The sequence below is a fragment of the Prevotella aurantiaca genome, assembly GCF_015262605.1.
Taxonomy (GTDB): Bacteria; Bacteroidota; Bacteroidia; order Bacteroidales; family Bacteroidaceae; genus Prevotella; species Prevotella aurantiaca.
Genome location: NZ_JABZSJ010000002.1, coordinates 57,672 through 115,342, shown reverse-complemented (window position 1 = coordinate 115,342; position 57,671 = coordinate 57,672). Strand labels below are relative to the sequence as shown.

Below are 57,671 nucleotides of genomic sequence, written 5' to 3'. Positions count from 1 at the left end.
ATGTTGAACACGTTGCCGTGCGCCTTCTCTATCTCATCAAGCAAGATGATGGAGTAGGGATGGCGACGCACTTGTTCGGTAAGCTGTCCGCCTTCTTCGTATCCTACGTATCCTGGAGGGGCGCCAACGAGTCGCGATGTATTGAAGCTTTCGGTGTATTCACTCATATCTATGCGGATAAGAGCGTCTTTAGAACCGAACATTGTTTCAGCTAACTTCTTCGCTAAGTAGGTTTTTCCCACACCAGTAGGGCCAAGGAACATGAACGCACCAATTGGGTGGTTAGGGTCTTTCAGCCCTATTCGGTTGCGTTGGATAGCCTTTACCATCTTTTCTATGGCCTTATCTTGAGCTATTACCTCCTGTTTTAGGTTGTCTGCCATATTGACAAGGCGTGCACCTTCGGACTCCTGCATGCGCTGAACTGGTACGCCCGTCATCATTGATACCACGTCGGCAACCTTATCTTGGTCAACTTCCACTTTGTTATGATCTTCGCCGCGTTCCCATTTCTGCTGTACCTCCTGCAGTTTCTTCTCTATTGAAGTCTGTTTGTCGCGGTAGCTGGCTGCAAGTTCGAAGTTTTGGTTCTTCACTGCCTCCTTTTTGTTCGTGTCAGCTTCGTCTAATTGATTTTTCAATTCTACGATTTCGGGTGGTACTTGTGCGTTCTGCAGGTGTACACGGGCACCCACTTCGTCCATCGCATCAATTGCCTTATCAGGGAAGAAGCGGTCGGTTACGTAGCGGTCTGTCAGTTTGACACAAGCCGTAATGGCATCATCAGTGTACGAAACGTGGTGGTGTGCCTCGTAACGGTCCTTGATGTTGTGCAGAATTTGCAAGGTTTCTTCTACTGTGGTAGCCTCTACGAGCACCTTTTGGAAGCGTCGTTCCAATGCGCCATCTTTCTCAATAGAGTTTCGATACTCGTCTAATGTCGTTGCACCAATGCACTGTATGGTGCCACGAGCGAGTGCTGGCTTCAGTATATTAGCCGCATCCATAGAGCCAGGTGTCGATCCTGCGCCAATAAGCGTATGTATTTCGTCGATAAAAATGATGACATCAGGGTTCTGTTCAATCTCTTTGATGAGGGCACGGATACGTTCTTCGAACTGACCGCGGTACTTTGTACCTGCCACAACGCCTGTTAAGTCGAGTGTTACAACTCGTTTGTTGAAGAGAATGGGCGATGTTAATCGCTTCACAATAAGTTGTGCAAGTCCTTCAACAATAGCGCTTTTACCCACACCAGGCTCACCTATGAGGATAGGATTGTTCTTTTTGCGACGTCCTAATATCTCGCTAACACGCTGTATCTCTTTTTCTCGGCCTACAACAGGGTCGAGTTTGCCTTCTGCTGCCGCCTTTGTAAGGTCGGTTCCGAAGTTGTCGAGTACAGGCGTATTGCTCTTTGGAGCAGTAGCTTGTGTTGTTCTTGCACTACTTCCGCTACCACTGTGTCGGTTCATGATGGGGGTTTCGTCCTCATCTTCGTCCGCCATTTCGATGCCGTTTTGTGTTGAAAAGTTGTCTATTTTGAAAAATTCGTTCGCAAAAGAGTATGAAATATCGAAACTTTCCAGTACTTCCTTGACGCCATTGTCTACTTTATCGTGCAGAATAGCGAGAAATAAGTGTTGTACATCAACAGTTTGTTTGCTTTGTATGCGTGCTTCAAGCACAGCCAATTTGAGTATATTGTTAGCTTGTTCGTTCAGTACTATATCGGCAGGATAGGACATCTGGTCCTGTTCTGAGTTGCGAACACGTTCTTCCAACAGTCTTTTTATATCCTCTAAGTTAAGGTTAAAATTCCCAAACAATTTACTGATAACTCCTTCCCGTCCTCTAAGAATGGCAAGCATGATGTGTTCTGGAGCCACAGAACGGCTCGCCAATCGCTCGGCTTCCTCTCTGCTGTGTGACAGAACCTCTGAAACTTTGGGTGAAAACTGATTTATCATATAGTTCTTATACCTTTCTTTAAATGTTATTTGGCTTTTGCCGTTGTTTAATTTATATTGCAAATGGTATGCCAAAGAATAAAAAATGGCAAGCGGAAACATTTGTGTTTCTTCTTGCCATTTCTATGTTTATAGTGCTTCGTCGTCGGGTTTGCGAATGTTTCTCACCTTTTTCGTCTTGAGGTGCTTCTTCTTTCGCAACCAAGCGGCCTTACGCTGTTCGTATTCTTCGTAGTGTTTTTCAAGAAAGTTATCTGCCATGGAACTTGCTATATACCACCGACATCTTTATGTTACCCTTCGATTTATCGCCTCCAACCAACATTGTGCTGGTGAGTCCCATATAGTGTGACACCTTATTTATTATAAGATTTTCGTTCTCATCTTTCGTTGTTGTAACCTCAACAGGTATTACAAGGGCTTTACCCCAGTTTGCATTGCTACCTGCTGTTGCGCGGTTTTGAACGAAATAGTTGATGAGTCCTTCTACATTATTGAACTTATAGCTGTTCGTTTGTTGGTTATAGACAGCAAGGAACGATGTTTTATTGTCTGGAATCTTGCTTTCGTTGAAGAAAGACTCAGCCTTTTCGGTTGGCAAAAGAAGTACATAACCTGGTATGCCCATGTTGTAACTCGATGCCGTTTGATTAACATAACGCTGCAATTCAAACTTAGCTGAGTTCAAAGTGTCGTTCTCATGTCCGTTCATAATGTCGTTTATAGGAAGCTCTATTTCGGTAAACAAACCTGCAGGTGTCTTCAAATACGATGCATTATTGTTGCTGGCGAGTGCCTGTAGCTGGTTTTTATCGAACACAAAGTTGGTCAACTGCAATACTTCCTCAGTGCTGGTAAGGTGTGTTGTACCTGTTTTTACCTTGTTTCCGTCCTTCGTATCCTTATACTTATAGTATATTACAAGCTGTACGGCAGCTATTCCAGCAATCGAACCCAAGCCATTCGTTACCTTAAAGTAGAACCCTGGGCACACATTATTGAGGAAATTGTAGATGTTATGGAAGTTGTTTGGATTCGCATAATACTGCTGCATCATGTACGTTCCATAGTTATTGTAGGTCTTTCCAGCCTTATCTGTGTACGCATCGTTTAGCTTTACGCGTATACTTGGCGTATGGTTCTTGTCTTTTTTAATGCTGTCGGGCACCGAAAACTCGGTTAATGTGTAGGTACTACTTACTTCTAACCCATTGTTAGCGGCTGTTCTGATGTATCCTTCAGCCTCTGGATCAAAGTTAGAATAGTATTGTCGGCCTTCTTTAGCGGGCTTATCAAGCTCGTAAGTAGTGATTTTCATCAACGCCAGAGAGTCTCCGAAGTGAGTAGAGTAGTACAAACGCAGTTCGCAAGAGTCTGCAATGATGTTGCCATTGGCGTCTTTGCTCGTTACAATGCCTTGTTCTGGCATCTCATAGTTAGGCAACACATAGAGTTGCGTCATGAGATTAGCTGTTACATCCGACTGTGTTTCGGGGTCTTTCATCTTTCCCAGGAAGCCATCGGACGACCTTGAGATGATGTTGCTGGCCAAAACGCTGTGCGAACCAATATTAAATGTATCGGCTTGTACGTTAAGTTTGTCTGCTTGATCTGTAAGCGAACCACCTATTCCATCGGTAGTATCGGTACAAGAAGTTAGGGCCAACGCTACAAGAGCGAAGCCAAAAGCTAATATTTTTGCTTTCATTCCATTATTTTATTATAGAACTCGGTATATCTTGTTTGTATATCGGCTTCGTTTTCTGGCTGCATTAGAATTTCCTTTTTGCTATCTACGGCATACTGCATCAACTCTTTATTTACGTTGTTGCTTGTTTGTATGATACCGTCGGAGTAGTCAATAACGAGTTTTCCTAATTCTTTGAAGTCGAAATTGTCGCCATATTTCTCTATCTTACTAAGCTCTGCGCTCTTGAACTCGAGGCATTGCTTGAACTTTTTGCCTAGACTATCACTGGGTTGCTCGGTAAATAATGATGTAACAATCTTTGATTTGGCAAACTGTGGTTCGTCTTTATAAGCCGTTTTAACGTAGAAAGGTATCACAGAAGACATCCAACCTTGGCAATGAATAATGTCTGGCGCCCACCGTAGCTTCTTAACTGTTTCCAAAACACCGCGTGCAAAGAAGATAGCACGCTCTCCGTTGTCGGGGTAATCATTGCCTAACTCGTCCTTAGTCATAGCTAAGCGCTTTTGGAAATAGTCTTCGTTATCGATGAAATATACCTGAATGCGTGTCTGTGGTATGCTCGCCACCTTGATAATCAGTGGGTGATCCATATCATCAATGATGAGATTCATGCCTGAAAGGCGTATAACTTCGTGCAGTTGGCCGCGTCGTTCGTTGATAGCTGCCCATTTTGGCATAAATGTACGAATCTCGAAACCGGCGTCTTGCATATGTCGTGGCATGTCTGCACCAAAGATTGACATCTCCGAATTAGGGACATACGGAGCGATTTCTTGGTTTATGAACAATACTTTCTTTCCCATTTAATAATAGTTTACTACTTGCAAAGTTACAAAAAAAACTTGAAATTGAGTCCTTTATCTATCGAAATCCTGTTTAAAAGGTTGAATATTGACATATTTTTAGCGAATTCTTACGAGTTTTAAATAAAATTGTTGTTACTTTGCACCATAAATATAGAAACTTAATAATGGTAATATTTGAAAGGATTGTCGATTTACAGAACGAGCTTTTCCAGCTCCGTAAGCAGGGGAGAACCATTGGATTGGTGCCTACAATGGGCGCGTTGCACGATGGGCACGCTTCTTTGGTAAAACAAAGTGTGCAGCAGAACGATGCAACGGTGGTATCGGTGTTTCTCAATCCTACCCAGTTTAACGACAAAGGCGACTTGGATCGCTATCCACGCACGTTGGAAGCTGATTGCAAACTGGTGGAATCGTGTGGTGCCGACTATGTTTTTGCGCCATCGGTAAGCGAGATGTATCCCACAACAGATACACGTCAGTTTGAGTTTCCGCCACAATCAACAGTCATGGAGGGTGCTAAACGACCAGGACACTTTAACGGTGTGTGTCAAGTTGTCAGCCGATTGTTCTACATTGTACGCCCTAATAGAGCTTATTTTGGTGAAAAAGACTGGCAGCAAATAGCTGTTGTGAAGCGTCTTGTAGACTTTATCAACATGAATATTGATATTGTTGAGTGTCCTATCGTACGAGATGAAGACGGATTAGCAAAGAGTTCGCGCAACTCATTGCTCTCTTCCGATGAGCGTGCTATAGCTCCTCATATATATAAGGTGTTGAAATCGAGTACCAAGGAAATGGGTATGCTAAGCGTTCAGGAACTCCACGACAAGGTAGTAACAGAGATAAACGCTGTTGATGGCTTGGAAGTTGAATACTTCGATATTGTAGATGGCAACACCTTGCTGCCTGTTCTGTCATGGGACGATACTCCTTACGTGGTAGGTTGCATCACAGTTTATTGTGGTAAAACGCCTATCCGATTGATTGACCATATTAAATATAAGGGTTAAACGAATATGCAAATCGAAGTACTGAAAAGTAAATTACACTGTGTTAAGGTTACAGAAGCTAACCTTAACTATATGGGAAGTATCACTATCGACGAAGATTTGATGGATGCTGCCAATATGATTGCAGGTGAAAAGGTTCAAGTTGTAGACAACAATAATGGCGAACGACTTGAAACTTACATCATAAAGGGCGAACGAGGCACAGGCTGTATCTGTTTGAATGGAGCTGCGGCACGTAAGGTTCAAGTAGGAGATACAATCATCATCATTAGTTATGCCTTGATGGATTTCGAAGAAGCGAAGACCTTTAAGCCTACAGTAGTGTTCCCTAAAGAGGGCAATCGCGTGTAAGTCGTTGCCCTTTCTTATCTTGTAATAAGTGTAGGGAAATGATAGAAAAATTGTAAACTCTTTTCAAGCGAATAGATATTGCGTAACCAGCTGTATAACAATGCGTTGTAATACCCATTGTTTTGCGTTGTAAAAGAGCCTATATTACACGGCAAAAGCGCCTGTTTTGCATTGCAAGACAGGCGCTTTTGCAATACAAAACAAATCTTCTCGGTTTTTGTATGTGTTTTTTTTACAAAATCATGGTTATAGTTTGAAGTTTTTATATAGTTTCTATAAAGCCCCAACACACCTATACTTTCTAACTGATATAGCTTTTTGAAGAGTGTATGAACCCTACCATTAATAAGCATAAATCCCGAACTTCCATTGGAAATTCGGGACTATGTTGTTTGTTTGGAATAGTTTTGTTTGTTTCGCTTTACGCTTCTGGTGTTTGTGTTTTAGCAGCGTATGCTTCTTCAGAGAGTACTGAGACTTTGCTCTTGTTGTACTTTCCTCTGTGGAAGTAAACGATACCGTTTGCCAAAGCATACAATGTATCGTCTTTACCCTGCGCTACATTCTCACCTGGGTAGTGCTTGTTACCACGCTGACGAACGATAATGTTGCCCGCAATAATCTTCTGACCACCGCCGATTTTAACACCTAAACGCTTTGAATGTGATTCGCGTCCGTTCTTAGAACTACCGACACCTTTTTTATGAGCCATTTCTTGTCCTCCTAATTTAAGCGTTAATTGTTTTAATCTCTACCTGTGTGAAGTGTGAACGATGACCGTTCTTCTTGCGATAATCCTTACGGCGCTTCATCTTGAAGACGATAACTTTGTCGCCCTTTACTAGTGGATTAATCACTTCAGCTACTACTTTTGCACCATTAACAGTAGGTGCGCCAACTGTGACAGCTCCCTCTTTGTCTAAGAGAAGAACCTTGTCAAACTCAACAGTCTTACCTTCTTCCGCATCTTTGATGTGGTTTACGAAGATCTTTTTGCCTTCTTCGACTTTAAACTGTTGACCGTTAATTTCTACAATTGCGTACATTTTATATATTGTAAACGGTTAAACCGGTAGGCGGCGGAGCATCTTTCCCGCACTTATTCGAGCCTAAGCGGCATAAAAACTGTGCAAAGTTACTAAATAACTTTCTATTTATGATAGTTTAAGGGTAGTGAGATTAACTTATTAGGAAGAATTAACAAAGATTATCTAATATAAGTCTTGAGACGCGTATGCCTGTGTTTTGTGGTCGCTGCAATAGGTATTGGTAGATCGTTTCTTTAGGTTCTACAACCTGACGGCCGTTCTTTTTAAGGCTCGATGCGTTGATTAAATGTAGTCCATCTCGGTGCCAAACGGCAAATCCAAGGTGGGTTGTATCAAGGTTTAGCTTATTGGTTGTAATGGCAATAATGTCTCCGTTGCGTACCACTTTGCGCAGTAATTCGGTGTTAGTAAGCTGCTTTTTGGGTATGTACGGGACGATAGTACCATTGGTTTGGTCTTCTAACTTCTTCAAAGTAGCCACCCTTTGCGGACGATTACGTAGCATATCGTAAGCGTTCGGATTCTCGCTCATATAGTTAATCTTTAGTTTTTGCGTAGCTGTAAAGGGCGGATTGGGTGCAGAAATCTCTTTTACGTAGCCCATTTGTTGGTTATCGGTAACCCACCACTGGTAGTAATGCAGTCTGTTTTCGTAGGCAAGACATCCTTGTCGGTATCGTATGTTTTGTAACATACGTGTAAAATCGCTGTAACGACTAAGGTTCTTATCCACGCAAAGTACAACAGCAATTACATATTCCAGGTAGGTTGTGCAGTCCATTTCCCTTGTATTCACCACCAACATCTCCTCGTTGTTGCGGTCAAGCGTATGCGCAACGTATGGAATACCGACAAAGTGGCGGGCAGCTTTCAGTATGATGTCCTCCTTAGATAGCTTCGTTCGCAGCGGTAAGAGCTGTGCAAGCAGACTCTCTATGCGGCTGGCATCAGACGATACAGCCTTCGTTGTGCCCTGCTGACTATATTTTATTACTTCCGCAGTAGGCTTATTACCCATGGTTTGCGTGGTAGTTGGGTTGCTTATAAAGAGCAAAATAAGAAGTAAAAGAATCCTTATTGCTTTCATTCCAACGCAGTTTTAGATTTATTTTTCTTCAGTTTTCCACGTTTGCCGAAGTTCATTCCGGCGTAAACGTTTACGTTTCCGAAGAGATTACTCGTTGATAATCCATTATCATGGTAGTTGAATGCGTGCATAATAGCACTTGAACCAACATACCACTTCATGTTATTCCACACCAATCCAAGTCGTACCGTTGCATTGATATCGATGTTATTCGATATGATTCGGCTTAGCGAGAAGTTCTCTTCCACTATTTTTCCGCTGTTATGCTTATAGGCCAAGCCGATAGTAGCCGAACCAGCGAGCAGCCAGTTGCGTGCAAACACGTAGTTATAGGCATATCCACCGCTTACGGCAATGTTGGTATAACGTATCTTTTCGGGTTTAAGCGAACCCTCAACGTCCTCATATTTGGTTTTCATCTTGAGGTTATTGAACACCAAACGATAGAATTCGGGCCAATCAACCCTTAGTGTGTGCCTTGTATAACCTATTCCAATGATTGGACTACCAGCCGATTTGCGTTGCACAGTGCTCTGACTGAAGGCAGCAGGGTAGGAGAAACGGCGATGATTAAAGATATAATAGATGTTGAAACCCTTTAGTTTCGATTCCACACCATCGAATTCCATGCCGTTCAAAGGGGCGGTATCAATATTGTCGCCCATTGAAAACCGACGTATTTTAAAGTCCTGTCCTGTCTTCCGATAGTAGAGATCGATGCCTACTCGTGCGCTGTAAAGACTGAGGTCGAACTCTTTTCCCTTCTGTTCAGAGTTGTTGAAGAAAGGGTGTTTAATATCAATGGTGTATCCAAGGAATATCCATCGCCAGCCCGCATAAGGTCCAATGCGCATTGTTGGTTCGGGTGCAAGCGTCAGATGGTGTTCTTGTTGGCTGTTCAGAACGTACACTTCAAAGTTGTTTGTGTTCTGTACCATCACCGTAAAGTTGTATCGTTGTGGTTCGATGTAGTTGGTATCTACATCGTTCATTGTGTCTTTCTTTTTCTCACCAGCATTCTGTTGGTATCTGCGTTTACGTCGAGTAGTGTCTGGACGTTGCCATTTCACACTATCCAAGCATTGCCATTCATCATTATTATGAATGGTTTTCCAACCGTTTTCTGCCCTTGTTGTAGGGGCTGAAAGCAGCCATAGCAAGCAAAGTATGATAGTTTTAGTAAGCATTGAATTAGTATTTGCCTAATATTCTGTCCATTACCCAGTTGGTAGGAGTAGCTTCTATGCTGTTAATTTCGCACTTTCCATACCCTTGAAGGTCCTGTACTACCGACCGAATCAATGGTTCTTGCACAAAGTGCGGGTTCTTAATGTCGATGTATTCCATGCCTTGACTGGTGTAAAGCGTAATGGGATCGTAGTTATATACGGAGAAAACGATGCGTCCTTCCGTACCATAAATCTCTATACTGTCCTCTTTTGCGCTATCGTGAGCGGTAAAACTCCACGAACCACTGCCACAAAGTCCACTCTCAAAGCGGAATACTGCGTTCACAGTATCCTCCGATTCAAACATGCCAGTGCGGTTTGCAATGTATCCGTGTGCCTTTACGATGATGCCGAAAAAGCTCTGAAGCAAGTCTATCTGGTGCGGGGCGAAGTCGTAAAAATATCCTCTTCCGCCCTCTTGTTGCTCCAATCTCCATGGTTTTTCCTCCAGTTTGTCGTTGTCGAGTTCCTCTGCTGGCACGGCAAAGCGTATCTGTACGCTAAGCACCTTACCAATAGCACCGCTTTGCAAAATCGCTTTCACCTTTTTAAAATAAGGTAAGTATCTGCGATAATAGGCCACAAAGCAAGGCACGCCCGTCTGTTCTGTCACACGATTGATGCGTACGCAGTCCTCATACGACCCTGCCAACGGCTTTTCTATTAGGCAAGGCTTCCCTGCTCGCATCGCCATTATGGCATAAGTAGCGTGTGCTGATGGTGGCGTTGCTATGTAAATGGCGTTCACATTAGGGTCGTTCACAAGTAGTTGTGGGTCTGTGTACCAACGCGAAATATCGTGTAGGTTAGCATAAGTGCGTGCGCAACGTGCATTTTGGTTGTATACGGCTTGGACATGCGACTCGGTTACAGCGTTAAAAGCGGCTCCCGACTTGCGTTCCGTAGTCTCTCCAAAACCAATAAATCCCCAAGAGATATGCTTCATTGTTATTTTCTTTTCTGCAAAAATACAACTTTTTGTTGAATAATATCCCTGCTTCTACAAAATATATATAATGTGAAAGTGAAATCAGAAAAATATTATTAAATTTGCAAAGAAACAAAATAACCTGTCTTAATATGAGGAAAATTAATCTATTACTAATGCTTCTGCTGGTTAGCACATTTGCTTTTGCACAGCAATTCAAGCAGTATTTCGAAGATGCAACGCTTCGTTTGGACTACAACTTCGCTGGAAACGCAAGCCATCAAGCCATTGCTGTAGACGAACTTTGCCGTATTCCAAGATGGTATGGCAAGACTCAGAGGCTCAGCGAGCTTCCGTTAGAAGGCAATGGTCAGATAACGGTACGCGACCACCGCACGCAGAAAGTCATTTATCGCAACTCTTTCTCTACACTTTTCCAAGAATGGCTCACCTACGACGAGGCAAAAACCACCTCAAAGTCGTTCGAGAATGTGTTCCTTGTGCCTTTTCCAAAAGATACAGTAGATGTTACGGTAGAACTACGCGATAGCCATCACAAGATAATGACGTCGCTCACACATACCGTTGTACCTACGGATATACTGATTCGACGTATCGGTGAGAAGCACATAACGCCTTACGAAACGCTCCAAAGAGCTGCCGACCCAGCGCGTTGCATACACATTGCCTATATTGCAGAAGGCTATACAGATGCCGAAATGCCCGCTTTCATAGACGACTGCCGCACGGCAATGGAGGCTTTGTTTGCCCACGAACCTTTTAAATCGCTACGCGACTGCTTCAATGTGGTGGCTGTGAAATCGCCATCGGCAGAGAGTGGCACCTCAAATCCGGGCAAAGGAATATGGAAAAATACTGCTTTGCACTCTAAATTCAACACATTCTACAGCGACAGATACCTTACAACGCTGCACTTAAAGACCCTTCATAACTGGTTAGCAGGTACTCCTTACGAGCATATCATTGTATTAGTGAACACCGAAAACTATGGTGGAGGCGGCATTTTCAACTCATATAACCTCTCAATGGTGCGACACAGAGCTTTCAAACCAGTGGTTGTACACGAGTTCGGACACTCTTTTGCTGGTCTTGGCGACGAATATGGCTACGGAGATATGCCTATGTATCCAAGCGATACAGAGCCTTGGGAACCTAATCTGACCACGCTTGTAAACTTAAAGGCCAAGTGGGCCGACATGGTAAAGAAGGGAACACCGCTTCCAACACCGCAACCTGCCGACCTTGACAAGCCGAATGCCGACCAAAGCAAGTGGAAAATAGGCGCTTACGAGCCCGCAGGCTATGCCAAACATGGTGTATATCGCCCTTATCCTGATTGCCGAATGCGCACCAACGAGAACCCTAACTTCTGTCCAGTGTGCCAGCGTGCCATCACAAAACTGATTAAATTCTACACTGAATAAGGTGTAATAACATAAAGGCAGGTACTGAATGCAATTGCTTTCGTACCTGCCTTTTTCTATTGTTTGTCCTATTTGGGACTGCAAAACCTAAGTTTTCTAAACTTCTTGCATATTCTTTCTAATTGTGTATAAACTTACACTATTGTGTGGAAAATATACGATTGCAAAACGATACATATACTTTGACTTTGCAATATAGGCTCTTTTGCGTTGCAATAGTGCCTGTTTTACCGTGCAAAACAGCCGCTTTTGCAATGCAAAACAATGGGTATTGTAAAGTGTTGATGGTTAGGCTGTTATGCGGTAGTGTGCTTTTGTGAAGGCGTTTGTATATTTATCCTCTTCCTTGCAAGTATCAGTATGTTTTTCATTTCGGTAAAGTTGCAGGGTTACATTGGTGGAGTGGGCAGCCCGTACTACCAAAATGATGTAGCCATTGAATACGAAAGAGCATGATTTACCACGTTCCTTCCATTAGCAAACTTGCTGAATGAAAATGGAAACCGTGCTAAATCACGCTCCACCCATATTGTTGTTATGTCGTTTTGTTGGCGCAGAAAGCAGTTTATTGCGCTTCTACAAAATTGCTTCAGGACTTCTATGAACCATAGAAACCACTAAAAGCGTTTCCACAAAACCCATCGTTTGTTCTACGAATAGCGCCCAACGCTCACCCCGTAGCTTAGTAAACCTTAATCTCTTGCTTGCCTTCGAGCGCTGCAACAGCGTTCTCTGTGAGGGCGAGCATCTCGTCTTGACCAGGATAAACCACTACTGGAGCAAGGTAGCTGATGCGTTTTTTTATTTCATTAACAAGGTAAGTGCTGAAGCACATACCACCTGTGAGAATGATAGCGTCTATCTTTCCACAGAGCACAGCACCTTCGGCAGCAATAGCTTTCGACACGTTCCAAATCAAAGAAGATATAAGCAGCTTTGCTTTTTCGTCGCCAGCGTCGATACGATCGCGTATGATGCGGAAGTCGTTGGTACCTAAATGTGCAAGTAAACCGCCTTGTGAGGTTATCTTTTTAATCATTTGCTGCTCTGTAAGGCCGCTTGTGTAACACAAATGGATAATGTCTGACATTGGCAAAGTACCTGTACGCTCTGGTGAGAATGGTCCATCGCCCGACAAAGCGTTATTGGCATCGATAGCACGACCCTGCTCATGAGCTGCTATAGAGATACCTCCGCCAAGGTGAGCGATAATCAAATTCAGTTTATCATAGCTTGTATTGTTCTCGCGCGCATAGCGTCTGCCCACTGCTTTTTGGTTTAATGCGTGCCAAATGCAGATGCGTGGGATTTCAGGAAGACCTGTAATGTGGGCCTCTGGAGCCATTTCGTCGACCACACCAGGGTCGGCTATGAAGCTCTGACAGCCAGGAATCATTTCTGCAATCTCGTATGCCAGCTTGCAACCGAGGTCGCATGGGTGTTGATGAGCAGCTGTTCGCTGGTCTTCAACCATCTCAGGTGTAACTCTATAAACACCACTTTCAACAGGCTTAGCAAGGCCGCCGCGTCCTATTGTTGCGTCAAAGTCGAGCGCAATGTTACGGCGTTCCAACTCTTGAAGTATGTGTTGCTTACGATATTCGTACTGATCGAATATGGTGTGGAAGTGTTCTAACTCGCTGCGAGAGTGCTTAACGTCTTCTACGAAGAGTAGTTCGCAGCCATCAGCCACAGATATCTTTGTTGAAGTAGAGCCAGGGTTAATGGCTAAAATTTTGTACGACATAGTGTAATTTATTTTCTTGAATTAGAGATAATAGTAGCAAGTGCCAAGCTATAGAACTTAGATTCGACGGTGTCGCCGCGACTTGCGAGTACAACAGGCACCTGTGTACCTTGCAATACAGCTGCTGTTTCAGCACCAGCGAATAGAGTTATGGTCTTGTAGAATACGTTTCCAGCCTCGATATCAGGGAAGATAACAGCGTCAGCCTCGCCTTGTACGGGTGAATCAATCTTCTTATCGGCCAGCGCTTCAGCCGAGCACGATGTCTTTAAGTCGAGCGGTCCGTCTACAATACAGTTGCCGAAAGCACCTTCGGCAGCCATTTTCTTAAGTTCAAGATAGCCTTCTGTGTATGGGAAATGCTTTCCGTCAGGTTTTTCTGAGCAGTGAATAAGTGATATTTTAGGCTGCTCTATGTTGAAAGCGTGGCAGAAATCGGCCACATATTTAATCTGTTCGATGCGTTGTTCATGTGTTGGGAAAGGCAGAACGGCAGGGTCTGTGAAGAACAAAAGCTTCGGATAAGTAGGTATTTTGGCTGCTGTGATGTGTGTTAGCACGCTGCCTTTAGGTAGAATACCCTTCTCTTTGTTTAATATGGCACGCAAAAGTACGTCGGTATTTACGAAGCCTTTCATCAGCGCATCGGCGCGTCCGTCTCGTACAAGTTTCACTGCTTTCTCCGAAGCGTCCTGTGGATCATTAGCCAAAAGGGTTTCATACTTTCCGTTAAACTTCTCTGCTGTCTCCTGAGAGCATACTAATATTGGGTTGATGACACCTGCCTTGTGCGCCATTTCAACTGCATCAAGGGTGTGGCTGTCTTCTGCCCACACAACGGCAACATTGTTTTTAATGCCGCTTTCGTTCAGATTCTCCACCAATTGGGAAAAGTCTGTAATGCTTTTTGTATTGTTCTTCATACTATATATGTATATTTTGTGCGAAAGTATTAATCTCTTGTTCAGTGCTACAAAGATACAAAAAAGGTACTTGTTCAACAAAATTCACTTTTTATAAAATATGTATTTTTTGATAATTTAAGAATTTTCACAGCGAGGGATAAGTGCGTATGTAATGTAATAGTTGGCTGAAAATGTGTCGTTTTCTTGACTTATGTCAATTGCTTCTTTGTGTTCTTCTTTCTTTTTGCTATTAAATTATTTGATTATTGGGTAAAAATGAAAGTAGAGAGGAGTGTAAAATGTGTTGGGAAAGTATATGAATGGTAGACTTGCAAAATGCCTTTTTCAGAGTAAAAATTGCGTTTTAGTGTTGCAAAATATTCTTTTTGCGCCTCGTAATGGAGTGTAAATAGACGATTTACTACATTTCTGCTACTGTCGAATATGGCAAAATAAAAACGAAAAGATATATATATAAAAATATGTATAGGTAGTTTTTTGGAGATGGGGCAAATAAGAGCGCATAGTTATTGTGTGGGTAAGATTATCCTAAAAAATGACTTTTGAATTGTAAAGAAAACACATGTAAGTTTCGAGCGTAGTTGTTTTGCGTTGCCAAAGTGCCTGTTTTGCGTTGCAATATAGGCTCTTTTGCCGTGCAAAACAGGCACTTTTGCAATGCAAAACAATGGGTATTGTAATGTGTTGATAATGAGTTTATTGTAAAAATTAGGTGTTTCTGTAAAATCTTTACACTTGTTTGGGAATGTTTTTCTTGGTAGCGTGGGGTGTTGTCGTGTGTTTTGGGAGTTGCTTCAATGAGCCTTTTTCATTTATTTAGTATAATAACGAAGGGGATTGAGTCACCTCAACCCCCTTCTTCCTTAGTTCTCCCTTTAATCATTTTATCCTTTAACAACCTATATATTGTTTACTTTCAGTCTTTGTCAGAGGTTAATCCTCGTAGACAAAGCTAAAGTTTTTCTCGGCTGTAAGAGAGTTTCCAACATAGCAACCCTTATGTGCGAAGCTTTCAAACTTCTTGCGCATGGCTGCATCAAGATTGCCCTTAACGTGGAACTCTATGTCTATTCTTTCAACTTTCAGTGTTTCTGGGTTCTCTACAATCTCACCAACGACAGCGTAAGTGCCTGTTAAGTCGATGTTATCGCGCTTTGCACGCATCGCAATGGTGGTCAGCGTACATGCTGCGAGCGACTGTGCCATGATGTCAACAGGCGTTGCGTATTCGCCTAAGCCGCCCGGTCCCTTGCTGGCATCGGTTCTAAGAGTTTGTCCTGAAGCCTCATATGTAGCTTCAACGCGAAAGTTTCCTAAGTATTTTACTATTGATTTTTCCATAATTAGCGTTTATTTATTTTCCATTGGCAAAGGTAATGATTTTATCTTATATACCCAAATAAAACCATAAAGTTATTACATTTAAACGCTTTTTAAACTTTATATAGTAACTTCCCTGTGGGTGTTAGAAGGCGATGCAAATCCTAATATGTCGTAATATATTACCATTAGTTAATATAAAATTATTGTTAAACAATAAATAATTCTTGTTTTTAATTTGTGAGTAACAAAATTTATGTCTATATTTGCAACGTAAACAGCAAACCGTGATAGTCACTTTGCATTTACACCTTATATATATAGAGACACTGATATGACAAATAAACTATATCGCTACTGCTCAATACTGTTGATAATCATGTTCTGCGTGATGGTATATACAGTGTATGATGTAAGTGTTACAGTTATCAGAGGTCTCAAAAATGGTGAGGAAATTACAGCGCTACTCAATAGCGTGGGTAAAGATAAGGGTCCTTTAATTATTCAAGATGCCAATGAAGAAGATGGAATTGGACTCAAGAACGAAGACTGGATCGCTTCTTCTCCTGTAGCACTCATGTTGAATGATGAAGCTAAACCAGTAATCTTTGTGAATCAAAAAACTGGTAAAGAACAGAAAGTATGGCCACGTTATGTAGATATAAACTATAAATCGCCGCACTACTTCTTAGGAATTAAGGCAATAGGCTTCTCTTTAGTAGTGATATTATCGGTGGCGTTGTTGATAGTTGCACTTAAGCTTTTTATGAATTTCCGCAACTCTGAGAATATATTTGAGGTGCGAAATCTGAAGCTAATACGCATACTGGCGATTATAACGGTAAGTTATTATGTCGTATTGTGGCTGGTAACGCTGGGTGAAATCTACTTTATTCATGAGTCGTTCAGCATTGCTGGGTATAGTATGAGCGTTTTAAAAACACTCGATTTGCCTGGAGGATTATATAAAATACCGCTCATGTTCATCGTCTATGAGATATTTCTGATAGGCGTAAAGATGAGAGAGGAAAATCAATTAACGGTCTAAAGGGGAGGTGCGGATATGATAGTAGTAAACCTTGACGTTATGATGGCAAGGCGGAAAGTGTCGCTAAACGAGCTTTCTGAGAAGGTGAATATCACTCTTGCAAATCTTTCAGTGCTGAAAACAGGAAAGGCTAAGGCCATTCGTTTCACCACTTTAACCGCTATTTGTGAGGCATTGGATTGCCAACCAGGAGACATCCTCGAATACAGAGACGGAGAAGTAGATTAGAGAACAAATATAAGAATCAAACAATAAAATCTAAATTTAAGAGCAATATGAAAATTAAAAACATCTTTATGGCGGCGTTTTTGCTATTGGCAACAACTGCAATGGCACAAAACGAGATGGATGAAATGTCCAAAGCACCCGTTGATGAAGCTGTTAAGGTGGGACACCTTGACAATGGTTTAACCTATTATATTCGAAAAAACAACTATCCTGAAGGTAAAGTAAACTTCTATATAGCACACAAAGTTGGTGCTATTCAAGAAAGAGACGACCAGGACGGTCTTGCACACTTGTTGGAACACATGGCTTTCAATGGTTCAAAGCATTTCCCAGACGACTCGGTTGTGAAGTTCATGGATAAGACAGGAGGTGGCTGGAATGCTTTTACGACAGCTGACCACACTGTATATTTCCTTACAGATATCGCTGCAAATCGCCCAACACGCGTAGACTCTTGCTTGCTCGTTCTGAGCGACTGGTCGCAAGGTTTAACCCTTACTGCTGACCAAATAGAAACAGAACGCGACGTGGTACACAATGAATACCGTGGTCATAACGCTATTCAACGCTTGCTTCGTGCTGCTAATGCCGACCTGTTCCCTAATAGTATATATGGTCGTCGTACCGTTATCGGTAGCATGGAAGTAATTGATAAGTGTAATCCAGAGACCCTTCGCGCTTACTATCGTAAGTGGTATTTCCCAGGCAACCAGGCTATTGTTGTTGTTGGAGATATCGATCCTGTAAAGATAGAAGCAAGCATTAAGCGTCTCTTCGGCGACTTAAAACCAGCTAAGGAAGCTACAAAAGCTACACCAGTGATGGTTGATGACAACGAAAAAACACTCTATGCGTTTGGTAGCCATCAGGAAGTTTCACAGCAAATCTTCCAGCTCTATCGCAAAACAGAATATATCTCACCAGAGGAAAAGAACTCTATCGCATACCTTTACTTATCTCCTATGTACCAGCTTGTGAACCTTATGTTCAACAACCGTATGCAGAAGATAGCTCAATCACCAGAATCTGACATCACTGTTGCACAGGGAAGTGTAGATAGCTATGCTGGTCATGCACTCACTCGTGATGCTGAAGGTATCGTAGTTGTGCCTAAATCAGGCAAGGAAAAGGAAGCAATGGCGCAGATAATACGTGAAATGAACCGTATTGGACAGTTCGGTTTTACGGAGTCAGAGTTCAAGCATGCAAAGGAAGCATACAAGGCTTCGCTTGATAATCTCTATAATAACCGCGCCACAATCACCAATGATGATTACGCACAAGCACTCATTAAGAACTTCCTTGAGGGCGAACCATACAGCACTATCGAGCAGGTTTACGAGTTGTATAACCAGATTTTGCCTGTGTTACCGCTTGCATCCATCAACGAATTGGCTAAGAGTCTTATCAATGTGAACGAGAAAAACTTTGCCATCAGCGTTATAATGCAAGAGAAAGATGGTAAGACTGCTTTCACAAAGGCTGAACTTCCTGCTATAGTAGAGGCAGCTCGTGCTGAAAAAGTAGAGCCTTATGTAGACAATACTAAGGAAGAACCAATGATGTTAAAGGAGCCAAAGGCTGGCAAGATAGTTAGTGAGAAGCCATTAAAGCAGTTCGATGCGAAAGTGTTGACACTCTCTAACGGTGCAAAAGTTATCTTGAAGAAGACTGACCTTAAGGCTAACGAGATATTGATGATGGCATCTGCACCAGGCGGAAAGAGCATTGGTAAGAAAGAAAGCCTCGCTATGCGCAAACTGTGGACAGAGATTTCAAGCATACACGGACTTGGAACAAAGAGTCTTAACGACCTTGCGAACATCGCACAGACTAAGATGACTAACATAGAAGCAGGCATTAGCAACGACCTTCACTACATAAGCGGTTCAACAGTGAACGAGAATGTGGAGACGTTAATGCAGATGATAAATCTCAGTTTCACCGATATTAAGAAGGATGAGAATTATTATAAGCTCGTTACACAGTACATGAAGGGCAAGCTTGAGACTAAAGCGAGCGACCCAGAAATGGTAATGGCAGACTCAGTGGCTTACTATAACCACAACAAACAGCTTGATGCGCTCTCTCCTGATGTGAAGGATTTTGACAATATCAACTACGATCGTGCACTCGACCTCTATAGACAACTATTTAATAATGCTTCTGACTTTACATTTACCTTCGTAGGTAGCTTCGACGAAGCAACTATACGACCACTTATTGAAAAGTATATTGCTTCAATACCTGCAAGCAAAAAGAAGGCAGAATTAGTAGATATGCGTACCTATACAAAGGGAAAGGTACAGAAGAGCTTTAGTTTCAAGATGTCAAATCCACAGAGTAAGATTATAGATACCTATCGTTCGGACAAGGTAGCATATACTTTAGAGAATCAGCTCAACGCAAGAGCACTGGGACAGTACTTGTGGGATAAGATGTTTGAGATTATCCGTGAAAAGGAAAGTGCTGTTTATACACCAATGCCAAGTGTAAGTTTGGAAGAAGATTTGACTGGAAACTACATCACTATCAACTGTGAACTGGCCACAAACCCAGAAAAAACAGAGATAGCAGAGAAGCTTGCAAAGGAGATTATCTTCGATTCTCAAACCAAGATAACCAACGATGATATTGCACGTGCGAAAGAAGTACTCAATAAGACGCACACTGAAGCAGTGAAGCAGAACAACTACTGGTTAAACGTACTTTCTGATTATGCAACCTATGGAGTTGATAGAGCAAACGGCTTTGACGCTGTGATGAAGGCAATGACACCACAGACTGTTGGTAATATTGCTAAGATGGTATTGAAAACGGGCAACCACGTTCAGGTTATCATGAACGCTGAGAAGCTCGAAAAGTAAAGAAATAAATGATAAAAGCAACTCCTCGTTGCAACGAAACAAGTCTTCGGGGAGTGCGAAAGTTCATAATAATATATAATAACTGGTAACCCCTTGTTTTTTAATAGTTATTCTCGAGGGGGTTTTTGCATTTAAATTTAGAATTAATTTTATGACATTTAGATGGTGGTGTTACGGTTGCTGTGAAGTAATTGGAAACACAAGCCACTAAAGACTGAGAAGTCTGAGGTGGTTGCTGGGGCGCTCTATTGTCTACATACCCTATAAGTTCTCTCGTAAGACAATAGATGACCTCCAGAAAAAACGGTAGAGAATGCACTAAATTAGTGCGTTCTCTATTTTTTTATAGCAACATAACGTACCTTCAACTCATCTTTTTATAATCTTCTTTTAGGTGTAGACATCAAACAATTGGGCAACCATAATTTTAAAGATTCCCACTAAATTGTAACTCACTAAACTTTGTTGGTTGCAAGGAAAGTAGGTTGTCGAACTCTAAATGTAGTTTTGCGATTAAATATTGATGAGTAATAAGTGTGCTAATGGTTGTCAGATTGAAACATTGAATAAATGTATCAACACACACATAAAACCATTCTTGTTTTGTAAAGAAAACTTCGCGAGAAAGTCATCATCGTAGTTTCAACATGTAAAAGAGCCTATATTGCATCACAAAAGTGCCTGTTTTGCCCAGCAAAACAGGCACTTTTACATTGTAAAACAATAGGTATCGCAACGTATTGATTACAAGGTTGTTATGCAATAACACTACTAAAGAAAAATATTTACATTTTGTTATGCCCATTTTTCTTATATTATAAGAGGCAAGTGGGGCTGCTTCTTGTACATATAATAAAAGCAAATATGGAGGAGGGGAGATGTTAAAAATAAACAAACTCATTACATTATGTTTGGTTTTCTGATACATAATGCTTATATTTGCAACGATAAGATTGGATAAGGTGATAATAAAAAATCTACTTAACGCCAAATCTTGGATAACATTTATGTTTAATTTAATAAGTAATAATAATTATGGAACTACGTAAAATTGCTTTATCAATTATTGCTGCAGTAGCTTTGACAACTGCAACAGCACAAGTACAGGACAACAAATCTTGCTGCAAGTCTACAGCAAACAAAGAACAAGTATGCAATAAATCAGCAGAAAAGAAAGAAGGTTGCTGCAAGGATAAGGCAGAAGGAAAGCAAGCAAAAGATTGCAAGAAAGAATGTAAGAAAGACTGCAAGAAGGCATGTCCAAAAGCAAATGCAAAGAAAGACTGCAAAAAAGACTGCAAGAAAGCAAAGAAATAAAATATAAAAACTTGTGCCATAAAATAATATATGGCATAATTTAGGCAGATAATACTGAGAGGAACTCATGCATAATATCTGCCAAAAAGGCAACAATCCCCGAAAGATAGCTACAAAGCTGTCTTTTGGGGTTATTGTTTTCATGCTCATAAACAATCCATCTGACAGAATAATTCATAAAATACTGTATAAGAACTCAATGGCACACAGTTTGCAATAGAAATTCATAATAAGTTATTAATGGAGGAATGTTTATACTCGTAAATTTGGTTATATCATATATTCTTTGTAACTTTGCACTTAATTTCGTCTATCCTGACGAGGTTATACACCATATTAATTTTAGGTACATACTATCTAATGAGACAACTTAAGATTTCAAAAAGTATCACCAATCGTTCCAGCGAGGCGCTTGATAAGTATCTTGTGGAGATTGGACGTGAACCAATGATTACCGTTGATGAGGAGATTGAGCTTGCTCAAGAGATTCATAAAGGCGGCAGAAAAGGCGAACGAGCAAAGGAAAAGCTCATTAAGGCGAATCTACGCTTTGTGGTTTCCGTTGCTAAACAATACCAACATCAAGGTCTCTCCCTAACCGACCTTATCGACGAAGGTAACATTGGTCTTGTTAAGGCAGCCGAAAAGTTTGACGAGACACGAGGGTTTAAGTTCATCTCATACGCAGTTTGGTGGATTAGACAGAGCATTTTGCAAGCTATTGCTGAGCAAAGCCGCATCGTGCGCCTGCCATTGAACCAAGTAGGAGCTATCTCTAAGATAAACCAAGTTACCAATGAGTTCATACAAAAACACAATCGTCGTCCTTCTATTCATGAGTTGGCAGACCTTACCGGCATTGATGAAGCGCGCATTCGCCAAAGTCAAAGCGCCGATAATCACCACATGAGCATTGACGCACCATTTAGTGATGACGACGATAACTCTATGAGCGACATGTTGGCATCGGGAGATGACTCGCGAACAGACCGAGGAGTAGACTTCGAATCAATGTCTGACGATCTTAAATCGGTGTTACAGAACACTTTAAAAGAACGTGAACGCAAAATTGTTGTTGAGTGTTTTGGCATTGGTTGCCAGGAAAAAGGCCTCGAAGAAATAGGTACAGAGATGCAGCTTACACGCGAACGTGTACGCCAAATACGAGAAAAAGCAATCGAAAAAATACGCTTGAGTGGTAATGCACGAGTACTAATGAAGTATCTCGGTTAAACAAAAAACTTATCGGGTAGTCCTCCTCGAAGGACTGAACATTCAGAAATAAGCCCCATCGCTTGCATAGCGGTGGGGTTTTTAATTGTGAAAAAGTCCACTTTTCTCATTAGTTTTTAGTGCTACTTCCTTGTTCTTTCATTGAAAATCACTATCTTTGCAAAGTTAATACCATCGTCCTACGTTAGCGCAACAATAAGTTTAACGAAAGGGTAGGTGTAAAAACGATTTGGAAAAGCAATTATAACAATAACATAAACAATAAAGAACATCTCGTCTGCTAACCCGCATGATGCGATAGGATGCAGAAAGATGAAAGTTTTAATAAACAAATTGATGGAAGAATTTGAACTCATTGCCAAAACCTTTATGGGACTTGAAGAGGTTTTGGCTCAAGAGCTCACCCAACTGGGTGCTAACAACGTGCAGATAGGACGACGTATGGTGTCGTTCACCGGTAACAAGGAAATGATGTACCGCGCTAACTTCCAGTTGCACACCGCGATTAGAGTGCTGAAGCCAATCGCCCACTTCAAGGCACAAAGTGCCGACGATATGTACGAAGAAGTGAAGAAAATAGATTGGAGCAAGTACATTTTGAAAGGTAAAACATTCTCTGTAGACTCGGTAGTTTACTCAGAAGAGTTCAAGAACTCGCGCTTTGTAACCTATAAAGTAAAGGATGCAATCGTAGATCAGTTCCGTGAAAGCACAGGCACAAGACCAAATATATCTGTCAGCAACCCTGATATTCGATTGAATATCCACGTGGCTGAAGATAAAGCAACACTCTCGCTCGACTCCAGTGGTGAGTCTTTGCATCGTCGTGGATACCGCCAAGAAAGTGTTGAAGCGCCTCTGAATGAGGTACTTGCAGCAGGTATGATACTCATGACAGGCTGGAAAGGCGACACTGATTTTATTGATCCAATGTGTGGTTCTGGCACATTACCCATTGAAGCAGCCCTCATTGCACGTAACATATCGCCAGGAGTCTTCCGCAAAGAGTTTGCTTTTGAAAAGTGGCCAGACTTCGATCAGGACCTCTTTGATATGATATACAATGACGATTCACAAGAACGTGAATTCGAACACCATATTTATGGTTACGACGTAGATATGAAAGCAGTAAACACTGCAAAGATGAATGTTGCCGCAGCAGGCTTCTCAAAGTACGTAACTATTGAAAATAAAGACTTTAAAAACTTCACCCAGCCTTCGCAAAAGAGCATCATTGTGATGAATCCTCCATACGGAGAACGTATCTCAACACCCAATTTATTAGGCACATATAAAATGATTGGCGAGCGTTTAAAGCACCAATTCATGGGTAACGAAGCTTGGATTCTCTCATATCGCGAGGAGTGTTTCCGCGAAATAGGTCTGAAACCGAGCATCAAGATACCAGTATATAATGGTTCATTGGAGTGTGAATTCCGTCGCTATCAAATGTTCGATGGCAAGCTGAACGACTTCCGTGCCGAAGGTGGCATCGTTAAAACGGAAGACGAAAAGCGTGAAATGGCACAGAAACATCGCTTCAAGAAGAATCGCGACTTCAAGAAACGACTCGACGAAACAGAGGAAAACGAAGAAGGCGACATACGCTCTTTCACCTTCCATAGCTTTGAACACAACATCTCTATAGGCGGAAAGAAAACCGAAAATGGTAAGCGTGGCGGACGCAAAAACTTCCGTGATAACGACCGATACGACGATGAACGTGGCTCATTCCGTGGAGGAAAGAAGTTCGAAGGTAAACGATTTGATAAAGGAAACAAAGGCGGAAAGTTCAGAAAAAAAAATAATTATAATACAGATGAAGACTAAATCCCTAATCGTAAGCGCAGGATTAGCATTCGCAGCTTTAGGTCTTGCATTGCCAACCAACGTTATGGCACAGAAACAATTCACTCTCGAAGAACTTAACTTCGGCGGTAAAAACTTCCAAAAGATGCGTGCTGAAACTCGCTACACCACATGGTGGGGCGACCAACTCGTGCGTATGGACAACGACCGTTGTACTATTGTAAATCCACAAACACTCAAAGAAACTACGCTCTTTACGCTTGACGACATCAATACAATTGTAGCAAAGGATAATTCCGATTGCCAAGTGCGTTCACTTTACTCTGTTTCATTCCCTTATGCAGACCGTTCGGTAGTGAAAATCGCTACAGGTAAGGAAACATTGGCTGTAGATTTCAAGGCTAAAAAGCTTGAAAGCACAATGAAAAGTATTGCAGGCGTACAGGCACAAGACTATAATAAGGTGTCAGGAGCGCTTGCTTATGTCCTAAAAGACCAACTATACGTTGTCAATAAGAACGGAACTGCAAAGCAACTCACTAACGATGGCTCACGAAGCATAGTCTATGGTCAAGCCGTACACCGTGATGAATTCGGTATTAAGGGCGGTTTGTACTGGAGCCCATCGGGCAATCGCTTAGCATTCTACCGCATGGACCAAAGCATGGTAACTGATTATCCACTCGTTCACATACCAGAAATAGATTGGAAACCAGCAAAAGGCGAATCAAGAATAGCTACTCCAGAACCTACCAAGTACCCTATGGCAGGCGAAACATCGCATAAGGTAACAGTAGGAGTCTACGATATCAATACAGGTAAGACTGTTTACCTCGACGCTGGCGACCCAACCGACCGCTATTTCACTAATATTCAGTGGAGTCCAGATAGCAAAACCATTTACATGTTCGAGCTAAATCGCGACCAAAACGATTGTCGTTTGGTGTCATACAATGCCGAAACAGGTAGCAAAATAACTGAATTGTATCGCGAAACAGACGCTAAGTACGTTGAACCATCGCATCCTATCCTCTTTTTGCCATGGAATGCCGACCAATTTGTGATGCAAACACAGAAGGACGGCTACAATCATCTATACCTATTTAATAAAGATGGCAAGCAGATAAAGCAGATAACGAAGGGCAATTGGGTGGTAATGGACGTGCTTGGATTTAATAACAAGACGAAATCAATCATCTATGTGTCTAACGAATGTAGCCCAATACAGCGCAATACATGGAGTGTTAGCGTTGAAAATGGCGCTCGCACCCTCTTAGATAATGGCCGTGGTTATCACTACGCAACGCTAAGTGGTAGCGGAAAGTACTTGGTTGACAACTATACCGAGCCTACCGTACCACGTAAGATAGACATTATTACCGCTACAGGAGCAAAGCCAACCATCAAGAATTGGCTTACTGCGAAGAACCCTTGGGCTGGTTACAACGTTCCAGAGTTTACCTCAGGCTCGCTAAAAGCTGACGATGGCACCACCGATCTCTATTGGCGCATGGTTAAGCCAATCGGTTTCGATCCATCAAAGAAGTATCCAACCGTTGTATATGTATATGGTGGACCACACGCCCACAATGTAGATGCAAGCTGGAACTATGGTTCTCGTTCATGGGAAACCTATATGGCACAGAAAGGTTACTTGCTTTTCATTCTCGACAATCGTGGTAGTGAGAATCGTGGAAGAGCGTTTGAGCAAGCAACATTCCGCCAACTCGGACAAGTAGAGATGCGCGATCAGATGCAAGGAGTTAAGTTTTTGAAATCATTACCATACGTAGATGCCGACCGTATTGGTGTTCACGGTTGGTCATTTGGTGGCTTTATGACGATATCTCTTATCACTAACTACCCTGAAACCTTCAAAGTGGGAGTTGCAGGTGGCCCTGTTATCGACTGGAAGTGGTACGAAGCCATGTACGGCGAGCGCTATATGGACACACCAGAGAGCAATCCAGAAGGCTATGCAAAGACTTCTCTCTTGCCAAAGGCTAAAGATTTGAAGGGTAAGTTGCAGATTATCACTGGTATGAACGACCCAGTTGTGTTGCCACAACACTGCTTGTCTTTCCTTAAAGCGTGTATCGCTGCTGGCACTCAACCCGATTTCTTCGTGTATCCAGGCGAACCTCACAACATGAGAGGCCACCAAAGCGTTCACTTGCACGAAAGAATAACACAGTATTTCGAAGACTATTTGAAGTAAGTTTTCATCAAACGAAACGTAAAGTAAAACTATAAATCCTTCCGATATGGGAGTAGAAAGGTGCTTATGAAGATATTATTGTTAGGTAGCGGAGGTCGTGAACACGCCTTAGCGTGGAAGATTGCCCAAAGCAAAAAGTGCGAAAAGCTATTCATTGCGCCAGGCAATGCAGGCACAAACGACTGTGGCGAAAACGTAGCCATTGGAGTAAACGAGTTCGAAAAGCTCAAAACGTTTGCCGCAGACAATGCTATCGACATGGTAGTAGTAGGTCCTGAAGACCCATTAGTGCGTGGAATATACGACGAATTCAAGCAAGACGCACGCACAAAGCACATTCCTGTCATCGGACCGTCGTTGAAAGGTGCTGTACTTGAAGGCAGTAAAGACTTCGCCAAAGCCTTTATGCAGCGCCATGCCATACCTACTGCAGCCTATGCGACCTTCGATGGTACCACGATAGAGGAAGGATTGAAGTTCCTTGAGACGCTAAAAGCCCCTTATGTGCTCAAAGCTGACGGCTTGGCAGCAGGCAAAGGCGTGCTCATATTGCCTACTTTAGACGAAGCGAAGCACGAATTCAAGCAGATGCTTGGCGGTATGTTCGGCAATGCGTCGGCAAAAGTCGTTATCGAAGAGTTCCTTTCAGGTATCGAATGTTCGGTGTTTGTACTCACAGATGGTACAAACTATAAGATACTTCCCGAAGCAAAGGATTACAAGCGCATCGGTGAAGGCGACACAGGACTTAACACTGGTGGCATGGGAAGCGTGTCGCCAGTGCCTTTTGCAACTGCTGAATGGATGCAAAAGGTAGAGAAACGCATCATTAAACCAACTGTAGACGGTTTGAAAGCAGAAGGAATCGACTACAAAGGTTTCATTTTCTTTGGACTAATCAACGTTGATGGCGAGCCAATGGTGATAGAATACAACTGTCGTATGGGCGATCCAGAAACCGAAAGCGTTATGTTGCGTCTGATGAGCGACATTGTAGACCTCTTCGAAGGCGTTGCCAATGGCACCCTTGACAGCTGTAATGTAGTGTTCGACGACCGTTCTGTGGTTTGTGTTATGCTTGTAAGCGGCGGTTATCCAGGCGATTATACGAAGGGATATGCCATCAGTGGCCTTGATAGCGTGGGCGATACAGTTGTCTTCCACAGCGGAACAGCTCTGAAAGATGGTCAGATTGTAACTAACGGAGGCCGCGTTATTGCCGTATCATCATACGGAACAAACAAAGACGAAGCCCTTCTTAAGAGTTTCACAGAAGCAGAAAAGATAAAGTTTACAGGCAAATACTTCCGCAGAGACATCGGTAGCGACTTATAAGAGAAACGTCTGAAGGACAGGATAATGATAGGAAAGTATATACAAAACACAATTGCTGAAAGCCGATGGACGCTCACTGTAGTGTCCATTCTTTCTACTGCAGTGTGGGCAACAGTGTGTATAAACGACTCTTTGGCCATTGTTCCCTTCGTTTGCATGCTTTTTTCCACTTTCCTAATGATGGAGTTGAACAACTCCAACGTCCTCATACGCATCTTCAGTCGTATGGTGTCGTGTTGTTATATGTCGCTCACCACAATGGCAACCTTCCAGTTTCTGTCCTTACTAGCTGCCAGTGTGGTGCTTTGTATGGTCGGTTTCTACACCTGTATCTTCCGTTGTTACCAAGACAAACGCTCTCCGGGGTGGGTCTTTTACGCCTTTCTTTGTTTGGGATTTAGCAGCATTGTGTGGGTGCAAACCCTTTATTTTGTACCCATTGTATGGGTTTTATTTGCCAGTAAGCTGTTAGCTGCCAGTCTTCGCAACTATGTTTCCTCTCTTTTCGGACTTCTTTTGCCTAATCTTGTAGCACTCGGCATCTTGATATACAATGGCGAATGGCATTGGGCTTTGCGTCATCTTGGCGAACTAACCAACTTTGGAAGTCTTGCCGACTATGGGTTGTTATCCATCAATCAGATAATAACGGCAGCGTGGGTTATCCTCTGTGCCATCATCGGAACAGTTCATTACATGCGCAAGAAAAGCTCTGACAGCATTCGAAACCGCATGCTTTACGGCTTTTTCATACACATCAACAACCTTTCCATCTTGTTTTTGTGCCTTCAGCCCCAGCATTTCGATGCCCTTCTTGGCATGGTTATCGCTTCAACATCGCCCCTTATCGCTCACTTCATTGCGCTGACGCGAACCAAATTCACCAATATCACCTTCAAATTCCTTGTACTTGGCACCTTTGCCATCACGCTCTACAACCTCTTTTCTAACCTCCGTTAATTCTAAAGCAACAGCCAATTGTACTGTTGTTCTATCGGTCTGAAGAAATCAGAAGTTCCCTTTTTTCTAACTATTTCAGTCTATTTATTCTTCGAATATCATTCTGCGACAACCCCTTTACCCCTTTGTTTCATCAACAAGATTGAAGTGTTGAAGAACAGGAGGAGTAGGAGAAAGGTCGTAATAGTCTATTTTTGCAATCTCCAAAGTAAAGTAAGTCATTATGTCGTAGCTACTATAAAGGCGTGATAGAACATCGTTGTGGTCGTAAATCCATCTTTTTCGTTCGTCATCAACGTTGAAATTCACCTCACCTACACATCGTACCGACACCTTATCCTCCTCTGTCAAATCACAAAATAAGAGCTTTAAAACAACTACTTATACACTTCTTTTCGCCTATCATCACCCCTCAACAAGCACCACTTTATAGCGATGATGACCCAATTAAAGTGTAAAGATTTTACATAAAGCCTTGTTTTGTATAACATTTTGGTATTCAGTGTGTTGCAATACCCATTGTTTTGCATTGTAAAAGAGCCTGTTTTGCTCGGTAAAACAGGCACTTTTGCGTTGCAATATAGGCACTTTTGCAATGCAAAACCGATACAACGAAAATCTGCATGTACTTTCTTTACAAAGCTATGGCGATTCCGATGTAATAGAATGGCACTTCTTTCGTCTTGTTTCTTCTAAATGATAGATAAACCATCGTTTGGTTTTAGTATTCCATTTTTTATGCTTACCTTTACATCTAAATTACTAATTGCATTGGCAGAATGGAAAAACATCTAACCGTCTATAAAGCTTCAGCAGGGTCAGGAAAGACATTTACCCTTGCCGTAGAATATATTTCGTTACTTGTGAAAGACCCAGAGAACTACCGAAAGATACTTGCGGTAACGTTCACAAATAAGGCAACGCAAGAGATGAAGATGCGTATACTGTCGCAACTGTATGGTATTGCCAATCAATTAGAGACCTCTGAACAATACTTCAACAAGGTGAAAGAGAAGACAGGCATGCCCGATGTGGTGATAAGAAACAATGCACGCTATGCCTTAACCCTCCTTATTCACCGATACAACAACTTCCGAATTCAAACCATCGACGCCTTTTTTCAACAGGTTTTGCGCAATCTTGCACACGAATTGGGCCAGACTGCCAACCTAAGAGTAGACCTCGACATCGAACAAATAGAGGGAAAGGCAGTGGATCAGATGATAGAAAGTCTGGAAGAAGGGCAACCTGTGCTGCGCTGGATAAGCAGTTACATCAACAACAGCATAGAGGATAACATGGGCTGGAACATCATTGGCAAGATAAAAAGCTTTGGTTTGAATATCTTTAAAGACTTCTACAAGGCACACGAAGCCCAATTGAAAGAGCTGTTGAGCAATGCCGACGACTTTGAAAAGTACGAAAAGACATTGCGAAACCGCCGAAATGCCATTCAAAAAGAGTTCAACGACATTGCAAAAGACATACTCCAAAGTCTTCGAGAGGCCAACCAAACCATACCGTCTAACTTTGCTCGTGGTCTGTATTCCTATCTTGAGTCTTGCGCTACCCAGCCGCTTAAAAACGAACCGCTTAAGGTTGCAGTTGAAAAAGCAATGGATAACCCCGACAAATGGGCCAGCACCAAGTGCGATAAAGCCGACAAGGAGATTATAAAAGCGTTGGCAACGAGTTCGCTTTGCGATAAACTTAAGGCTTTAGTTGCCTACAATCAAGACTACTGGAACGAGTTTCAGTCTATCCGTTTAACCTTATCGCACTTGTCGCAACTACGTCTTTTGCATGCAATATCCGATGCAGTAGACAGTCTTACTAAGGAATCTAACCGCTTTATGCTCAGCAATACACAAGCATTGCTTAAAGAATTGATTTCGGATAGCGACACTCCTTTCATCTTTGAGAAGATTGGTGCGCGTCTGAAACATATTATGATAGACGAGTTCCAAGACACCAGTACAATTCAATGGAAGAACTTTCTAGTGCTGTTAAACAACTGTATGGCGCAAGAAATGTCCAGAAACTTAATAGTAGGCGACATCAAACAGAGCATATACAGGTGGCGACAAGGCGACTGGGGCATATTAAACGATATAGAAAACGAGTTTCCCAACCAACCCATCGAACAGCAAACGCTCGATTACAACTATCGTTCCGAAAAGCGAATTATCAACTTTAACAATGCGTTTTGGCACGAATGTGTAAGCGATACTGCCGATGAATTGGAACAAAATAGTCTGGAAAAGGCTGCTATTGTGCGCCAAGCATACGAAGATGTGGCACAGAAAACGCATCGAACCAACGAGATTGGCTACGTTAAAGTGGACTTACTGCCAAGTAAAGACTATAGAGAGGCTATCTTAAACAAGCTTGTTGAAACCGTTCGTTCGCTATTCGAAAATGGTTATTCGGGCAAAAACCAAAGCAAAATAGCCATTCTCATTCGTTCCAATACCCACATTCAAGATATAGTAAATAGTCTTTTGGACGCCTTCGGAACCGAAATCAACATCGTTTCCGACGAAGCTTTCCGCTTAGATGCGTCGCTGGCGGTGAATGTTATCATCAGTGCGCTACACCTACTCACACACCCTGACGATATGTTAACGCGCGGAAAGCTCGTAAAACTCTACAATCAGGAAGTGCTGAAAAAGTCAATTACCGATACTGAACTGTTGATAGCGCTACCCAATACCGATGATGATGATGCCGAAATTACCGATAAAAAGGAGAGAAGAAGACTGGCACAGCAGCGTCAGTTGGCCAAGTTGAACAGTGCATTACCAGCTGAATTCGTCGAAAATAGGGAACTCTTATTGGGTCTTCCAATCGTTGATTTGGTGGATAAACTATTCATGTTGTTCGGTCTTGATAGGCTTGAAGGTCAGAGTTCTTACGTTTGTACGCTCTATGATACCTTGAACGACTATCTGCAAGACCATACAGCAGACATCGACGACTTTATTAAGGAGTGGGAAAACACCCTTTCTTCTAAAACCATTCAGAGCGATGAGATAGAAGGAATACGCATCATGACCATTCATAAAAGTAAGGGTTTGGAGTTCGATAATGTCATTATACCATTCTGCGATTGGCCGTTGGAGATGCCAGGAACGCTGTGGTGCGAAACAAAAGACAAGCCAACGCCTTTCAATAAACTGCCTTTGCTGCCCGTAGACTATACCAAGAATGGTATGTTAGGCACAGTTTTCGAAGCCGATTATATGGAAGAGCATTTCCAAAACACCATCGACAATATGAATTTATTGTATGTTGCCTTCACAAGAGCGGCTAAAAACCTTTTCATTTCAGGCTCAAGAATGGGAGAATCGACACTCAAAAAGTGGACTATTAAGCCGTTTTCAACCAATCGTTCGCAGGTTATTGAAAACATATTAGAACGTATTTCCGACCAGTTAGAGGGCAGTTCGTTAGACTTTCCCGACGATTTTAAATCGGCTATCAGCTTCGAATATGGTGCTTTAGAGCCTGCAACAGAAGTGAAAGAGGTTCAGAAAGAAGACAATCCCTTCCTCGTTCAGCCCGAAAAACATGTTGTAAACATCGCTACATACCCCCAAGCAGCAAGCTTTAAGCAAAGTAATAAGAGTAAAGACTTCGTACAAGGAGAGGACATAGACCCTTCCGATAAGTCACGATATATCAAGGTGGGCAATGTGCTACACCAACTTTTCTCCACCATTTATACGACGGCCGACATACCTTCGAAGCTGAACGAGTTGGAGCAAGAGGGCATTATATACAACGATGAAATAACTTCGGCACAGTTGCGCAAAAAGATTGAGGACGCAATACAGAACAAACAAGTGCAAGAATGGTTCTCCGATAAGTGGAAACTGTATAACGAATGCACATTGTTGGAGTATGATGCAGCAACCGAAAGTATGCAAGAACACCGCCCAGACCGTGTTATGACCAACGGAAAAGAGTGGGTTGTGGTAGACTTTAAGTTCGGTAAAGAACGCGAAGAATATAAGAAACAAGTGCAGAGATACATGCAAATATTGCAGCAAATGGGCAATAAAAACGTGTCAGGCTACTTGTGGTATGTTGTTAATAAATCGATAGTTAAGGTAAATATTTAATGTAACGCTTGATGATATGAAGACTTTTCTGCAAGAAGTAGCAAGAGATTTGATTACAAAAAACCGCAACGACTTAGCCCATACGGCCATTGTCTTTCCCAATAAGCGCGCTGCTTTGTTCCTCAATCAGGAACTGGCGAAACTCTCCGATGGTCCTATTTGGAGCCCATCGTACGTTACTATCTCTGAATTATTCCGACAACAGTCCGACCTTACCATCGCTGATCCGATTAAAAACCTATGCGTTCTCTACAAAGCATACACGGAAAAGACGGGCAGAACAGAGACGCTCGACGAGTTTTATAGCTGGGGACAGCTGCTGTTGGCAGACTTTGACGACATCGATAAGAACCTTGCAGATGCCGATAAGGTGTTTCGTAACATACGAGACCTGCACGAATTGGATACGATAGACTATCTTACCGAGAGCCAGAAGGCGGAGCTGAGTCGATTCTTTGCCAACTTTACTGGCGATACGAGCGTACTAAAAGAACGCTTTTTAAGTTTGTGGAGCAAGCTGTACGATGTCTATTCCGATTTCAAAGCAAAACTAAGGGCTGAAAATTTGGCCTATGAGGGCATGCTTTATCGCGATGTTATCGAGCAAAATAGTATTCCTAACCGCTACGATACCTACATTTTTGTGGGCTTTAACGTCTTGCAAGAGGTGGAACAAAAGCTTTTCTTAGCCTTAAAGAAGGAGGGTAAAGCACGCTTCTACTGGGACTACGACCATTATTATCTAAAGCCAACGAACGAAGCTGGCGTGTATATGAACAAATGGTTCGATAAGTTTCCCAATGAATTTGATGCCGATAGCGACCTCTACAATTGCTTTGAGCAAGACAAAGAAGTACGCTATATATCAGCGCCTACCGAGAATTTGCAAGCCCGTTATATCTCTGAATGGTTGTTAGAAAATAACCGTTACCAAGCAGGAAAGCGCACGGCGGTGGTGATGTGTAACGAAACGCTGCTGCAAACCGTTATCCATTGCATTCCACCCGAAGTCGATTTGCTGAACGTTACAACGGGTTATCCGCTGGCGCAAACGCCAATAACGTCGATGGTTTGTCAACTGATTGCTTTGCAAACTGAAGGCTATTCGGTACACGAAAGGGCTTACCGACTGCAATATTTGGCCCATGTATTGCGCCACCCTTATGGGAAATACCTTAACATAGAGGCTGCCCAACTACTTGAAGAACTTAAAATCGAAAAGCAATACTATGTGAAAGTTGAGCGCACACAGTTGCCATACATCGGTCAGAAAGACCTAAAAGCCCTGCTAACATGGCTGTCCGACATGGTAAGAACCATTGCGACGAATGGCTCAGAGAGCGACGATCAGCTCTTCCAAGAGTCTACTTTCCGTATGTACACCCTCTTAAATAAACTCTTAGAGCTTATGAATGAAGGCGATTTGATAGCCGATTTCGTTATCTTCCGCCGCTTATTCAGTCAGCTAATCGCATCAACCACTATTCCTTTTCATGGCGAACCAGCGCGTGGAGTGCAGGTAATGGGAGTGCTGGAAACCCGTAATCTCGACTTCGAAAACGTATTGTTGCTATCTTGCAACGAGGGAAACATGCCGAAAGGAGTAAACGATGTGTCGTTCATACCGCACTTTGTACGCAAAGCTTACGGCCTTACCACCATCGATAACAAGGTAGCTGTCTTCAGTTATTACTTCCATCGGTTAATCCAAAGAGCCAAAAACGTTACGTTACTCTACAACAATTCCACGCAAGGAACGAAGACAGGAGAGATGAGTCGCTTTATGTTGCAGCTGTTAGTAGAGAGCAAACTCAACATCAAACAATGGGCGTTGCAGGCTGGACAAGAGCCGATGAAACTGCCCACACCAGTGATTTGCAAAGATGAAACGGTGCTGAAAAAGCTCAATCGCATCGCTTATTTCTCGCCAACAGCCATCAATACCTACAGAAGTTGCGAACTAAAGTTCTATTATAAGTACGTTGCTGAACTCTTAGAGAGCGACGATAGCGACGAAGAAGACGTAGACGGACGTGTCTTCGGTAATATTTTCCACTGTGCAGCACAGCTGATGTACGAACGACTTCTGCCTCGTTCGGTTATCACAAGAGAGAATATTGAGTATGTTTTAAAGACAGGTAAGTCGGCACAATCGCCTACAACGGGCAACGCAAACGTTACTTTGAACGATATCGTGAGCGAGGCTTTCGCTCGAGAACTATTTCTTCAGCAACCGGGAAGTACCAAACACCCGAAGCTGAACGGTCTCCAGCTCATCAACCAAGAGGTGATAGAGAAGTTCCTTCGTCAGCTTCTTCGCATCGATTTGCGTACTGCTCCGTTGCGCGTAATAGGTCATGAATTCGATGTTTATAAGCCCATAACGCTTGATTTGAACGGAAAAAAGAAGACCATATCAGTAGGAGGACGCATCGACCGCTTAGACGAGATAAGGTTAGGAACGCCCCACGAGCAACTTAGAGTAGTCGATTACAAGACTGGAAATAAGAAGGCGGGCGAACTAAAGAGTGTTGAAGAAATCTTCGATCCCAAGAAAATAATATACGATAAGAGCGATTATATCTTCCAAGCCGTACTATATAGCATTATCGAACAAGCTGACGATGCCCACAACAACCCCAATCACAAGCCTGTAAGTCCTGCATTGCTCTTCATACAACATGCTAATGCCTACGACTATTCGCCTGTTCTCACACTGGGAGGAAGGCCCATTACCAACGCAAAGGAGTATGCTGAAGAATTCGATAACTTCTTGAAAGATAAGTTGGAAGAGGTGTTTGTGAAAGCAACATTTGAACCAACAGACAATAATACGATGTGTTCTTATTGCCCATATAGCCAACTTTGTGGGCGTGGTTAGTGCTGAAGGTGGTACATGCTAAAGACTTTAGCAGTCTTAGCGTATGATAATAGTTTAGGAAGTATAGGGTAAATAGGAAATCTATCACGCCCTTCAAAGCAGCATATCAATCGCTTCTGTTTTGTAAAGAAAGCACATGCTAAAATCAATAGAATCGCTTTTGCGTTGTAAAAGCGCCTATATTGCAACGCAAAAGTGCCTGTTTTGCACGGCAAAACAGGCACTTTTACGACGTAAAACAATAGGTATTGTAACACGTTGGATATTACATAGTTACACGAAAAATGTTGTTCTGTAAAATCTTTACATTTATTTCGTCTTCTTTTTACGCTTAAAATAGTTTTTTACAACACTATTTGAGTTCTTAAAAACCACTTAGATCAAAAAGCAGAAATGCGATAAAGCAATTTGAAAAGCCAACTTACAGCACCTTAAATTTGGCAAATTTCAGTAGCAGTTGCTTTGTTCCTGCGTTGCGGAAAGCCACCGTTGCCTTTGCGTTTTCGCCAGTTCCTTCTATTGCTTCAACTACTCCTATACCGAATCGCTGATGTTCTATGGTTGCTCCAACGGTGAGTCCGTTTGCCGTTGTGGTACTGGAAGTTACCGATGGAGTGGGTGTTGCGTATTGACGGCCGCCATTTGAAATAGCTGCCGATAGCCTTTTGAAGTTCCCCCCTTCACGTATCAGGCGTTCTTTGGTGCGTTCCGACAGTGGATCAACGGCACGTTCGGGTTGCTTGTAAGCCGTAATCTTCGGCTTAGGGTCAGCCCTAAACTGACTGGCAACAGGGTTTGCGTTCTGCCAATGACCACCCCTTTGCGGTTCGTCCCAAGGCATTCTGCTTCCTCCTAAGGAAGAGATAGGACCGCTTTCCGTGTCCAAATAGGCTGCATCAATATCCTTTAAGAAGCGGCTCGGATTATTAAATTGCATCGTTCCGAAGTGGTATCGGTTCTTCGCATTGGTAAGAAAGCAGAAACGTTCTGCCCGTGTGATGGCGACATACAGCAATCGTCGCTCTTCTTCAATCTCACGACGAGAGTTCGCAGCCATTGCATTGGGGAATATATTCTCCTCTAATCCCACGACAAACACTACTGGAAACTCGAGTCCTTTGGCTGCATGAATCGTCATAAGCGATACTTTCGGACTATCATCGTCCTTCTTATCAAGGTCGGAATAGAGCGCCACCTCCTGCAAGAAGTCGGTTAAGAAAGTCTCATCTTCGCGTCCTTCCTCTCTTCTATCCTCTACAAAGGCTTGTATTCCAGCCAAAAGCTCCTCCAAGTTCTCACGTCTTGATACATCTTCGGGAGCTGTTCCCTGCGCCAAATCGGTAGAAATGCCACTCTCTTTTATGATTTTTGAACCCAGAGTGAAGGCATCTGACATCGCCAAATCGCGGATAAAGTCGTTGATTAGTTCTACAAAAGCCAATAGTTTGACCATTGTTCCCTTGTTTACATCTAAGTGATAATACTGCGCTTTGCCCACAACGTCCCACAAACTCACCTGGTTTGTGTTCGCACAGTCAATGATTTTCTGCAGCGTAGTATTACCAATGCCACGCACAGGATAGTTAATGATGCGCTTAAAAGCCTCCTCATCGTTCGGATTAGCCACTAAACGGAAGTACGCTATAATGTCTTTTATCTCCTTGCGCTGGTAGAACGACAGACCGCCATATATCTTATAAGGAATGAGCGACTTGCGTAATTCATCTTCGAAACTACGACTTTGAGCATTGGTTCTATAAAGAATGGCAAAGCTGTCATATTCAAACGATTGCGAACGCTGTAGCTTTGCAATCTCCTTTACCACTACCATGGCTTCTTCTTTATCGCTATAGCAAGGGCGATAGCTTATCTTTGTGCCTTCGCTTTCCTCCGAATAAACATCTTTCGGAATCTGTCTGGCGTTGTGTTTCATCAACGAATTGGCCGCCTCCACAATCTTTTGAGTAGACCGATAGTTGCGTTCCAGTTTGAAAACACGTACATTATCGAACTTATTTTGGTAGTCAAGGATGTTGTCTATATTCGCTCCTCGGAAGGAATAGATACTCTGATAGTCATCGCCCACGACGCAAACACGTTGGTGTTGTGCTGCTAATAGCTTCACAATGGCCACCTGTGCATAGTTCGTATCTTGATATTCGTCTACAAGAATGTACTGGAAGCGTTCCGAATACTTCCTACAGATGTCGGCATTATCGTTGAATAAGCGGAACGTATTCATCAATAAGTCGTCGAAATCCATAGCGTTTGCTTGACGACAACGTGCCTGATAGGCTGTATATATCTGCGAAATGGCAGGCAATTTGGCGTTTCTATCACGGTCACAAGCCGCTTTGTCGTTTGCATAAGCGTCTGCCGTGATGAGCATATTCTTTGCCATTGAGATAATATTGTGCACTGTTGCAGGCTTATACTTCTTGTCGTCCAAGCCCAAAGTCTTGATGATAGATTTTAAAAGCGAGCGTGAGTCGTTCTCATCGTATATGGTAAAGTTGCTGTTATAGCCTATATGCTGCGCCTCCGCCCTAAGAATGCGAGAGAAAACGGAGTGGAATGTGCCCATATAAAGCTGGTTTGCTTTGTCGTAATCGACCAGTGTGCCGATACGATTCTTCATCTCTCGAGCAGCTTTATTGGTGAAAGTAAGTGCCAAAATACGGTAGGGCAGCACGCCATACAATATTAAATACGCAATCTTATAGGTTAAAACGCGTGTCTTTCCCGACCCTGCGCCAGCTACAACAAGCGATGCGCCGTTGCAATATTCTACTGCTTCGCGTTGATTTTCGTTGAGTTGCGACAGCAGTTCCTTAATTTTCTTATCTTTATCGTCGTGCAATTCAGTCATCAGAAGTCCTCTTTTCTATTTCTTTAATGGGAATGCGGGAATGTGTTTCATCTGTGTTTCTATCTGCTTTAAGCGTTTCCGCATGTATGGTCCCGGTGTTTTCGATGAGAATTTTCGTGGGTTGGGCAGTGTTGCAGCAATGAGAGCGCAGTCCGAACGAGTAAGATTTTTAGCATCAACATCGAAGTTTTGCTCTGCACAAGCCTGTACTCCGTAGATGCCATCTCCCATCTCTATCGAGTTCAAATAGACCTCCATGATGCGTTCTTTGCTCCAAAACAATTCGATAAGGAAGGTAAAATAAGCTTCTAAACCCTTGCGAACCCACGACCGTCCTTGCCATAAGAACACGTTTTTAGCTGTCTGTTGCGATATGGTAGAGCCTCCGCGCAGTTTCTTTCCGCCGCTCAGGTTGCTCTTTGCAGCCTGTTCTATCGCCTTATAGTCGAATCCGTGGTGTGAGAGAAAGCGCTGGTCTTCGCTCGCAATTACTGCAACGGGCATTGAAGGAGGCATTTCTTCCAATGGAATCCAATCGTGATACAACTTTATTTCATCGCCGTTTGCAATCTGTTCGAAGCAGCGCATAAACATAAGAGGGGTGAAATAAACGGGTATAAAGCGGTAGGCCACCACGCTTAATATGGTGGAAACAAACAGTAAAGATACTATCCATTTCGTGAATTTAATAACTTTCTTTATCATACAAAGCACAAAGATACAAAAAAGATAGCTGCTAAACAAAAAAGTTTGTGGTCTTTATACAAATCCCAACCTTATGGTTGGTACTCTAATAGTTTGGTGTTAATGAATTGATAGAAAGGGCGTGAAAAGTGTGAAAAGATGTAAACGCACGGCTATATCGGTAAGACGGTGTAACATATTAGTTATCAACGCTTTACAATAGGGGTTGTTTTGCATTGCAAAAGCGCCTATATTGCAGCGCAAAACAGGCACTTTTACCGTGCAAAACAGGCACTTTTGCAAAGTCATTGTATCGGTATCGTTTTGCAAGGGTTGTATTTTTACATTTTTAAACAATTAGTGCTATTCATGAAAACCGAGAAATTAAAAAGGTTGGAACATGGTTTTGCTTTTATTAGTAGCCAATGATATCAAACAAAAAAGTGCTGAAAAGTGTATTAAAACGACACTTTTCAGCACTTAATCTTTTCTTTTATATAAGCTTATAACAAGTTATTTATCAGCTGTTTTGTTTCCTTTCGGAGTGATAAAGAACCAATTGTCCGACGCCCAAGTCCAATGGTCGTCTCCGCCAGCTCCTGCTTTTACCTTCTTTCCGGTGTTGGTTACCTTCGCTTTACCATCTTCGAAAGGATAAGCAAACCTATATTGTGGCTTTATAACGACGTTACCTAACGAGTCGGCATAGCCAAAAAGACCGTTTTTATCGAGTATTCTGAAGTAGCCTTCTTGAGGGTAATCGGGTCCGTTATCGTAGTTAAATACATAGAAAAGGAACTCACCTTTGTTGTTGAAACACTCGATTTGCCCTTTCTCATTAGCCACGAAACCTATTCGTTCTATGGTGTCTGTAAAGCATAAGTTGTACTTACAGTTGATGACAGTATCGCCTTTTGCATTCACAAAGCCATACATTTCGTTCCTTTCCACCGCAAATAGTCTGTTGTCGGTAGTGCCACAGCTTGTCAATAGTAGGGCGAAGCCGAGCAAAGAGATGCAGAATAACTTATTCAATGTGTTCATATTTTATTTCAATTCATAGAAGTCGCCTTCTTTGCTGATTCGGTTTACGGTTATCTTACTCTTCTTTCCATTGTTCGTTTTCACGTATATGGTGCCATCAGTGAATATAGCAAAGCTCTCCGTAACGTCGCTATAAGAGTCTGTTGCGCTTATTTCGACACTGTTTTGATTGTCTAACGCATTGTTACGTAAGGTATATATTGTGAATATATCGGCCTCGTGATAGTTGTAACATATAAAGATGGGGAAGTTTTTATAAGGTGGTAGCTTTGCAAAATAGAAACCACCTTCGCTTACCATCGGCTCTATTCTGTCGGAAGAAAGCATCTTTAGTTTGCCTTTATATTCGTGAATGTTGTATTGTTGAGCATTTTTGGTGCTCTTTTCCTTTTCTACATCTTTGAACATATCGTCGCTTGTGTATTCCAATTTTGCTGTGGGCGAGGGCAGACTCTTGCTGTTTTTGCTGATAAACTTGTAGATTACGCCAACTCCTCCGTAGTCTAATACAAGATATTTGCCTGTGTAAATGTATTTCAGACCATTGCTATAAATGTCTTCTTCCGACGATAGCAACTGCAAAACAGGTACCGATTTGCTGATGTTGATGCCACGAATGCCAAAAAAAGGAGCAAGATAGGATTTGAAATAGCTCTTATCTTTGTATTCTGAAGCGTCCACCTTGGTGCGGCGGACCTTTACTTTCTTGTTGTTTAAGTAAAGGATAGAGTCGCCCACCAGCTTTATTTTCACATCCCACAATGCCTCTCGCGCGTTTGCTTCTTCGGTATCTCCGCCATAATTATAGAAGTCTATCATAGTCCATTCGTCGGCTAATTTGTACTTCTTAGCAGCGTATTTAGCATGAATAGATTCCCAAATTGTGGTTTCATCGTATTTTTTTTGCATCATTGTATCGGCTTTCAGCTGCTGCGAAATAGTATTCCGAGTCGTGTTGGGCTTAGTTTTTGATAACTCTTTCTTGGTGTTTCCATCAGAGCAACCAACCAAAAATAGGGTGCTAACCCAGAGTAAAATGATACCTTTTTTCATATTTCCATATAGTTAAAGTTGTAATTTTCACACCTACGTAGGCAATTATCAAGTTGTTGTAGAACATTATTTGCTCTCTACTCTCTTACCATCGGGCGTGATAAAGAACCAATCGTGCGACTCCCAAGTGCAATAACCATCTTTTTCAGACCCCACTGTAACCTTCTTAAGCCTGTTGGTTACCTCAGCTTTACCGCCTTCGAAAGAAGTAGCATACTTATATTGTGGCTTTATAACGACGTTGCCTAACGAGTCGGCATAGCCGATAAGACCATCTTCATCAATTATTCTGAAGTAGCCTTCTCGGATTTCATCGAGTCCGTAATCTAAGTTATACACATAAAAAAGAAACTCCCCTTTGTTGTTGAAACACTCAATTTGTCCTTTCTTATTACCTACAAACCCTATCCGTTCTATGGTGGCTGTATAGCATAATATGTACTTACAATTGATAACTGTATCGCCTTTTGCATTCACAAAGCCATACAATTCGTTCCTTTTCACCTCAAATAGTCTGTTGTCGGTAGTGCCACAGCTTGCCAATAGTAGGACGAAGCCGAGCAAAGAGGTGCAGAATAACTTATTGAATGTGTTCATATTTTATTTCAATTCATAGAAATCGCCTTCTTTACTGATCCAATTGATATTGCAGTTGCACCCTTTATGCACCTGAGTTATGGCTCCGTTACGTTGCCAATCATCAACATCAGCAGTGTCTTGTCCTATTTTTGACGATGCTTTCATACCATTTACTTGTGCAAAAAGTACTATGAAGAGCGTGCTGACACCTATAAAGAGTATTACTTTTTTAATCATTCTATATTGTGTAAGTTAAGATTTAATGTTTCCGTTGCTATCGTTTAATATCATTGTGCATTACCTTTTCTCCAATAGTTTTATTATTTCCGTCGCCCGATTGCTACGTGCTATCGAGATAGGCGTAGCACCTTCAGTGTCCTTTACGTTTCGTTTTGCACCATATTTCAAAAGTAATCGCACCATATTAACGTTGTTATTCTCTACCGCAGAGATTAAAGGATACCACACATATTCGCCTCCGAGGTTGCCAAGACCATCTGCTTTCGCTCCTTTTTCGAGGAGAAGAGAAGCCATTTGAACGTTGTTTAAGGAACAACTCAGCGCCAATGGGCATAAACCATGCTCGTTATAAGGCTGGTTTGGGTTCGCTCCTAACGACAAAAAGAGAGTCGCCAGCTGTATGTCGGAGTTGATAATGGCCATATAAAGTGCGTCGTAGATAAGCATATTATCGGAGAATGCACATGCGATATCAGCCTTTCGAGCGATGAGTTGCTGCACTGCTGTCTTGTTATTATATAGACATGCGAAGCCCAAAAGAGAATAAGCGTGGTCTTCATCTACCACGATTAACGAGTCGATGTTCTTGATATGCTTAATATTTGCATTGAAATCAGCCTGATTCTTCGTCTTTATCGCTTTGATAGTAAGCGCATAATAATCTTTTGTTTGAATAGTTTTGCCTGTTGCTACCCGCTTTTTTCCACCCTGCTGCGCATAGTTTGGCATGGCGAAGGTAGCCAGGAGGAAACACAGAACCCATAATCTGAATCTGTTCATAGATATCTTTACTTGACTGAAAGTGGTAGTCATTGTTTCTATTCTTTTTGTTTTTGAATTATCGTTTAAGTTGTATCGCCTTTCACTTTTGGTTGTTTTATTCAACAAACTTTGTCCCATTCTGTTTAGAACCCAAAGCCGTTGTTTGGATTTTTCGGGTATTTTCTGTTCACAATGCGGTTGATAGCCCATCTAAAAACGATAATAGGAAGAAGCAAAACAGGCAAGCAGATAATTTGTTTTATAAAGAAAATATTATCGTAAAGTATTGCTTTTCTTTCTGAAGGAGTGCCTGCTGGAGGCATTTCCTTAAACGGAAAGTCTACAAGAAAATCATTTAAGCAGAAGAAAAAGGTAATGAGGACAATGCAAATAGATAACAAAAAGAAAATGTTGAAACTTGCTTTACGCAACAATGCAGACCGTTCGTCTTCAGGAACACGAAGCAACGAAGGACACAACACAGTCATTTGGTGCAGATGTCTTTCCTTTCTTAACTTCTCCTTACGCTTATAATTATCATATAATCCCATTTTTCTACCTTGTCATTTACTTGCTTTTCACAATTCTACTCTTGTGTATGAAACCCGTTTTACCATTGTTTGTTACCACCTTCCACCAATTATTATTGGTTTCTAAGACGCGGATAGAGCTGCCAGAAGGCACTTGTTGAATGACACGAGCCGTCTTACTGCCTTGCTCGCGCAGGTTGCAATAGCCGTCAGGGTCGTAGATTTTGTAGTTAGAACCCTTGCTTTTGTTGGCGCTTACAGCCTCTTTGTTTTGGTCCTCAATGTTCTTTACCAGTTCTTTCAGCTTATTATCGTTGTAGAAATTCTGTGCTTTAAGCCGACTTTCCAACGCTGGATACTCGCTAAGGAAGTTGCTAAGATGCTGGAAAGCCTTGCTGCCACCTTGTTCTAAGATAGCCGCCTTGTTCTTGTTGTCGTAGTCTGACAGTAGCGAAATAAGGTAAACTAAACATTGGTCCTTGACGTTTACATCGTATTTCAGCTGTTCGAAGTCGTTAAAATAAGTAAGAACGATTTTCTCGAAGTCCTTAAAATCGTCTCTATTCTTAGAGCAATGTTCGTAAATCTGGGCAATAAGGTACTTTCTTACGCCACGTTTCTTATTGTTATAGAACAATATTGCTTCGGTGTTATCAGCAATAATGTTCGACAGATGCGCATATTCAATAGCCCTTTTCGTAAGCGTTTGGTTCGCTTCATAGTTGAAACTGAAAACCACTTCCACCGCAAAATCAGGCTCTTTCCTAAAGTATGGGAGCGCAGAAGCGTCGTCGTTGAACATCATTTTGTTGTATGCGACAATCTTACTGCCTATTCCTGCCTCCTTATTTTCAAGAAGTCGCTTTGCATCTTCCCTTGTTATATCTCTCTCTATCTCTGGTTGGTAGAACAAATTTTCTACATCTGGGTAGATAAATCTGCCGAATTCGTTCAGCGTATACTCTGTATCCATGGTACGAATATAACGCAAATTCGTTTGCGGAACCTTAGGAAGGTTCACTCCGAATAGGTGTAAGCACCTGTCGTTGAACGCTTGTTGCGATGGTTCTTTATAGCCGTTCTTCTTTAGAAAAGCCCGAATGGTTTCGGTTTCCCACTTTTCGTCGTCAGTCAAAACCTCCTTGTTAGCAAGCTCTTTAAGATTTTTATTTAGACAAAAACTGCTATATGCGTTGTTGCCTACGAGCAAAAAGCACGCTATGAGCCAAGCGTAATGTTTATTGTACATATACTATAATTATTTACTTTCTATGATGTGCAAAGTTAATATATTATACTTTATTGAGCAAAAACAAACCTAAAAAGTTTTGAAAGAGCACCTTGCAGTGTGGCAAAATATGGCCGTTGATAGCTTAAAAATGGCTGTTGAAAGAGCGGTTAGGTAGGTGCTGAATGTGTTAAATACTGTAAATTCAAGGTAAAAGCGTTGATGTTGTGTAACCATCTAATTATCAATGCGTTGCAATAGGGGTTGTTTTGCGTTGTAAAAGTGCCTATATTGCACTGCAAAACAGGCTCTTTTGTCGTGCAAAACAAGCCCTTTTGCAAAGTGAAACAAATGGTATGGTTTTGCGGTGGAGATTATTTAACAAGTTTAAAGAGTTTGAAGGGTGGTCTTTAAAAGGCTTTAACACTCTGTTGATTTTATGTATTTTCGCGAAAAAATAGTTTCTTTCCACCACTTCCAAAAGTCCCTTTGCAGTGTAGAAAAGAAGAAGAAGCAACAGAGTAGGTTAGGTTTTAGCTTGAAAACATAAAAAAACAGCAAAACAGTAGCATAATTAACCGCTTATTTTGCAGGTGTCGGTAAATTATCGTACTTTTGTATTTGGAATGTAAATTCTATACAGACAACAAACGTATGGTATTAAATTATATTTGGATAGCATTCTTTTTGATTGCATTTGCCTTCGGTATTATAGGCTTAATGATGGGCGACACCACGCTGTTTCAGAAGATGGTGGACGCTACTTTCGACTCGTCGAAGACGGCATTCGAGGTATCGCTCGGACTAACGGGAGTACTTGCGTTGTGGCTCGGCATAATGAAGATAGGCGAAAAGGCAGGCATTGTGAACGTGTTAGCAAAGCTGTTAAGCCCTATTTTTACCAAGCTTTTCCCCGATATTCCTAAGAATCACCCAGTGATGGGGTCGATTTTCATGAACATTGCATCGAATATGCTGGGGTTAGACAATGCCGCTACACCCACAGGATTAAAGGCAATGGCGCAGATGCAAGAGCTAAATACAAAGAAAGACACGGCAACCAACCCAATGATAATGTTCCTTGTGCTGAACACAAGCGGACTAACCATTATCCCAACAAGTATTCTTGCGTTCCGAAGTGCTAATGGAGCGGCGCAGCCAACCGATGTTTTCATTCCTATTTTGCTCGCTACGACAGTGGCAACCTTAGCGGGTATCATCATCACATCGCTGTGGCAACGCATCAATTTGTTCCAACCTGTGCTGCTTGCCACTATCTTTGGCTTGATAGCTTCGGTAGGATTGGTGATTTGGGGCTTTGGTCAGATGGACCAAACAACCATGAATACCGTTACATCGTTAGCTTCTAACCTTATATTGATGCTGATAATAGTTGTCTTTATCGGTGCAGGCATGTTCCGAAAAATCAATGTTTACGATGCATTCATCGAAGGAGCAAAGGAAGGTTTCAACACCGCTGTACGCATTATCCCTTATCTTGTGGCTATATTAGTGGCTGTTGGCGTGTTCAGAGCGTCGGGAGCAATGGATATTTGCATAGGTGGCATTCAGTGGTTGTTGGAGCAATGCAATATAAATACCGACTTTGTGGGTGCGCTGCCAACGGCTTTGATGAAACCATTGTCGGGCAGTGGCGCACGCGGACTTATGCTTGAAGCCATGAAAAACTATGGTGCCGACTCGTTTGTAGGCCGATTGAGCTGCATTTTCCAAGGTTCTACCGACACCACATTCTATATATTGGCAGTTTATTTCGGTAGTGTCAGCATACGATATACACGCCATGCCGTTGCTTGCGGACTGCTGGCAGACCTTGCGGGTGTGATTGCTGCAATTGGAATATGCTATATTTTCTTCTAAAATAAATACGAAACAAAATGGCAAACTTAAAATCTTTAGCTAAAGATACGGCTATTTATGGACTCAGTAGTATTGCTGCTCGATTCATAAACTATCTCTTAGTGCCCATACAAACAGACAGATTTAATGCTGCCGGAGGTGAATACGGAATCATAACCAATGTGTATGCTTACGTAGCACTGCTTATAGTGTTCCTTACGTATGGTATGGAAACTACCTTCTTCCGCTTCATGAGCAAGGAAGGAGAGGACCCGAATAAGGTTTATGCTACTACTTTGAAGATGGTGGGAGCCACATCTTTGCTCTTTATGGCGGCGGTTTTGCTTTTCAAACAGCCCATTGCCAATCTGCTGGGATACGCCGACCACCCCGAATATATAACGATTATGTATATCACGGTGGCCATAGATGCCTTCGCTGCTATACCTTTTGCTTATCTAAGGTGTAAGCATCGACCCATAAAATTTGCTACTTTGAAGATTCTGAACATCACTTTCAACATCTTGTTGAACGTGCTCTACTTGGTGGTGTTGCCTTCTTTAAAGCTCAATCCGTTCGGAATATACGACGCAAACTTTACCCTTGAGGTGGTATGGGTATTCTATATCAACTCCTTCTGCACTGTTTTAACCTTGCTTTTGCTTTGGAAAGAACTGTCAGGCATACGTTATAGCTTCGATATGGGGACGTGCAAGCGCATGCTTAGCTATACTTTCCCACTCCTTATCATGGGTGTTGCAGGTCAATTGAACCAGTCTGCCTCGCAAATCATATTCCCTTACGCCTTCGATGGTACTGCGGAAGAGGCACGAACTCAGCTCGGAATCTATGGCGCATGTATCAAAATAGCCATGATAATGGTCATGATTACACAGGCGTTCCGCTACGCTTACGAACCATTTGTGTTCGGAAAGTCGAAAGACAGAGACAATAAGGACACGTATGCAAAGGCAATGAAGTTCTATATCATATTTACTTTGCTCGCCTTCTTGGCTGTTGTGGGATACATGGACGTGCTTCGTCACTTGGTAGGACGTAGCTATTGGGACGGATTAGAGATTGTTCCGATTGTTATGGCGGCCGAAATAATGTTCGGAATCTTCTTTAATTTGAGCTTCTGGTATAAGCTTACAGACCGCACAATATGGGGAGCGTACTTCTCAGGCATCGGTGCTGCAGTGCTAATCGTTATGAATATCTTGCTCATACCGCACTTTAGCTATTGGGCTTGTGCATGGGCGGGCTTCGTATCCTATGCTGTTAGCATGGTGGTAAGCTACTATTTCGGACAGAAATATTACCCTATCGCTTATCCATTGAAGGAAATTCTCTTCTATGTAGTGGTAGCTTTGCTGCTGTTTGCAGCCATTACGGCTTCTAATAAATACCTTCCTATTGTGCTTGCTCTTGCTGCTAACACAGCATTGATAGGTGTTTTCCTTGCCATTATCGTCAAGCGCGACTTCCCATTAAGCAAGCTTCCTGTTATAGGAAAGCACTTTAAGAAGTAAGAAACAAATAAAATAAATTTACTATTTATATAATTAATTATGAAAAAATCAACATTGCTCCTTGCCGGATTGCTCGCTTTGAACACTACATCTAAAGCGGATGAAGGTATGTGGACACTTTTTAATCTGCCTGATGTAATCTATACGCAGATGGTAGATTATGGTTTTAAGTTGCCATGCGACATGCTTTACAACAGCCCTAATGCGATTAGCAACTACGTAGTGAACTTCTCTGGCTTCTGCTCAGGCGTTGTAGTATCGCCCGAAGGCTTGGTTTTCACCAACCACCACTGTGGCTTTGGTGCTATCAATGCGCTCTCTACAGTTGAGCACGACTACATGAGAGACGGCTTTTATGCCAAGAGTTACGTGGAAGAGTTGCCATGTGAGCGTACATTTGTATCGTTTATGCGTAGTCAGGAAGACATTACCGACCGCATTGCACCGCTGATTGCCAACAAATCTCTGCAGAGACAAGGCGAAATTATCGACTCTATAGAGAACGTTATGAACGCTGAAGTGAAGAAAAAGGATAAGACTCTGCACTTAGAAGTGGCTCCGTTCTACGAAAGAAACAAGTTTTACGCAACTACTTATCAGGATTTTACAGACGTACGCCTTGTGTTTACCGTGCCAAAAAGCATGGGTAAGTTCGGTGGAGATACCGATAACTGGATGTGGCCACGCCAGACTTGCGACTTCTCAGTATTTAGAATATACGCCGATCCTAAGACAAACGGACCTGCTGCTTACTCTAAAGACAACGTACCGTACCGCCCTGAGCACTTCGCACCGGTTAGTTTGCAAGGTTATAACGACAAAGACTTCGCTATGACAATCGGTTTCCCGGGCAGTACGAACCGATATCTCTCTTCATTTGGTATTCAACAGCGTCGCGATATAGAGAATACTGCACGCGTACAGAGCCGCGACATCAAGCTTGCAATTATGAAGAAGTACATGGATGCAGAACAAAACGTGCGCATTCAGTACGAGTCTAAGTATGCAAGCTCGGCTAACTACTGGAAGAATTCAATGGGTATGAACAAATGTATCGACTCTATTGGTCTTATAAGACAGAAGGCTGAGTACGAAGGAAGAATCAAAAACTGGTTGGCACAGCAGTCTTCTAAGCACCCATCAGTAGATGTTGACTTCGTTAAACTGGAGCAACTATACGCTGAAAACCGTCCTATATCGCAGGCTTTAATCTACTGGAAAGAGTCGTTTGGACGTACAACAGAGTTCTTTACACGTGCTTTTACTTTGAATAGCAAGTTGTCTTTGACTGGTTCAGCGGCTAAACCGAAGGCTCAATACTACGAGTTTAAGGACAATAGCAGCGAGTGGCACTATGCATTAGATAAAGAAGTGACTGCGGCAATGCTACAAAACTATGCTAAGATGGTTCCTGTAGAATATCAACCAGCATTCTTTAAGACTGTAAAAACTAAGTTTGGAGGCGACTTCAACAAGTATACCGATTGGTTATACAAGACAAGTAAGGTGCTTACAAAGGGTGCAAAGTTCTATCCTAACGACACTAAGAAGTTCATGAAGGACCCAGCTGTTGAGTTAGGAAGAGACCTTAAAGCTGTTTTTGAGAAGCTTATAAGCAAGTCAATGCAACTATCTGAGGCTATCGGAGCGCAAGAAAAGAAGCTCACCGAGGCTAAACTTCAGATGGAAATGGACCTCCCTCACTATAGCGATGCTAACTTTACGATGCGTTTAAGCTATGGTCAAGTAGGCGGATACAAGATTGGAAGCTTCAATAGCGGATACTTTACAACAGCTAAAAGCATCGTTGAGAAGTTCAAACAAGCGAACAAAGTGGCTGATTACAAGGTTGAACCAATCATGATGAGTCTGCTTTCTTCTGGCGATTTCGGTAAGTATACTGATAAGAACTCAGGCGAATTGCAACTCTGTTTCCTCACAAACAACGACATAACTGGTGGTAACTCTGGTTCACCAATGTTTAATGGAAAGGGCGAACTCATCGGTCTTGCATTCGATGGCAACTGGGATAGCCTCAGTTCAGACATCAACTTCGACCGTAATCTTGCGCGTTGTATCGGTGTAGACATTCGTTTTGTACTCTTCATGATGGACAAATGGGGACACGCTGACCGCTTGATTAAGGAAATCAACGCTAAGTAAAGCAACGTCGAAAGACCTATATAAAATAAAAGGTGTGGCAGAAATTCTTTCTTGCCACACCTTTTATTATGGTTGTTCTTAATAAGAATGCTTTCTAAAAGTCTTCTTTTAAAGAAGCATTTTAGAACTTAAAGTTAATTCCTGTACCAAATACCACCTGGTTAAAGTTGTCAATAAACTGATACTTAAGCTCACCGTTGAGGCTTATGTTCTTAGTTAATGCAAAGTCAACACCACCTCCAAGGTTCACACCAAGTCTTCCCTTAGAACTCTTTACAGCTACATGGTCTTTGTCGCCAGCCTCATAGCTCACATTAACATAGCCTAAACCAGCGAGTGGATACACTGTAACTTTTCTCCCAACGTTGAAGAGATAGTGCATGTTAGCGTTGATATCCCACATTGACCAGCCGTCTTTCTTCAAGTAATAGTCAAACGCTGCTTCGCCTCTAAGGTTGTCTGTGAGGTTGTATTGGCCCTTTACGCCAAGACCAACGTTATCGATTTCCGAACCATAAAGGAGGCTAAAACCAACTGCTTTTTGTCCTTCTTGTGCCGAAGCAGACATGCTTATCACTGCAGCACATACTAATAATAAAAACTTTTTCATCTTTTTTACTTTGTTATAGTGTTAATAAAAATAATCCATTTCTGCGTTAAGCTATAACAGCTATTAGAGAATCTGAATCCAATCTGATGCGAATAAAAAAACAAGAGTAACGGAACCATTTAACCCGTCTTTCACTTTTGCTTTTTAACTTGTGCTGAAACACAAGCGTTTACTTTTACGCTACAAATATATATAAAATACTTTTAGAGTCAAAGGAAAACAGAATAAATATTAAGAAGAGACGAACAAAATGCACAAAAAAAAGCCTCTTTCACTCCATTTTTACTGCTATACCTTATTTATATAGTTTGTTTTTGCGCACCAATCCACCACTTTCTCTTGCATATATTTTCCATTTTGCAACGTTGAGGTTTCTATATTTTCTTGCCACCCCAATTATACAATTATCAAATTACGCATGTTTTGGTAGATATTCGTACTTATTTCTCGTTTGAATCTATATGAAACGCCATTATCTTTTAACCTTTTTTATGTCCATAAAGTAACAATTGTTACCTGTCGTTCAGTTATTTATAGCTACTTTTGCAAATAGTAAAACCATACAAAAAAAGGATTATAAGATGAAAGAATACCTACCACCAATGGACCCCGAAAAGCTTAAAGCGTTGTTTGACATAGAGAATGACTTTAAGGCAGGTAAGTTATCGGCAGCTGAAGCACAGCAGTTGATAAAGGAACGAGTAGGAAAAGTAAGTGCCTACCACGTTGCTTATATAGAACAAACAATGACTGAGGAGAGCGAAGACGAGTGTATCCGCGAAGACGTACATGCTGTTATAGACATGCTCGGCGACCAAATAGACAACACAATGCCTAATCTTCCAGCCGATCACCCCATCATGCACTACCTAAAAGAGAACGAAGAGATGAAGCGTTTGCTCTTGGCGGTAGAGGATTTGGTACAGTATCCAATGATAAAAAACCAATGGTTGGAACTCTACGATAAGATTAGCAAGTACCCATTGCACTACAAGCGCAAGCAAAATCAGCTCTACCCAGTGCTCGAACAGAAAGGTTTTACACGCCCAACAACAACGATGTGGACCTTCGATGATATGGTTCGTGACGAGATTAGAGAGGCTGAACGCTTGTTACGAGAGGGCGATGAAGACGCATTTATAAAGCAACAAGAACGTGTTTTGCTCTATACGCGCGACCTAATAGAGAAGGAAGAGTTCATATTATACCCAACTTCGATGGCGCTAATCAGCGAAAAAGAGTTTGAAGACATGAAGAGTGGCGACCAGGAAATAGGCTTTGCCTTCTTTGAAGTGGAACACAAGTCTGCCGAAACAAAGACCGAAGCAACGCCAGAAGGGCAGAACAACTTTGCCAACGACCTGCAAGCGCTTCTCTCTAAGTACGGATATTCCACTCCAAACAGCGAAGTTCTCGACGTTGCAACGGGCAAACTGACGCTGGAACAGATAAACTTGATATACAAACACCTACCTATCGACATCTCATACGTGGACGAGAACGAGCTGGTTTGCTTCTATTCAGACACCGATCACCGTGTTTTCCCACGCAGTAAGAATGTAATTGGGCGTGAAGTAATGAACTGTCACCCACGCAAAAGCGCCCATATCGTTCGCGAAGTAATCGATAAGCTGAAGAGCGGAGAGCAAGATAAGGCCGAATTTTGGATAAATAAGCCAGGTCTTTTCATCTATATTATATACGTACCAGTACGCGATAAGGACGGAAAGTTCCGCGGTGTGCTTGAAATGATGCAAGATTGCACCCACATCAGAGCGATGGAAGGCTCGCAAACCCTACTTACTTGGAACAACAACGGGGCGCCTGCAGCTACCGAACAGTCTGCCGAAACACCACCATCGAATACAGAAAGAGTAGAAACAGAGGTTGAATCAGAAGACACAACGCCCGTTACGGAGATTACACCACAGACACGTTTGAAAGATCTTCTTAGGCAATATCCGACTCTTAAAAGCCGTTTGCCAGAACTCGACCCTAAGTTTAAGATGCTTAATACGCCACTCGGCAAACTTATGATAGGCAAGGTAGACGTGCAAGCAATGAGCGACCGCTCAGGAATACCACTTGACAAGCTCGTTGAGGGCATAAAGACGCTCATAAATTAAGACTCATTTTATAATTAATATATATCTCTAATTAATGGGTCTGTGGACTGCGTTGATGCACGTCCACAGGCTTTTTTTATGTCCATTACGTACCATTCAAAGTACGAAGCACCGAGAGTTATGCCCTTCGATAAGTCAATATTCGTACTTTTATATGTTCAAACCAACTGCAACAAAAGCGCCAATAGAACCCCGAAGTAGGAGAGAGGAAGAGTTAAAAAGTGTGTGTAAATGTTTAACTCAAACGGTTAAGTAAAATCAACGAAATAGAATCGTGAAACAATAAAAACGCTCTTATTTTTTAAGAAAATCGGTTCCATTTTGCAAAACAGCTTCTTTCGCTTTGCAATATAGGCCCTTTTGCCGTGCAAAACCCATTGTTTTGCGTTGCAAAATAGGCACTATTACAGTCAGTTTTTAGTCCTATCCGTTACCTCTACTGTTCGTTTTGCGAGCAAATACGCCTCTTTTCGTTGCACAGATATACTATATTGCGATACAACAGCCTTACTTTCAGCTGCTTATATATGCACATCAAAATTGCCGTTATTTGCCAATCATCTTTCACTCGTGTGCAAATTCCGCCTTCATGCCCATGTTTCACGCTCGTTATTTAACAAATGTAGTTCTGCGTTTTATATTCGTTAACATTTTTAGAAGCGTATTATAGCGTTACATCTGTTATATAACAATATAACAGATAAGCCGCCCCTGTACCTTCATTTTGTTCATGTTAAATAGTTGTATGACTTTAAGCTGTTAGCGATAACAGCGATTTTTTGAGAAATTTTCTTCTGAAAAACATAATAATTTCAATTATAATGTTTATCTTTGCAATATGTCTTACATTGCTTATCTTATATTTTTTATCGCGCGAAGATAAGCAGCAGAATTGACATTAAACAGGTATTAGCCAACTGGATGTTGTCTGATAGCTTGCGTTACCGAAAGTATGCCCTTTCTAAATTAAAGAACTAAAAACGTTTATTATGGAAAAACAAAAAGCAATCATTAAGAAAAGACCAACTCTTTTACTATTACTCATGCTCTTTGTCTGCGGTGTTCGAGCCGACGAAGTAAAGTTGTTAGGCGATAACACCTATTGTTTAGCAATGTCGCCTAACGGAAACTATCTTGTAGGATACAATCCAACGAAGGTAGAATTCGGCATGGGAACGGAGAGTTTCGTGTATAACATGAGCAAAGAGACACTCAATTGGATTACAACCAGCGACCCAGGAAAGTGGGAAACAAGCGGTTTGTTCAGAGATGTAAACGATAATGGAATGCTCTGCGGCTCGGTTAAGGACCTGAAACACGTTGTTGAGTTCTACGGCGACGTTGCTCCTACCAACGTAGCAGCCGTATATGAGAACGGAAAAATTACCCAACTGCCTTATGGCGACATCGATACTACGAAGATAAGGCAGCACGAAGACGGTACGTTTGCCTGCTCGTTGTCTAACGATGGTAAGGTTGTTGTGGGCTATTGCAAGTATTCAAACTTCGCATACAGCCACCCTTGCAAGTGGACACGCACCGCAAACGGCTCTTGGAAGCTGGATATTCTGCCCCTGCCAGAGGGATATAGTTACGGATTAGCACTGAATGTGTCGTCCGACGGCCGTACGATTGGCGGATTAGCCATTAGCAAAGGTTCGTCGATAGCATGCTATTGGGTAGACGGACAGTGCCATGTTGTAACGCCAACGGGCAGCGATGTCGAGCTTGCTAAGGCAAAACAGATGCGCATGATAGACATTAGTCCTAACGGAAAATACTTTATTGTGTCGCTTTCAGCACGTTCCGACTATCGCCTTTACGATGTTTCAAAAGCTCAAACCATTACTTTGCCCACTTTTGAGAGCAACGACGAAATGCGTGTTCCTACTGTAACAGACAGTGGAGACGTGTTTGGTGCAATGATATACGGTGCGCTTGGTATGGGTGGAATGGGCTATTACAGGAACTTTTGGTACCAACATTCGTCTGGAAGAATATTCGATTTCACTTACTATACCTATCTTTTCAATCCGCAGTTGCGCTCGTCTTTCCCACTGAACTACGAGGATCAAGCACAGGCTTTCCCTTGTTCTGTATCGGCAAATGGCAACATAATAGCAGGTAATAAAGACGTTTATACAGCATTAGGGCAGACTCCTAATGCGTGGTTCCTTAGTGTAAAGCAACACGAAGTGGAAATTCCTGCAACACCAGACAGGCCCAATGGCGAATCGAAAGCGCTTCACCAAGTGAGCCTTACATGGAAGAAGGATAAGACAAATTACCGCACTTGGAAGTTGAAAGGATATAATGTGTATTGCGACGGAGAAAAAGCGGCAACTCTAAAGGACCTGAATGACGAGATGGCAACTACACTGAAAGATGTTGAACCAGGCTATCGTAACTTCTCAATAGAGGCAATTTACAACGATAAAGAGGGGAAAGAGATGCTCTCTCCACGCTCAAACCCAATCGAAATAGCCATTCCAGAGAGCTATTACTTCCCACTTTTCGAGAACTTTGAACGTGGTTCGCTCAACGCAAACTATTGGACAACAAGCACGGATTATGGCGATTATGCCGACAGAGAGTGGACCGTAGCGGCCCAAATAGGTCATGATGGTACGATAGGACTATCAACTGGCGCTTGCACATTCACTCCTTATTCAGCCAGTTTGGTAAGTAGACCACTCGATGCGAGCCAGGCTAAGAAGGTGAAATGCTCGTTCTTAATCCTTTGTCAGCAGGAAGCTGTGAAAGAAGGAAAGGACTTCGATGCTACAAAAGATACACTTAGCATTGAATATACCATTGATGGTGGAAACACATGGCAGTCGGGTAAGGATTGGACCGTAGAACAATTGCCACGCATTGAAGGAATTTTGACCGCAGATTTAAGTAAGCAACTCGCTGGAAAAACCTTCCAATTACGATTCCGCAAGCATGGAAAGGGAGCGCTGGGCTACTATTTCTATCTCGATAACATCATGATAGGAAGCGGCAACGACGTTAAAGCGCCAGAAGGACTCACGGGAAAAGTAATGAACAAAGAAGTGTTCTTAATGTGGAAGAACACTCGCAACGCTTATGCGCTAAGTTATATTTGCGAACCCGAATCGCCAGGATATACACTGGGTAACGAGGGTAAGGAACTTATTGGAGCCAATAAATTCACACCAACCGAACTATCACCATACGACGGAAAGTATCTTACTTCTGTATCAGCGCACATCAATTACTACGACGATGTGGGCGAAGACCAAGAAATTCATGCCGCTGTTGTTGTGTTCGAGAATGGAAAACTCATTTGCGAACAAGAGATGGAAGACATCAAGTTCAACGAAACCACAACGCAAAAGTTGGATAAACCTATTAAGATAGACGGCACAAAAGAACTTATTGTGGGCATTAAGGTGCACGATTACAGTGCCGAACAAATTCCATTAAGCTATGAAAGTTCAACCGCTTTCGTCCATGGTAAGAGCGATTTGTACTCAGAAGACAACGGAAAAACATGGAAAACGGTGTGGGATTTCTACGAAGGCGACCCACAACTTGGCTCATGTTGCTGGAAGATAACGGGCAACGTAAACGACCAACCTGTTGATGTTACAGCGGAAACAGAGGACGAATTGGTGGGCTACAACGTATTTAGAAACGGCGTTCAGCTCAATATTAACTACATTCCGGACGAGGCTACGCACTTCATAGACAAGCAACCGCTCGAAAAGGCCGACTATTCTGTGGTGGCTTACTTTAACGATGGCAAAGAGTCGAAGCCTTCGGCGCCATTCGTAGTAGATTTAACTGCTGGCATAGACCCATTGTTCAGCAACTCTATGTTGTCGGTAGACAAGTCTGCTATCCGTCTAAATGTAGAAGGAAAGTTGCGTCTTTACGCTGTTGATGGACATTTGGTGGCTAAGGGCACCAATGGCATCATTCCGCTAAGAGGCATTCATTCGGGCATTTACATCGTATGGATAGAATGCAATAATCGTCGCTTTACACAAAAGATAGTTATCAATAACTAAGTAAAAGCGAATATAAAAAGTGGTGAGATAACCTTTATTTTAAGGGGCGAGGTACCGATTAGGCAACCTTCGCCCCTTTTATTGTATGCCCATAAAATCCCTTCTGTTTGTAAAGAAAAACACAAGTAAAAAGCGGCACAGATTGTTTTACAATGCAATAGTGCCTATTTTGGAGCGCAAAACAGGCACTATTACCGTGCAATATAGGCTCTTTTACAATGCAAAACAATGGGTATTGCAATGCGTTGATAAAGAGAAGGTTACACAAAACAATCTATCCTGTAAAATCTTTACACCTTTATCGGCTTTCTGTATTGCCCTAACGAGCATGTTTCCGCATTCGTTTTGCGTTGCAATCGTTAGGTTTTTATGCCTTAGAAAGCAATGTCGAGTCCTGCATTTACAGCCGTATAGTTTTTTCCAATAGATACAATAGGGTGGCTATCGTAGATGAAACGATAGGCGCCACGTATACCAATCTTTGGCGTTATATGGTAGATGAGGTCTACTGCGCCCCCAAATCGTGCTTTCCTAAAATAATCTTTAGGCTTTGTTTGGTGTATGGCGGTAGCGATAAGGTCCCATTTTTCGCCGATAGTATATTCTAAAGTAAGCGACAAATGGTTCTTGATGGAACGACTATATAAATAAGAATTGGTTCCAGTAGGGGCGTCTACGTCTTCCCATTTCTCGAATTCATAGAACAAAGCAGTATTCGCAAACAACTTTAAATGGTCGGTATTAAC

Annotated in this window: 43 protein-coding genes (2 of these 43 cut by a window edge); 19 read left to right on the top strand and 24 right to left on the bottom strand. The window is 42.2% G+C overall.

Going from position 1 to position 57,671, the window contains the following annotated elements; genetic code table 11:
* From HXN26_RS01285 to HXN26_RS01270, 4 genes are all read right to left on the bottom strand, one after another.
* Window positions 1–1,970: the 5' portion of an ATP-dependent Clp protease ATP-binding subunit gene (locus HXN26_RS01285; RefSeq protein WP_273158266.1), read on the bottom strand. It extends 556 nt beyond the left edge of the window; the window shows 1,970 of its 2,526 coding nt (coding positions 1–1,970); it begins with the start codon at window positions 1,968–1,970; the stop codon falls past the left edge of the window.
* 129 nt (window positions 1,971–2,099) lie between these two features.
* Window positions 2,100–2,231, bottom strand: a complete 132-nt coding sequence (locus tag HXN26_RS01280; protein WP_025000786.1) for a hypothetical protein — start codon at window positions 2,229–2,231, stop codon at window positions 2,100–2,102.
* The gene (locus tag HXN26_RS01275) at window positions 2,221–3,678 is read right to left on the bottom strand and encodes a DUF4270 domain-containing protein (RefSeq protein ID WP_273158265.1); all 1,458 of its coding nucleotides are present in this window, start codon (window positions 3,676–3,678) and stop codon (window positions 2,221–2,223) included. Before HXN26_RS01275 ends, HXN26_RS01280 begins: the two co-directional genes overlap by 11 nt.
* On the bottom strand, window positions 3,675–4,487 hold the full coding sequence (locus HXN26_RS01270; protein WP_273158264.1) for a glycogen/starch synthase: 813 nt from the start codon (window positions 4,485–4,487) through the stop codon (window positions 3,675–3,677). Before HXN26_RS01270 ends, HXN26_RS01275 begins: the two co-directional genes overlap by 4 nt.
* Before the next feature lie 167 nt (window positions 4,488–4,654).
* On the opposite strand from HXN26_RS01270, the gene panC reads away from it, so the two are divergent.
* Window positions 4,655–5,506, top strand: coding sequence for a pantoate--beta-alanine ligase (gene panC, locus HXN26_RS01265; RefSeq protein WP_025000783.1), 852 nt, complete (start codon window positions 4,655–4,657; stop codon window positions 5,504–5,506).
* Between the two features lie 6 nt (window positions 5,507–5,512).
* Window positions 5,513–5,857: an aspartate 1-decarboxylase gene (gene panD / locus HXN26_RS01260; protein ID WP_025000782.1), complete on the top strand. Its 345-nt coding sequence runs from the start codon at window positions 5,513–5,515 to the stop codon at window positions 5,855–5,857.
* Between the two features lie 421 nt (window positions 5,858–6,278).
* Here panD and rpmA read toward each other — a convergent pair whose 3' ends face one another.
* From rpmA to HXN26_RS01235, 5 genes are all read right to left on the bottom strand, one after another.
* Window positions 6,279–6,569 carry a 50S ribosomal protein L27 gene (gene rpmA, locus HXN26_RS01255; protein WP_014708378.1) on the bottom strand — a complete coding sequence of 97 codons (291 nt, stop codon included), beginning with the start codon at window positions 6,567–6,569 and terminating at the stop codon, window positions 6,279–6,281.
* A 16-nt stretch (window positions 6,570–6,585) separates the two neighbouring features.
* The gene (gene rplU, locus HXN26_RS01250) at window positions 6,586–6,903 is read right to left on the bottom strand and encodes a 50S ribosomal protein L21 (protein WP_025000780.1); all 318 of its coding nucleotides are present in this window, start codon (window positions 6,901–6,903) and stop codon (window positions 6,586–6,588) included.
* 151 nt (window positions 6,904–7,054) lie between these two features.
* A complete protein-coding gene (locus HXN26_RS01245; protein WP_273158263.1) occupies window positions 7,055–7,993 on the bottom strand; it encodes an N-acetylmuramoyl-L-alanine amidase-like domain-containing protein in 939 nt (312 codons plus the stop codon).
* Window positions 7,990–9,180: a DUF4421 domain-containing protein gene (locus HXN26_RS01240; protein ID WP_273158262.1), complete on the bottom strand. Its 1,191-nt coding sequence runs from the start codon at window positions 9,178–9,180 to the stop codon at window positions 7,990–7,992. Before HXN26_RS01240 ends, HXN26_RS01245 begins: the two co-directional genes overlap by 4 nt.
* A gap of 4 nt (window positions 9,181–9,184) precedes the next feature.
* Window positions 9,185–10,168, bottom strand: a complete 984-nt coding sequence (locus HXN26_RS01235; RefSeq protein ID WP_273158261.1) for a Gfo/Idh/MocA family protein — start codon at window positions 10,166–10,168, stop codon at window positions 9,185–9,187.
* 134 nt (window positions 10,169–10,302) lie between these two features.
* Here HXN26_RS01235 and HXN26_RS01230 point away from each other — a divergent pair, with 134 nt between their 5' ends.
* On the top strand, window positions 10,303–11,595 hold the full coding sequence (locus HXN26_RS01230; RefSeq protein ID WP_273158260.1) for a M64 family metallopeptidase: 1,293 nt from the start codon (window positions 10,303–10,305) through the stop codon (window positions 11,593–11,595).
* A 682-nt stretch (window positions 11,596–12,277) separates the two neighbouring features.
* Here the strand turns inward: HXN26_RS01230 and buk are convergent.
* The 3 genes from buk to HXN26_RS01215 all read right to left on the bottom strand — a co-directional run bounded on the left by buk (window position 12,278) and on the right by HXN26_RS01215 (window position 15,609).
* A complete protein-coding gene (gene buk, locus HXN26_RS01225) occupies window positions 12,278–13,342 on the bottom strand; it encodes a butyrate kinase (protein WP_273158259.1) in 1,065 nt (354 codons plus the stop codon).
* An 8-nt stretch (window positions 13,343–13,350) separates the two neighbouring features.
* Window positions 13,351–14,265, bottom strand: a complete 915-nt coding sequence (locus HXN26_RS01220; protein ID WP_273158258.1) for a phosphate acyltransferase — start codon at window positions 14,263–14,265, stop codon at window positions 13,351–13,353.
* Between the two features lie 936 nt (window positions 14,266–15,201).
* On the bottom strand, window positions 15,202–15,609 hold the full coding sequence (locus HXN26_RS01215) for an OsmC family protein (RefSeq protein ID WP_025001576.1): 408 nt from the start codon (window positions 15,607–15,609) through the stop codon (window positions 15,202–15,204).
* A gap of 313 nt (window positions 15,610–15,922) precedes the next feature.
* On the opposite strand from HXN26_RS01215, the gene HXN26_RS01210 reads away from it, so the two are divergent.
* The 9 genes from HXN26_RS01210 to HXN26_RS01170 all read left to right on the top strand — a co-directional run bounded on the left by HXN26_RS01210 (window position 15,923) and on the right by HXN26_RS01170 (window position 28,603).
* Window positions 15,923–16,636: a DUF2975 domain-containing protein gene (locus HXN26_RS01210; protein WP_273158257.1), complete on the top strand. Its 714-nt coding sequence runs from the start codon at window positions 15,923–15,925 to the stop codon at window positions 16,634–16,636.
* A 15-nt stretch (window positions 16,637–16,651) separates the two neighbouring features.
* Window positions 16,652–16,864, top strand: a complete 213-nt coding sequence (locus HXN26_RS01205; RefSeq protein WP_273158256.1) for a helix-turn-helix domain-containing protein — start codon at window positions 16,652–16,654, stop codon at window positions 16,862–16,864.
* A 47-nt stretch (window positions 16,865–16,911) separates the two neighbouring features.
* A complete protein-coding gene (locus HXN26_RS01200; protein ID WP_273158255.1) occupies window positions 16,912–19,731 on the top strand; it encodes a M16 family metallopeptidase in 2,820 nt (939 codons plus the stop codon).
* Between the two features lie 1,035 nt (window positions 19,732–20,766).
* On the top strand, window positions 20,767–21,048 hold the full coding sequence (locus HXN26_RS01195) for a hypothetical protein (protein ID WP_273158254.1): 282 nt from the start codon (window positions 20,767–20,769) through the stop codon (window positions 21,046–21,048).
* A 360-nt stretch (window positions 21,049–21,408) separates the two neighbouring features.
* Entirely contained in the window at window positions 21,409–22,281 is an 873-nt protein-coding gene (locus HXN26_RS01190) for a sigma-70 family RNA polymerase sigma factor (protein WP_273158253.1), read from the top strand.
* A gap of 336 nt (window positions 22,282–22,617) precedes the next feature.
* Complete coding sequence (locus HXN26_RS01185) at window positions 22,618–24,111, top strand: THUMP domain-containing class I SAM-dependent RNA methyltransferase (RefSeq protein WP_273158269.1); 1,494 nt, start codon at window positions 22,618–22,620, stop codon at window positions 24,109–24,111.
* The gene (locus HXN26_RS01180; protein WP_273158252.1) at window positions 24,101–26,308 is read left to right on the top strand and encodes a S9 family peptidase; all 2,208 of its coding nucleotides are present in this window, start codon (window positions 24,101–24,103) and stop codon (window positions 26,306–26,308) included. Before HXN26_RS01185 ends, HXN26_RS01180 begins: the two co-directional genes overlap by 11 nt.
* Before the next feature lie 66 nt (window positions 26,309–26,374).
* Window positions 26,375–27,643, top strand: coding sequence for a phosphoribosylamine--glycine ligase (purD, locus tag HXN26_RS01175; protein ID WP_273158251.1), 1,269 nt, complete (start codon window positions 26,375–26,377; stop codon window positions 27,641–27,643).
* Between the two features lie 24 nt (window positions 27,644–27,667).
* Window positions 27,668–28,603, top strand: coding sequence for a hypothetical protein (locus HXN26_RS01170; protein WP_273158250.1), 936 nt, complete (start codon window positions 27,668–27,670; stop codon window positions 28,601–28,603).
* A 117-nt stretch (window positions 28,604–28,720) separates the two neighbouring features.
* Here the strand turns inward: HXN26_RS01170 and HXN26_RS01165 are convergent, their stop codons facing one another.
* The gene (locus HXN26_RS01165; protein WP_273158249.1) at window positions 28,721–28,954 is read right to left on the bottom strand and encodes a hypothetical protein; all 234 of its coding nucleotides are present in this window, start codon (window positions 28,952–28,954) and stop codon (window positions 28,721–28,723) included.
* A 428-nt stretch (window positions 28,955–29,382) separates the two neighbouring features.
* Between HXN26_RS01165 and HXN26_RS01160 the strand changes: the two genes are divergently transcribed.
* A complete protein-coding gene (locus HXN26_RS01160; RefSeq protein WP_273158248.1) occupies window positions 29,383–32,727 on the top strand; it encodes a UvrD-helicase domain-containing protein in 3,345 nt (1,114 codons plus the stop codon).
* A gap of 16 nt (window positions 32,728–32,743) precedes the next feature.
* Window positions 32,744–35,608 (top strand): PD-(D/E)XK nuclease family protein, encoded by a 2,865-nt coding sequence (locus HXN26_RS01155; RefSeq protein ID WP_273158247.1) that lies wholly within the window; start codon window positions 32,744–32,746, stop codon window positions 35,606–35,608.
* Window positions 35,609–36,029: 421 nt separating this feature from the next.
* Here HXN26_RS01155 and HXN26_RS01150 read toward each other — a convergent pair whose 3' ends face one another.
* The 9 genes from HXN26_RS01150 to HXN26_RS01110 form a co-directional block, all read right to left on the bottom strand.
* Window positions 36,030–38,477 (bottom strand): ATP-dependent helicase, encoded by a 2,448-nt coding sequence (locus HXN26_RS01150; protein WP_273158246.1) that lies wholly within the window; start codon window positions 38,475–38,477, stop codon window positions 36,030–36,032.
* A 15-nt stretch (window positions 38,478–38,492) separates the two neighbouring features.
* Window positions 38,493–39,182 carry a monofunctional biosynthetic peptidoglycan transglycosylase gene (mtgA, locus tag HXN26_RS01145; protein ID WP_273158245.1) on the bottom strand — a complete coding sequence of 230 codons (690 nt, stop codon included), beginning with the start codon at window positions 39,180–39,182 and terminating at the stop codon, window positions 38,493–38,495.
* Window positions 39,183–39,674: 492 nt separating this feature from the next.
* Window positions 39,675–40,205, bottom strand: a complete 531-nt coding sequence (locus tag HXN26_RS01140) for a WG repeat-containing protein (protein WP_273158244.1) — start codon at window positions 40,203–40,205, stop codon at window positions 39,675–39,677.
* 3 nt (window positions 40,206–40,208) lie between these two features.
* Window positions 40,209–41,258: a hypothetical protein gene (locus HXN26_RS01135; protein ID WP_273158243.1), complete on the bottom strand. Its 1,050-nt coding sequence runs from the start codon at window positions 41,256–41,258 to the stop codon at window positions 40,209–40,211.
* A 66-nt stretch (window positions 41,259–41,324) separates the two neighbouring features.
* Complete coding sequence (locus tag HXN26_RS01130; protein ID WP_273158242.1) at window positions 41,325–41,855, bottom strand: WG repeat-containing protein; 531 nt, start codon at window positions 41,853–41,855, stop codon at window positions 41,325–41,327.
* 3 nt (window positions 41,856–41,858) lie between these two features.
* A complete protein-coding gene (locus tag HXN26_RS01125; RefSeq protein ID WP_036888989.1) occupies window positions 41,859–42,074 on the bottom strand; it encodes a hypothetical protein in 216 nt (71 codons plus the stop codon).
* Between the two features lie 60 nt (window positions 42,075–42,134).
* Entirely contained in the window at window positions 42,135–42,977 is an 843-nt protein-coding gene (locus HXN26_RS01120; protein ID WP_273158241.1) for an ankyrin repeat domain-containing protein, read from the bottom strand.
* Between the two features lie 5 nt (window positions 42,978–42,982).
* Entirely contained in the window at window positions 42,983–43,390 is a 408-nt protein-coding gene (locus HXN26_RS01115; RefSeq protein ID WP_273158240.1) for a hypothetical protein, read from the bottom strand.
* 16 nt (window positions 43,391–43,406) lie between these two features.
* Window positions 43,407–44,618 carry an SH3 domain-containing protein gene (locus HXN26_RS01110; protein WP_273158239.1) on the bottom strand — a complete coding sequence of 404 codons (1,212 nt, stop codon included), beginning with the start codon at window positions 44,616–44,618 and terminating at the stop codon, window positions 43,407–43,409.
* Window positions 44,619–45,251: 633 nt separating this feature from the next.
* Between HXN26_RS01110 and HXN26_RS01105 the strand changes: the two genes are divergently transcribed.
* Genes HXN26_RS01105 through HXN26_RS01095 form a run of 3 tightly spaced genes read left to right on the top strand, consistent with a single transcriptional unit; the run spans window position 45,252 to window position 50,152 of the window.
* Window positions 45,252–46,478, top strand: a complete 1,227-nt coding sequence (locus HXN26_RS01105; RefSeq protein ID WP_025000555.1) for a nucleoside recognition domain-containing protein — start codon at window positions 45,252–45,254, stop codon at window positions 46,476–46,478.
* Window positions 46,479–46,495: 17 nt separating this feature from the next.
* Window positions 46,496–47,989: an oligosaccharide flippase family protein gene (locus HXN26_RS01100; RefSeq protein WP_273158238.1), complete on the top strand. Its 1,494-nt coding sequence runs from the start codon at window positions 46,496–46,498 to the stop codon at window positions 47,987–47,989.
* A 39-nt stretch (window positions 47,990–48,028) separates the two neighbouring features.
* Window positions 48,029–50,152: a S46 family peptidase gene (locus HXN26_RS01095; RefSeq protein ID WP_273158237.1), complete on the top strand. Its 2,124-nt coding sequence runs from the start codon at window positions 48,029–48,031 to the stop codon at window positions 50,150–50,152.
* Window positions 50,153–50,273: 121 nt separating this feature from the next.
* On the opposite strand, the gene HXN26_RS01090 is transcribed toward HXN26_RS01095, so the two are convergent.
* Window positions 50,274–50,762: an outer membrane protein gene (locus HXN26_RS01090; protein ID WP_025000556.1), complete on the bottom strand. Its 489-nt coding sequence runs from the start codon at window positions 50,760–50,762 to the stop codon at window positions 50,274–50,276.
* A 581-nt stretch (window positions 50,763–51,343) separates the two neighbouring features.
* Here HXN26_RS01090 and HXN26_RS01085 point away from each other — a divergent pair.
* Together HXN26_RS01085 and HXN26_RS01080 are read left to right on the top strand one after the other, a co-directional pair.
* Window positions 51,344–52,888, top strand: coding sequence for a DUF438 domain-containing protein (locus tag HXN26_RS01085; protein ID WP_273158236.1), 1,545 nt, complete (start codon window positions 51,344–51,346; stop codon window positions 52,886–52,888).
* A 989-nt stretch (window positions 52,889–53,877) separates the two neighbouring features.
* The gene (locus HXN26_RS01080; protein ID WP_273158235.1) at window positions 53,878–56,925 is read left to right on the top strand and encodes a Por secretion system protein; all 3,048 of its coding nucleotides are present in this window, start codon (window positions 53,878–53,880) and stop codon (window positions 56,923–56,925) included.
* A 374-nt stretch (window positions 56,926–57,299) separates the two neighbouring features.
* On the opposite strand, the gene HXN26_RS01075 is transcribed toward HXN26_RS01080, so the two are convergent.
* On the bottom strand, window positions 57,300–57,671 hold the 3' portion of the coding sequence (locus HXN26_RS01075) for a DUF481 domain-containing protein (protein WP_273158268.1). It continues 384 nt past the right edge of the window; the window shows 372 of its 756 coding nt (coding positions 385–756); its start codon lies off the right edge, out of view; it ends in the stop codon at window positions 57,300–57,302.

Excerpts from the sequence above, each read along its gene's own strand:
- HXN26_RS01280 (WP_025000786.1), bottom strand. The coding sequence starts at position 2,231 with ATGGCAGATAACTTTCTTGAAAAACACTACGAAGAATACGAACAGCGT.
- HXN26_RS01275 (WP_273158265.1), bottom strand. The coding sequence starts at position 3,678 with ATGAAAGCAAAAATATTAGCTTTTGGCTTCGCTCTTGTAGCGTTGGCC.
- HXN26_RS01270 (WP_273158264.1), bottom strand. The coding sequence starts at position 4,487 with ATGGGAAAGAAAGTATTGTTCATAAACCAAGAAATCGCTCCGTATGTC.
- panC (WP_025000783.1), top strand. The coding sequence starts at position 4,655 with ATGGTAATATTTGAAAGGATTGTCGATTTACAGAACGAGCTTTTCCAG.
- panD (WP_025000782.1), top strand. The coding sequence starts at position 5,513 with ATGCAAATCGAAGTACTGAAAAGTAAATTACACTGTGTTAAGGTTACA.
- rpmA (WP_014708378.1), bottom strand. The coding sequence starts at position 6,569 with ATGGCTCATAAAAAAGGTGTCGGTAGTTCTAAGAACGGACGCGAATCA.
- rplU (WP_025000780.1), bottom strand. The coding sequence starts at position 6,903 with ATGTACGCAATTGTAGAAATTAACGGTCAACAGTTTAAAGTCGAAGAA.
- HXN26_RS01245 (WP_273158263.1), bottom strand. The coding sequence starts at position 7,993 with ATGAAAGCAATAAGGATTCTTTTACTTCTTATTTTGCTCTTTATAAGC.
- HXN26_RS01240 (WP_273158262.1), bottom strand. The coding sequence starts at position 9,180 with ATGCTTACTAAAACTATCATACTTTGCTTGCTATGGCTGCTTTCAGCC.
- HXN26_RS01235 (WP_273158261.1), bottom strand. The coding sequence starts at position 10,168 with ATGAAGCATATCTCTTGGGGATTTATTGGTTTTGGAGAGACTACGGAA.
- HXN26_RS01230 (WP_273158260.1), top strand. The coding sequence starts at position 10,303 with ATGAGGAAAATTAATCTATTACTAATGCTTCTGCTGGTTAGCACATTT.
- buk (WP_273158259.1), bottom strand. The coding sequence starts at position 13,342 with ATGTCGTACAAAATTTTAGCCATTAACCCTGGCTCTACTTCAACAAAG.
- HXN26_RS01220 (WP_273158258.1), bottom strand. The coding sequence starts at position 14,265 with ATGAAGAACAATACAAAAAGCATTACAGACTTTTCCCAATTGGTGGAG.
- HXN26_RS01215 (WP_025001576.1), bottom strand. The coding sequence starts at position 15,609 with ATGGAAAAATCAATAGTAAAATACTTAGGAAACTTTCGCGTTGAAGCT.
- HXN26_RS01210 (WP_273158257.1), top strand. The coding sequence starts at position 15,923 with ATGACAAATAAACTATATCGCTACTGCTCAATACTGTTGATAATCATG.
- HXN26_RS01205 (WP_273158256.1), top strand. The coding sequence starts at position 16,652 with ATGATAGTAGTAAACCTTGACGTTATGATGGCAAGGCGGAAAGTGTCG.
- HXN26_RS01200 (WP_273158255.1), top strand. The coding sequence starts at position 16,912 with ATGAAAATTAAAAACATCTTTATGGCGGCGTTTTTGCTATTGGCAACA.
- HXN26_RS01195 (WP_273158254.1), top strand. The coding sequence starts at position 20,767 with ATGGAACTACGTAAAATTGCTTTATCAATTATTGCTGCAGTAGCTTTG.
- HXN26_RS01190 (WP_273158253.1), top strand. The coding sequence starts at position 21,409 with ATGAGACAACTTAAGATTTCAAAAAGTATCACCAATCGTTCCAGCGAG.
- HXN26_RS01185 (WP_273158269.1), top strand. The coding sequence starts at position 22,618 with ATGGAAGAATTTGAACTCATTGCCAAAACCTTTATGGGACTTGAAGAG.
- HXN26_RS01180 (WP_273158252.1), top strand. The coding sequence starts at position 24,101 with ATGAAGACTAAATCCCTAATCGTAAGCGCAGGATTAGCATTCGCAGCT.
- purD (WP_273158251.1), top strand. The coding sequence starts at position 26,375 with ATGAAGATATTATTGTTAGGTAGCGGAGGTCGTGAACACGCCTTAGCG.
- HXN26_RS01170 (WP_273158250.1), top strand. The coding sequence starts at position 27,668 with ATGATAGGAAAGTATATACAAAACACAATTGCTGAAAGCCGATGGACG.
- HXN26_RS01160 (WP_273158248.1), top strand. The coding sequence starts at position 29,383 with ATGGAAAAACATCTAACCGTCTATAAAGCTTCAGCAGGGTCAGGAAAG.
- HXN26_RS01155 (WP_273158247.1), top strand. The coding sequence starts at position 32,744 with ATGAAGACTTTTCTGCAAGAAGTAGCAAGAGATTTGATTACAAAAAAC.
- HXN26_RS01150 (WP_273158246.1), bottom strand. The coding sequence starts at position 38,477 with ATGACTGAATTGCACGACGATAAAGATAAGAAAATTAAGGAACTGCTG.
- mtgA (WP_273158245.1), bottom strand. The coding sequence starts at position 39,182 with ATGATAAAGAAAGTTATTAAATTCACGAAATGGATAGTATCTTTACTG.
- HXN26_RS01140 (WP_273158244.1), bottom strand. The coding sequence starts at position 40,205 with ATGAACACATTGAATAAGTTATTCTGCATCTCTTTGCTCGGCTTCGCC.
- HXN26_RS01135 (WP_273158243.1), bottom strand. The coding sequence starts at position 41,258 with ATGAAAAAAGGTATCATTTTACTCTGGGTTAGCACCCTATTTTTGGTT.
- HXN26_RS01130 (WP_273158242.1), bottom strand. The coding sequence starts at position 41,855 with ATGAACACATTCAATAAGTTATTCTGCACCTCTTTGCTCGGCTTCGTC.
- HXN26_RS01125 (WP_036888989.1), bottom strand. The coding sequence starts at position 42,074 with ATGATTAAAAAAGTAATACTCTTTATAGGTGTCAGCACGCTCTTCATA.
- HXN26_RS01120 (WP_273158241.1), bottom strand. The coding sequence starts at position 42,977 with ATGGGACAAAGTTTGTTGAATAAAACAACCAAAAGTGAAAGGCGATAC.
- HXN26_RS01115 (WP_273158240.1), bottom strand. The coding sequence starts at position 43,390 with ATGGGATTATATGATAATTATAAGCGTAAGGAGAAGTTAAGAAAGGAA.
- HXN26_RS01110 (WP_273158239.1), bottom strand. The coding sequence starts at position 44,618 with ATGTACAATAAACATTACGCTTGGCTCATAGCGTGCTTTTTGCTCGTA.
- HXN26_RS01105 (WP_025000555.1), top strand. The coding sequence starts at position 45,252 with ATGGTATTAAATTATATTTGGATAGCATTCTTTTTGATTGCATTTGCC.
- HXN26_RS01100 (WP_273158238.1), top strand. The coding sequence starts at position 46,496 with ATGGCAAACTTAAAATCTTTAGCTAAAGATACGGCTATTTATGGACTC.
- HXN26_RS01095 (WP_273158237.1), top strand. The coding sequence starts at position 48,029 with ATGAAAAAATCAACATTGCTCCTTGCCGGATTGCTCGCTTTGAACACT.
- HXN26_RS01090 (WP_025000556.1), bottom strand. The coding sequence starts at position 50,762 with ATGAAAAAGTTTTTATTATTAGTATGTGCTGCAGTGATAAGCATGTCT.
- HXN26_RS01085 (WP_273158236.1), top strand. The coding sequence starts at position 51,344 with ATGAAAGAATACCTACCACCAATGGACCCCGAAAAGCTTAAAGCGTTG.
- HXN26_RS01080 (WP_273158235.1), top strand. The coding sequence starts at position 53,878 with ATGGAAAAACAAAAAGCAATCATTAAGAAAAGACCAACTCTTTTACTA.